This window comes from Microbacterium aoyamense (assembly GCF_023155855.1).
In the GTDB taxonomy this organism is placed as follows: domain Bacteria; phylum Actinomycetota; class Actinomycetes; order Actinomycetales; family Microbacteriaceae; genus Microbacterium; species Microbacterium aoyamense.
Window position 1 is genome coordinate 57,672 of record NZ_JAKNUT010000003.1, and the last position, 57,671, is coordinate 115,342.

The following is a 57,671-nucleotide window of genomic DNA, read 5'->3' on the forward strand; positions in this document are numbered from 1 at the left end:
ATCGACGGCTTGGTCGAGGCCGCCCATGCAGTCGCCGCGGCTGAACCTGCACTCTGAGCGCGACCTCGCGATCGGCCACCGACCACTGCACCTATCCGAGCTCAAAGAAGGACGAGTATGACTGACCAGATCACCCCCATCGACGCAGAGAGCACGATCGGAGAATGGATGCGGCATCCGGCCGGTGTCCGGATCATCGCCGGCATGGCCGCTCAAGGGGGAATCTCCGACAGTGCGCTCCGGCTTGCACGCAACGTACCGCTGAGCCGATTCCTGAGCGCGGGCGGCCCCTTGCCTGATGGGATGATCGACCACCTTGTCTCCCAGGCCAACGGAGGAGAGGCGCCGGACGATGTCGCCCACACGTCCTGGACCGAAGTCGTCACCCGCGGTCGATTCGACGGACAGACTGTCATCGTCACCGGCGCCGCATCCGGCATCGGACGCGCGGTCGCGTCGCGCATCGCACGCGAGGGCGGTCGCGTCGTCGCGGTCGATCTGTCCGAGGACCGTCTGGCTGAGTTCGCCGCCAGTATCCCCGAGGCCGAGATCGTCCCCGTCGCCGGCGACATCACCTCGGACGAGAGCATCCGTCGAATCGTCGATGCGGCAGGAGCACGCATCGATGGGCTGGCGAATGTCGCCGGACTTCTCGATGACTTCAGCCCCATCCACGAGGTGTCCGACGAAACCCTCGAGCGGGTCTTCAACGTCAACGTCTTCGGCCTCATCAAACTCACTCGCGCCGTAGTCCCGTTCATGATCGATCAGAAGCAGGGATCCATCGTGAACATCGCGTCCGAAGCGGCGCTGCGTGGCTCGTCCGCGGGACTCGCGTACACCGCGTCGAAGAACGCCGTCGTGGGCATCACCAAGAACACCGCGTACATGTACGAGCGGTACAACATCCGCATCAACGCTGTCGCCCCCGGAGGCACCCTCACGGGGATGCGCCCCGGCGCAGTGAGCGCGTTCGGTCAGGCACGCCTCGATGAGCACATCGCCGACGCCCCGCTCGCATTGCCGGAAGCCCTTGCCGCGTCGATCACCTTCCTGCTCAGCCGGGACGGGATCAACATCAACGGCGCCGTGCTGCCCAGTGACGGAGGTGAGTCCGTCTACTGATCCCGTGCGTCGTCGCGGTCGCGCTCGGCGGGGTACGCGGCCGTGGGGTGATCGGGCAACATCAACAGCCCGCACCGATCCGCCGCACGGATCGCGTCGTGCCTCGCAGGCCGAGGACTACTGCGTTTGTCAGGCGCCGCGTTCGCGTGTGACCGACGGTGCCGGCGACGCTACGGCTGCGCGGCCGGATGCGGGGTCGGTCCTGTCGACGATCAACGACGTCCTCACCGTCACCCTGAACGATCCTCATGCTTCCCGCCGGAATCGCTCATGGACTCCGAGCTGTATCTCACCCCTTGTCGTGCAGGAGTCCGTCGCGCGACTCGACGACCCAGGTCGGATCGGCCGCGCGCGCTCGTGCGTGCGCAGAACCTGAGGAAGCCCGCGCGGATCCTGAGCGAACCTCGGCTTTCGTCAAAGGTCGCGCGAGGGATGCCTTCCTACTGTCGAGGACGTGGAACAGAACCGGAACACCTCAGCGCTGCGGGCGCTCTTCGTCGTGGGCACGCGCCCCGAAGCGATCAAGATGCTTCCCCTCATCGTCGCAGCGCGCGACCACGAGGGCTTCGAGCCGATCGTCGTCTCGACGGGGCAGCACGCCGCGATGGTCGCCGAAGTGCTCGCGATCGGCGGCATCGTCCCCGACGTGACGTTCGCGCTCCCCGAGGGGCCGCGCACGCTCAACGACCTGTTCTCGTTCGTCGTGACGCAGGTGCAGACGTACGTCACCGAGACGTTCGGATCGATGGATGCCGAAGGCTACCCCGTCGCGACGTTCGTGCATGGCGACACGTCGAGCGCAGCAGCAGCCGCGCTCGCGTCGTTCCACCTCAAGCTCCCGGTCGTGCACGTCGAGGCCGGCCTGCGCACGAATGACGTCAACTCCCCGTTCCCCGAGGAGTTCAACCGCCAGCTCATCTCGCGCGTTGCGGCACTGCACCTCGCGCCGACGTCGCGGGCGAAGGCGAACCTCGTGCGCGAAGGCATCGACTTCGACCGCATCCTGATCACCGGCAACACCGCGATCGACGCGCTGCGCATCGCCGCGGCGCGCGTCGCGCCGTTCGAGCACCCGGCCCTCGCCGACCTCGAGACGGCCGACGGCCCGCGCGTCGTCGTTGTGACCGCGCACCGCCGCGAGAACTGGGGCGAGCCGCTCGCTCGCATCGCCGACTCCGTCGCGATCCTGGCCTCGGGCCACCCCGACGACCGCTTCGTCGTGGCCCTCCACCCGAACCCGGCCGTCGCCGATGTGCTCGTCAAGCGACTCTCGGGACACCGCAACGTGTCGCTCGTGCCGGCGATGGGCTACGCGTCGTTCGCGCGCCTGCTCGGCCGCGCGACCCTCGCCATCACCGACTCCGGCGGAATCCAGGAGGAGGCGCCGTCGCTCGGCGTGCCCGTGATCTGCGTCCGCGAGACGACGGAGCGCCAGGAGGGCGTCGCCGCCGGAACCGTGGAACTCGTCGGCACCGACGTCCAGCGGATCGTGCACGCGGCGTCCGTCCTCCTCGACGACCCCGACGAGCTCGCGCGGCGCTCCGCCCGCGTCAACCCGTACGGCGACGGCTTCGCGTCGGCCCGGATCATCGAGGCGCTCGACAACATCGTGTCGGGCACGCGGGCTCCCGAATCCTACGGCCCCGGCTTCGACCGCACCGCCGTCCTCGCGGCCGCCGGCGTCGCGGACCCGCTGCAGCGCAGCTGGGTCGACAGCGTCGACTCCGCGTTCGCGAGCGTCGCGTGAGCGTCGTCGAAGAGCTCTACCTCGGCGTGCCGCTGTGGGCGCAGATCCTGTTCTGGATCGCGCTCGCGATCTCGGTGTGCTCGCTCATCTCGGTGACTGTCCTGCTCGTGAACTCGCTCCGCGAGAAGCGGCAGAACCAACGCGACCAGCGCGGCACCCCGGCGGAGTCGGAGTTCCTCTGGGTCTTCATGGTCCCGGCTCTCAACGAAGAGGTCACGATCGCCGATTCGGTGCAGCGACTGCGCCAGACCGAGGCCTCGAACGCTGTCTTCCTCGTGATCGACGACGGATCGGATGACGGCACGGCGGCGGTGCTCGCCGGCATCCACGATCCTCGTCTGCACGTGCTCACCCGCCACGCCCCGCATGCGCGCCAGGGCAAGGCGGCCGCGCTCAACAATGCCTACCGCCACCTGCGCGAGTCGATCCTCACGCAGCCCGAGTACGCCCGCTGGAGCGAAGACCGCGTCATCGTCACGATCGTCGACGCCGACGGGCGCCTCGATCCGAAGGCGCCCGAGTCCGCCGGCCGGCGGTTCCTCGATCCCGGTGTGGGCGGCGTCCAGACGCTCGTGCGCATCTACAACCGCCGCGGCTGGCTCACGTGGGCGCAGGACGTCGAGTTCTCGTCGTTCGGCCTCGTCTTCCAGGCCGGTCGTGCCTGGTGGGGCACCGCGAACATGGGCGGCAACGGACAGTTCAACCGTCTCGCGGCGCTCGCAGACGTCGCCGACGACGAGGGGCCGTGGCGGCACAAGCTCACCGAGGATCAGGATCTCGGCGTGCGTCTCATCCAGGCCGGGTGGGCAGGCGTGCAGGTCAACGACGTGACGATCGACCAGCAGGGTCTCAACTCGCTGCGCCGCCTCTACAAGCAGCGCGTGCGCTGGGCGCAGGGGGCCTGGCAGGCACTCGCTCTCCTGCGGGGCACGATGCGAGGACGGATGCCGCTCGCCGGCCGCGTCGACGCGGTGTTCTACCTGCTCACCCCGATCCTGCAGCTCGTCGTCGGCTTCGCGTTCGTGACGTCGATCGCGCTCTGGGTCTTCCTGGGCGCCGAGTACCGCCCGAGCTACTGGTGGGTGCTCATCTTCTTCTTCGCGGTCGCCTTCGGCCCGGGCATCATCACGCTGATCCTGCGGGGCGGTCGCTGGTACTCGCCGTTCACCGCGATCGTGCTGCTCCTGCCGTACACCGTGTACTCGTGGATGATCTTCCCCGTCGTGTTCGTCTCGCTGCTGCGGCAGCTGTCGGGTCGCACGTCGTGGGCCAAGACCGAGCGCGAACGGCTCGACGCCGCGGACGAGCCGTCGACGCTCGTGCGCGCCGACAGCTGACGCGCACCCGGACCGGAAGCCGAGCCGCGCGTCACACCGCCTTGCGGGCGACGCATCCCGCCGACGGCGTGCCGATATCGAGCAGGCCGAAGGGGCGGCTGATCATTCGGCCTCCGGTTCTGCGGGTGATCGCAGACCACCGCGCGACGGAGATCGAGGACGCGCGTCTCTGCCGCCTGGGACGCATGACGGACCATCGTGGGGAAAGCCGTCCGACCGCGGCGATGAGAGGACCCCGTGGATCCGTGTCGCGACGAGGGCAGCGGGCGATACTAGTGGCCATGCTGAAGCGGGCGATCATCGTGGGCGCGGGCGCCCCCGCGCTCGCGGCGATCCTGCTCGCCGTCGTGACCGAGACGGACCCGTCCAGGACGGCCCGCCTGCTCGTGACGGCGTTCGCCTACGCTCTCGTGGCGGTCGGAGCTCTGCGTCTCGGCAGTCGTGCGATCGCGGGGGTGTGCGGCGCGCTGTCGACCACGAGCGCATGGCTCGCGCTCGCCCTCGTCCTCCAGGCTCTCGCGCCTGAGGCTGCGGCTCTGCACCCCGCGACCGTCCTCCTCGTCCACGTCGCCCGCATCCCCGAGCTCGCGGCCCTCGCCGTCCTCCCGTGGCTCGTCGCCCGTTCGGCGGCCGGAGAGCACCGCCTCGCGATCGCCGTGGGCATCGGCGCGCCCGCTCTCAGCGCCGCGCTGTCGCTCGTCGGCACCATCGTCCCGGTGCCGGGGCTCCTCGGCCTGGTCCCGCTCGTGTGGGCGGTGATCGGATTCCTCGCCGGCGCCGTGGTCGTCGCCGCACGCTGGCTGCGAGGGGACACCCGTGAGCGCATGGCCGCCGCCTGGTTCCTCGTCGGGGCCGCTCTCCTCGTCGTCAGCTACGTGCGCGTGCTCCTCCCACTGCCCGAGCCTCTCGCCCTCCTCGCCGATGCGTCCTTCGTCGTCGCGCAGGGCTTCCTGCCCGTCGCCGTGCTCGTGTCGGTCGTCTCACGCGCTCGACAGGGCGTCGAGGTGCGACTCGCGGATGCCTTCGCCTGGCTCCAGGCGCTCGCCCTGTCGGTGGGGGCGTATCTGCTCGTCACCGCGGCGGCGCGCGCGCTCGACGTCGACGTCGTCATGGGCGGCGCGATCGCCGCGGCGGTGCTCGCCCTGACTCTGGGCGGATTCGTGACGCGATCGCGCGTCTGGGTGCGGCGGCTCGTCACGCGCTCGCCACCCGACGCGCGCGAGCTGCTGCGGCGCCTGAGTGACCGTGTCGTCGCTGCCGACGCGCTGCCCTCGCCGCTGCGCGCGGGCGCGGGACTCGACGACATCGCACGATCGCTGCGCGACACCTTCGCCCTCGCGGCGGTCGAGATCTCGGTCGACGATCGCGATCGCACGGCGTTCGTCGGCGCTCTCGTCGCGGGGGCCGAGAGCGCCTCGGTCGCGCTGCCCTCGGGCGGTCGATCGATCGGACGCGTCGCGCTGTTCGGGGCTCCGGGCGCGGGCGTCGCCCCAGTGGTGGTTGTCATCGAGCAGACGGCGGGCCTGCTGGCCGCCGTCGTGCTGCTCGTCGTGGTCAACGAGGAATCCGCCGCGACGCGTACCCGATCTCTGGTCGTCCGGCGGGAGGAGCGGCGCCTGCTCCAGCTCGAGCTGCACGATCATCTCACTCCGCGCCTCGCCGCGATCGGCGAGGGCATGCTCGCGGCCGACGGGCTGCTCGCGAGGGGCGACGCGACGGCGGCCGAAGAGATCGACGTCCTCCGGCAGGCCACGGCCGCGTGCACCGAGGACGTGCGGCGCCTCGCCCGGACCCTGCTGCCGACGGCCCTCGATCAGGGCGATCTCGATGCGGCGCTCACCGAGCTCGCGGGGATGACGGCGGGAAGCGGGGTCGTGCTGAGGGTTCATGCGCCCGGGAGCGATGTGCTGGATGCGGCGGACCAGCTGCGTGTGTATCTCGTCGTCGCGCAGGCGGTGTCGCACGCCCGACGGGCGACGAGCGTCGGGTCGGTCGACGTCGATGTGCGCATCGACGAGCGCTCGGTGCGCACGGCGCTGCGTCTGGGCGGCCCGGCGACCGCTGTGACGGGGCTGCGGGCGGAGGTCGCCGATCGTGCGGAGGAACTCGGCATGGTCGTCTCGTCCACGCCCGACGGGGTGGAGGCGGTGATGAGCAGATGACGGCGGTGAGGCGGCGCATCGGCGCGCTCGCCGTGTGGGCGGTCTCGTGGGTGCTCGCCGCTGCCGCCGTCGTCCTCGCGGCGACGACCGGGCTGGGCCCCGACCCCGTTCCGGGTGTCTTCCTCTCGTCGGCGCCCGTTGCGATGCAGGCGCGCTTCGACGACATCGGCATCACGGTCGCCCTCATCTACGGGCCGGTCAGCGCCCTCATCCTCGCCCGTCGTCCGCATCCGGTCGGGGTCGTGCTCGCGGTGCACGCGGTGGGCTCCGGGCTCGCGGCCTTCGGCGTGCAGTACGGTCTGCTCGGCACGGTGGATCCCGATCTGCCCCTCTGGGGCTTCTTCGCCTTCGCCGCCGGCTGGGGCTTCGTGCCCGGCACATTCATGACGGCGGCGCTTCCGATCCTCGTGACGCGTCGTCGCCTCGGCGCCGTCGAGCGCTGGCTCGTGCGGGTGTGCGTCGTCGTCGCATCCGCGGCGTTCTTCGCGAGCCTGACGCAGCAGAGCGTCCCCGAGCCCCGCAATCCGTTCGCGATCGACATCCCGCTCTACCAGGCCACGCTCCCGACGGTCTACGGAGCGCTCTCGTTCACGGCCGTCGCGATCTCGTTCGCGTCCATCGTCGTGCTCCTGATACGGCTGCGGCGCGCGCACGGGCGTGCGCGGATCGGCATCGTCTGGCTCACCGTCGGCCACGCGTTCCTCACGGCGTCGTACGTCGCGCTCGTCCTTCCGGCCGGGCTGGGGCTTCCCGCATGGGTCATCGACTTCGGCCTCATCGCACCCGTCGTCGGGCAGCTGCTGTACCCCGTCGCGATCCTCGTGGTCGTCCTCGGGCAGCGGCTCTGGGGCGTCGAACTGGTCGTGAGCCGCCTCCTCCTGTGGGCATCGCTCACGGCGAGCGGCGTCGGGCTCTACCTGGTCGTCGTCGCGCTGCTGCCCGCTGCCCTCAGCGGCGACGGCGTCGCGGCCCTCTTCGTCCCGGTCGTCGTCGCGCTCGCCCTCCTGCCGCTGCGCGCGTGGCTGCAGCGGCGGATCGACGGCCTCATCTACGGGGAGGGCGCGGATCCGGGACTGCTGCTTGTCCGCCTAGGACGGCGGATCGGCGAGCTCGGCGAGGACTCGCTCGCGGAGCTCGCCGAGACCCTTCGGCGCGTGCTCCGTCTCGGCTGGGTCCAGATCGTCACGACGGACGACGGCCACCGTGCCTCCGCGGGAAGCCCGTCGCGGCACGCGCCTGCCCGCGTGGCGCTGCGCGCCGGCGACGAGCTCGTGGGGGAGCTGCGTGCCCAACCCGTCGGCGGGCAGCGGCTCGACCGCCGGACGATCCAGGTGCTCGACGACATCGCGGGCCTCGTCGCGACCGTCGTGCGGCTCGCGGAGTCGTCCCGCGTCCTCGAGAGCGCACGTGCCGAGCTCGCCGCGCAACGCACCGACGAGCGGCGCGCCGTGCGCCGCGAGCTGCACGACGGCCTGGGTCCCGCACTGGCGGGCATCGGCTTCGGCCTCGCGGCGGCGCGCAACCTCGCCATCTCGGACCCCCAGCGCGCCCGCGGGCTGCTGCAGGAGCTGCGCGAGGACGTCGATCGGCGGGGACAGGATGCCAGGGCCCTCGCCGACACGGTCTCCGAGCCGTCGGCGGTGACGGCTCGCGCCCTGCGGCCGCTCCTCGAGGCGATGATCGCACGGTTCGACACGGCGGAGCTCGGCGTGCGCCTCGACGTGCGCGCCGTGGGCGCGCACGTCGACGACGTGTCGGCCTCGGCGGTGTACTTCATCGTCGCCGAGGCTCTGACGAATGCGGTGCGTCACGCCGGGGCGCAGGAGGTGTCGATCGTCGTCTCGACGACCGGCACCACCGTCGTCGTGGACGTCCGCGATGACGGGACCGGCATCGCGGCGGGCGCCGCGGCCGGTATCGGCATGCACTCCATGCGCGAGCGGGCGGCCGCGGTCGGCGGCGCACTGACGGTGTCCGCCGCACGTCCGGGCACGCTCGTGCGCGCCGTCATCCCGACGCCGACGGCGAACGACCTCGACGGTGACCGGGACGATCGCCTCTCGTGAGCGGGACGGCGGGACACCCATGATGGAGCGAGCGGGCCACAATGAGGGGACGCGCGCGGTCCTCCGTGCCGAGCGGAGAGGATGACATGGAGCACGAGCGAACGATCACCGTCGCCGTCGTCGACGATCATCCGCTCTTCCGCCGCGGGCTCATCTCGCTGCTCGAGACGCTCGACCGGGTCCGCGTCGTGGGCGATGCGGCCACCGTCGGCGCCGCGTTGGCGCTCGTCGAGGAGCATCGTCCCGACGTCGTCCTCATGGACCTCGATCTCGGCGCCGAATCGGGCGTCGATGCGACGCGGCTGCTGACGCACCGGCATCCATCGACGTCCGTCCTCGTCCTCACGATGCTGGGCGACGACCGTTCCCTCTTCGCGTCGATGCGCGCGGGAGCGAAGGGCTACCTGCTCAAGGTCGCCTCGCCCGAGGAGGTCGAGCGCGCCATCCACTCCATCGCGGGCGGCCAGGTGCTCTTCGGCGCCGACGTCGCCGCGCGCGCCGTGGCGTATTTGAGCGGCAGCGCGGGGGAGAGCGGACCGCGGCGCTTCCCCGAGCTCACGGACCGCGAGGCGGAGGTCCTCGATCTCGTCGCGCGCGGGCTCGACAACGCCTCGATCGCCCGGACGCTCGTGCTCACGAGCAAGACCGTGCGCAACTACGTGCACAGCATCATCAGCAAGCTCGGTGCCCCGGATCGCAGCGCCCTCATCGTGATGGCCCGCGAAGCCGGCTTCGGCATGCGCGCGGGCGACGTCCCCTCCTGAGGCGCTCGACGTCCCGACGGGCGTCCCGGGCGGATCGAGGACTCCCGCACCTGCCGGCCGGGTCGCCCGGCCCGAGAACGTGGACCCACACCGCCGCACGGCGGCCGCGCCACGGCGCTCCTCGACGGAAAGCGAATCATGTCCATCACCAACGACCTCGACGCGGGGGCGGTCTCACGCCGCCCGATCGCGCGCCACACGCGGTTCCGCGCGTGGCCCCTCTGGGCGACCCTCGCGGGCGTCGCCGGCACGATCGGCACCGTTGTGACCGATCTGCGACCCGCGAGCGAGACGGAGGCCATCGACCGCGGAGAGCTGTATGCCGTGACCCCCGCCGACATGGAGACCCTTGACGTCCTCACGGGGCGCATCGGCTTCACGTCGGGCCTTGTCGCCGTCTTCGCCCTCCTCGTGTTCGTCGCCCTCTGGCGCACGCACGTTGAGGTGCGCGCGACGCGCTCCACGGGCGCGCGACTGGTCGGCATCGGGGTGGTCGTCTCGGCCAGCGCGCTCGTGCTCGGCTACGGATGGCGCGGCGCCCTCGCGAACTACCTCGGCCCCGAGTCGGGCCTCTACGGACCGGACGGCCTGTTCGTGTATTACATGCTGACCGACTTCGGGGCATACATCGGGTGGGCCGGCGTCGTTGCGAGCGCCGTCGGCATCGCGTGGATGGCCTGGGTCGAGCGACTCGTCTCGCGCGTGCTGGGCACCTTCTCGGGCCTCGTCGCCGTTCTCGTGACCGGCGCCGTCGTCGTCGCGGGCGTGCCGGGACTGCCGGGCGTCTTCATGCCGGTCTGGCTCGCGGTCACGGGTGTGTGGCTCGCCGTGGGGCGCAGCCGGATCACCCTCCCGGACGTGTCCTCGTGAGCGCGCGGCGGTCGGCGGGGGCGATGTTCGCCGCCGCGACGCTCGCACTCCTCGTGGGATGCGCGACGGGCGCGCCCGAGGCCGACGGCGGCGAGGCCGCGGACCCCCTCGTGTCGGGGCCCGTCGACGTCGACGTGCCCGACGAGTGCCGGGAGACGTACCCGCTCGCCGTCGTCCCGGCCGACATCGCCGACGTCGAACTGCAGCCGGGCGACTGGCCCGAGCCTCCGGAGGGCTCGACGCTGTGCGCGACCTCCGGCTCGATCGACGGCGCCAGCGAGACGGCGTCGTACGCGACGACGCAGCCGTTCGAGGAGGTCGCGGCGTTCTACGAGGCCGCGCTGTCCGGCTACGAGACGTATCGCAGCGATGGCGCTGAGTCCGGCACGGGGTACGCGACCCTCGACGGGGCCGGGAGCGAAGTCGACTTCCAGGTGCGCGAGAGCGACGGAGGATTCCTGGTCGTGTTCGCGCGAGCCGGCTAGCTCCCGACTCGGGGTGGCGTGTGGGGCACGCCGCCTCGAGGGTCGGCCGTCGCGACGGCCGACCCTCGACACGGCAGGTCGGGTCTGCCGTGTCGTCGCCCGCCGGGTCGCGAGACCCGGCGGGCGCTTCATCGCGTAGCCTGAACCCGATAGCGCCTGGGGTTCCAGAGTCACCGAGTGAGCCCGCCGGCGTGCGGTCGCGCCCACGCCCTGAACGTCAGGCGGATTCGATCTTCGCGACCTTGACGACGTCGACCTCGGCGACCTCGACGTTGATCGTCGTCGGCTCCTGGACCTCCAACGGTCCCGTGTCGAAGTGCTCGGCGATGAGGGTGATGCCGCCCGAGGAGTGCGCCGAGTTCGCGAGCTCTTCGAGCCACTCGCGACTGAGCTCGGGAGCCTCCGGCTCGTCGAAGGTGAAACGCAGGGGGATCGACGGGTGCAGCCAGATCGTGGATCGACCGCCGGGCTGATCGTCGGGATGCTTCCACGACACCGTGAAGCTCTCACCGCGGCGCAACTTGGTCGCGATCACGACCTTCAGGTGCGCGAGTGCGCGATCCTCGATGTCGATCGGAGTCGCTTCGCCGCCGTAGTAGATCCTGCCCACGTGTGAATCGTAGCCCCGCGGCCGCCGCTCGGTTACCAAAGGCCCATCGACCCGTCAACCCGTTCGCGGGATCGTGAGGGGCGGTGGATGCTGGAGCCAGGCCCGGGAATCCCGGGCGACCCTCGTGGAGTGATTGGGGGGACGACGACGCAGTGCGGGAGTCTCCGATGAAAGATCTGCTGATCGGCGGAACACGTTTTCTCACGACCGACGAGTTGGCCGACTCGCTGCTGGAGTACTCGGGACTGTTGAACCTCTACAACAGCGTCGACCTGGTGCGTTTCCCTGCGATCGTGGGCGGCACGTCGTCGCACTCGGCCATCGCTCTCGGCGCGGGCAGCGCGCTCGTCGTGGTCGACGCACCGGACGTGATCCCGGTGCGCATCGCGGGCGCCGGTGAGGCCGCTGCCGACATACGTCGTCGATCCGCGCGCTACCGCGACGGTCCGGAGGAATCGCCGCCGCATCCCGAGCAGTAGGCTCGCCGCATGGGCAGGTTCATCTACGACACGATCGGCAACTCGGTCGAACTCGAGGACCGCACGTTGGCGCACCTGCGCATCGTCTTCATGAACAAGCTCCGCCGAGCCGAACCGTTCATGTTCGACGTGGACCTCAATGACGGCACGGGGCGTCGCAGCTTCTGGATCCACCCGTCCATCCCGATGCAGATCCACTTCAACGGCACGCGTTCGCCGCGGATCAACCGCTACTGGATCGACGAGCTCATGAAGTCGGCGAGCGGCCCGAACGGGCTCACGATCATGCCCGAGCCGCCCGAAGAAGAGCCGCCTGCCGAGGGGTGACCCCTCAGAGCCGCGGTGTGCGCGGCGGCTCGGTGCGGCGGTGACCCGTCGCCTCGAACGCCAGGGCGAGTTGGAGTAGCGCCGTGTCGTCGTAGGCCCGACCGGCGAAGGTGAGGCCGACGGGCATCCCGATGTCATCCATCGTCCCCATCGGCACCGTGACGGTGGGGATGCCGAGGTGACGGATCGCGAGGTTGCCGTTCGCGACCCACACCCCGTTGCGCCACCCGAGGTCGGCGGACGCCTCGTCGACGTCCATGTCGGAGGGGCCGACGTCGGCGACGGCGGGGAAGACGACGGCATCGAGGGATGCTGCATCCATCCACTCCTCGAGGTCGATGCGCCGAGTCTCTTCGAGTCCGTGCAGGCCGGCCGCGAGTTCGGGCATGTCAGCCGGGCCGACGCTCGGATTCGCGCGCGCCCAGTCGGGATACTCGGCGATGTCGTCGTCGAAGCCCGTGTAGCGATCCGGGAGCGCACCCGCCGGATGCGGGAAGATCGTCGCCCCGTCGACAGCCGCGAGGGTCGACAGCGCGGGATCGCCGTTCGCCGAGAGGAAGTCCTCCCAGCCCCAGGCCGACAGGTCGACGATCTCGCGGTGCAGGTACTCCGGTGAGACGAGGCCCCTCGTTGCGATCGTAGGCGCGCCGGGCCGGTCGCCCTCGTAGTTCGTGATGACCGGGAAGTCGACTTCGACCACCGTCGCGCCGGCTGCCTCGAGGTCGCGGCGGGCGGCATCCCACAGAGCGACGACCGAGTCGCGGGTGTGGATGCGGCGGCCCGTCGGTCCCCCGATGCCGACACCGTCGGGGGCATCGTCGGCATTGATGTACATGCGGGGGACGCCGATGCGCACCCCGTCGAGAGAGCCTGCCAGGTCACGGTAGGCCGCCGGCCGCACGGCGGAGGCGCTGGGGATCTCGACCCACGGCTGCGAGCGCCAGAAGTCGCCCCGGGTCTCGGCGTCGTCGGCGACGATGACGTCGAGCACTTCGAGCAGGTCGGCCATCGTCCGGGTGTGCGGCACGACGACATCCATCGTCGGTACCAGCGGCCAGTTGCCGCGCGTCGAGATCACTCCGCGCGACGGTGTGTAGGCGCACAGCGCGTTGTTCGAGGCAGGACCCCGGCCGCTCGACCACGTCTCTTCGCCCAGCCCGAAGGCCGCGAAGCTCGCCGCCGTCGCAGTGCCCGAGCCGTTGGACGACCCCGAGCCGAACGGCGCCGTCAGGAAGTCGGGGTTGTAGGGGCTTTCGGCGCGCCCGTAGACCCCGCGCTGCATGCCGCCGTTGGCCATCGGCGGCATGTTCGTGAGGCCGAGGCAGATCGCACCAGCGGCGCGCAGGCGCTCGATCGTGAACGCGTCGCGCTGCGCCACGAGGTGTTGAAAAGCGGGACTGCCGGATGCCGCGGTCAGCCCCTTCACGAGATACGAGTCCTTCGCGGTGTACGGGATGCCGTCGAGCGGACTCCGCAGCTCGCCCCGTGTGCGGCGGGAGTCGGACGCCTCGGCTTCGGCGATCGCGTCGGGGTTGCGCACGACGACGGCGTTGAGCTCGCCGTCATACGCGTCGATGCGCGCGAGGTAGGCCCGGACGAGCTCGACGGCGGTCGTCTCGCCGGACTCGAGCGCGGCACGCAGGTCGGCGATGGATGCTTCGACGACGTCGATCACGCGAGCACCGCCGTGCAGATCTGCGGGGATTCTGGTCGACACGCCGCTCGGCGCCGACCATCCGCGGCGTGTCGTGACGAGAGCCCGCCATTCTTCATGCCCGCCGAGGCGATCACGACGCCACCGCCGGCTGCTGCTGCGTGATGCAGTGGATGCCTCCGCCGCGCGCGAAGATCGCACGCGAATCGACGGTCACGGCCCGGCGCCCCGGGTAGGCCTCTTCGAGGATCGCGCGGGCCGCGGCATCCGCCTTCTCCTCGCCGAAGCCGCAGGCGATGACCCCGCCGTTGACGACGAGGTGGTTCACGTAGCTCCAGTCGACGAATCCCTCGTGATCGCGCAGCGTCTCGGGGGCCGGCAGATCGACGACCTCGAAGCGGCGACCCGCGGCATCGGTCTCCTGCTCGAGGAGGGCCTTGAGCTCGCGCGTGACGTCGTGGTCGGGGTGGCCCGGGTCGTTCTGGGAGTGCAGGAGCACACGTCCGGGCGATGTGATCGTCGCGACGATGTCGACGTGGCCGTTCGTGCCGAAGTCGTCATAGTCGCGTGTGAGTCCGCGGGGCAGCCAGATCGTCTTCGTCGTGCCGATCGTGCGGGCGAACTCGGCCTCGACACGTGCCTTGTCGGCGTACGGATTGCGGCGAGCGTCGAGCTGCACGGTCTCGGTCGCGAGGACCGTTCCCTCGCCGTCGACGTGGATGCCGCCGCCTTCGTTGACGAGCACGGAGCTGACGAGCTCGGATCCGACGAGCCCGCTCACGAAGCGGCCGATCTCGGCGGACGTCCGCCACTCCGCCCAATCCGGGGCGCCCCAGCCGTTGAAGATCCAGTCGACGGCGCCGAGCACGCCGGGGCGCTCGTCGTCGACGACGAAGGTCGGGCCGAAGTCCCGCATCCAGTACTCGTCGAGCGGGGACTCGACGATCTCGACTCCGGACCCGAGCATCCGCTGCGCCCGGCCCGACTCGAGCGGATCGACCACCATCGTCACGGGCTCGAACTCGGCGACCGCGTGGGCGACAGCGGTCCACGCGGCGTACGCCTCTTCGCCTTCGGCGGGGGAGTCGCCGAGCGTGATGCCGGGGCGCGGGAACGCCATCCAGGTGCGCTCGTGCGGCGCAGTCTCCGCGGGCATTCGCCAGGTCATGGGCTCTCCTCGGGTTATTGATCGCGTGCTCAATAGGGAAGGTACCGTCTCGCTCGATCGGCGTCAATGATCGATCCCCGCAACTCGTCGAATGCCGGCACTTGCGCCCGACTCGGCAGCTGGGCAGTATTGACCACACGATCAATATCCGCGAGGAAGGATGCCGGATGCCGACCGCCCCGCGCGCGCCGCGCCGCTCACCCGACCAGAGACGCGGCGAGATCGCCGACGCCGCGCGCGACCTCGCGCTCGACGAGGGTCTCGCGGCGCTGACTCTGCGCAGCGTCGCGGCACGTGCCCGCGTCACGCCGGCGCTCGTGGCCCACTACGTCCCGACCATGGACGACCTCGTCGCTTCGACGTTCACGTCGGTGGTGGATGCCGAGCTCACCGAGCTCGCCGGGCTCGCGGCATCCGGAACCGCTGTCGACCGCCTCGCGGCGCTCCTCGGCGCACTGCTGGACGGCTCGCGCGATGACGTCACCCTGGTCTGGGTCGAGGCGTTCGCGCTCGGCCGCCGCAACGAGCCTCTGGCTGCCGCCGCGCGCCAGGCGATGGACCGGTGGCAGGGCGTCCTGCAGGACCTCCTCGCCGAGGGCGCGGCTGATGGCGACCTCCACATCGACGACCCCGCCGAGGCGGCCTGGCAGCTGCTCGGCATGATCGACGGCATCAACGCGCAGTCGCTCGTGCGCTGGGGAAGGGCATCCGATCGCTCCGCCCTCATGCTCCGCGCGGCAGGGGGAATGCTGGGCGTTCCCCGCGGCATCCTCAACCCGTCCGAAAGGAAGACACCGTGACGATCCAGCCCGACGCGATGCACGCGATCACCGCAGAGACCCGCGACACGGTCGACGAGGTGCTCGCCTACGCGCGCAGCCGCGCGCTCTACGAGAACGTGCCGCTCGACATGCCCGTGAGCCCCGACGAGCTCGTCGCGACGGCGTCCGGCTCCATCACCGCCGAGGGCATCGGCGCGCAGGCGGCGACGGCGCTCTTCGCCGACGTGCTTGCGCCGACGTGCCTCTCGATCGACCACCCGGGGTACGTCTCGTTCATCCCGAGCGCGCCGAGCAAGGCGGCTATCGCGTTCGACCTCGTCGTGTCGGCGTCGGCGATCTACGGCGGTTCATGGCTCGAGGGCGCGGGTGCCGTCTTCGCCGAGAACGAGGTGCTGCACTGGCTCGCACGCGAGTTCGGGCTGCCCGAGGGCGCCGGCGGGGTCTTCGTGCAGGGCGGGACGATCGGCAACCTCTCGGCGCTCGTCGCGGCGCGGGATGCCGCGCGACGCCGCAATGCCGAGGCCGGTGTCGAGAACCCGTCGCGCTTCAAGGTCGTGTGCAGTTCGGAAGCGCACTCATCGATCGTGTCCGCGGCATCCGTCATGGATGTCGACGTCGTGCCCGTGCCGACCGGCGACGACGGCCGCCTGCACGGCGACGCCGTGGACGCCGCGCTCGACGAGCACGGTGCCGCCGTCTTCGCCGTCGTCGTGACCGGCGGCACGACCAACTTCGGGATCGTCGACGACATCGCGTCGGTCGCTGCCGTCACCAAGGCGCGGGGCGTCTGGCTGCACGTCGACGGCGCGTACGGGCTCGCTGCGATGCTCGTCGAGCGGATGCGGCCGACGTTCGCGGGCGTCGAGCTCGCCGACTCGGTCATCGTCGATCCGCACAAGTGGCTCTTCGCACCCTTCGACGCGTGCGCGCTCATCTACCGCGACCCGGCCCAGGGTCGCGCGGCCCACACGCAGCACGCGGAGTACCTCGATACGCTCACCGAGCGGCCCGACTGGAACCCGTCCGACCTCGCGGTGCAGCTCACACGTCGCTCGCGCGGGCTGCCGCTCTGGTTCTCGCTCGCCACGCACGGGACGGATCAGTACCGCGCATCCGTCGACCACGGCATCACGCTCGCGCGCGACATCGCCGCCGAGATCGAGCGGCGCGATGGACTCTCGCTCGTGCGGGATCCGCAGCTCTCGGTCGTCGTGTTCCGGCGTGAGGGATGGACTCCGGCCGACTACCAGGCGTGGTCGGATCGCCTCCTCGACGATCAGATCGGCTTCGTGGTGCCGAGCTCGCACCGCGGTGAGACGGTGCTGCGGTTCGCGATCATCAATCCGCTGACGACCTTCGAGGTCCTGACGGGCATCCTCGACACCCTCGCGTGACCCGTCGCCGTAGGCTCGGGCCATGACTTCGGCCCTGCTGCGACCGCTCACGATCGGGGCGACAATCGTGCCGAACCGGCTCATGCAGACGGCGCACTCGAAGCAGTACTCCGACCGGTTCGAGACGCCGCGCGAGACCGCCTACTACGTGCGGCGGGCGCACGGTGGCTGTGGACTCTTCATCGCCGGCAACCACTTCGTGCATCCTTCGGGGTCGATCCGCGGGTTCCAGGATGCGTTCCGTCCCGAGTCGGTGGCGGCGAACCGCGCGATGACGGATGCTGTGCACGACGCCGGATCCCGCATCTTCGTGCAGCTGAACCACCACGGTGCGCAGGCGCAGCCCGACGGTCCCGACGGTCCGCGCACCGTGTATGCCCCGTCGCGCATACTCTCGCCGTCGACGTCCCACGCGACGAGGGAGATGGATGCCGCGGACATCGCTGCCTTCGTCGAGGCCTGGGCCACTTCGGCCGCGCTCGCGCAGGACGGCGGCTTCGATGGCGTCGAGATCCACATGGCCCACGGGTACCTGCTGCACGAGTTCCTCTCGCCGCTGTACAACGCGCGCGCCGATTCGTACGGCGGCGATCTGGAGGGCCGCACGCGGTTCCCACGCGAGGTGCTGGCAGCCGTGCGCCGAAGAGTCGGCGACGACTTCACCGTGGGCATCCGCATCGTCGCCAACGAGTTCCATCCCGACGGTCTCGATGGAGCCGCGATGCGTGGGGTGATCGCGCGCCTGCGCGCGGAGGCCCGCATCGATTTCCTCGACCTCGCGGCCGGCGGCTATCACAACGTGCACTACGTGTTCCCGTCCTCGCCCATGCCGTACGCGTGGCTGCGCGACGACGTCGCTGCCGTCAAGAGCGCCAACCCCGATGTGCCCGTCTTCGGCGTCGGAGCCGCGCGATCGGTGGAAGAAGCCGAAGAGGTCGTCCGGGACGGCATCGCCGACATGGTGGCGCTCACGCGTGCGCAGATCGCCGACCCCGACCTCGGGCTGAAGCTCACGGGTCGCGATGACCGCGGCATCCGCCATTGCATCCGCCTCAATCAGGGATGCCTCGGTCGGGGCAGTCGCGGACTCGCGATGTCGTGCACGGTGAACCCGCTCGCCGGGCGCGAGCTCGACCGACTCCCACGGCCGCGCGCGACGGAACCCGAACGGTGGACCGTCGTCGGGGGAGGGCCGGCGGGCATGCGCGCAGCGATCGAGCTCGCGGCCGACGGGCATGACGTGACGCTGTACGAACGGTCGCACGAGCTCGGCGGGCAGCTCCGTCTCGCGCGAGCGGTGCCCGGACGCGAGAGCGTGGGTCTGCTCGTCGACGATCTCGTGCGCGATCTCGCCGCCGCGGGAGTCGCGGTGCGCCTCGGCGTCGAGCCGCCGGCGCTCACCGGCAACGTCGTCGTCGCGACGGGTGCGATCGCCCCACGGACGACGTCGCTCGCGCTCGGCGGAGCGTACGCGCCGGATGCCGCGCGACAGGGGATCGTGGACGCGTTCGCCGCGGCATCCGCCCCCGACCGACTCGGCGGCAGGGTCGCAGTCATCGACGCCGACGGCAGTGCCTACGCGGCAGGAGTCGTGCTGACCCTGCTCGAGCACGTCGACGAGCTCGAGCTCATCACGCCGTTCGAGACGGTCTTCCCGCACATCGGCGCCGGCTACGATCGCCCGCTCCTGCTCGAGCGACTGGGCGCGCACGCCGGGTTCCGCCGGCACGTGTCACAGAGAGTCGAACGGGTAGGCGCCGAAGGCGTCGTGATCCGGGATGCCGTGACCGGCGCCGAGAGCCTGGTCGCCGCAACCTCGGCCATCGTGGGCATCGAGCCGCGCGAGTCCGTCACGATCGCCGTGCCCGCGGCATCCCGGGTCCTCGTCATCGGCGACGCCTTCGCCCCGCGGACGATCGACGCCGCGATCTTCGATGCGGTCGAGGTCGCGTACGACGTCGCGGGTCTCGCCACACTTCGCGGCTGAACTCCTCTCTCACTCCGTGTGTTCGTCGAGAGAACACGATCTTCACGAGGCGGCTCGCTGCACACGCGCGTGCGATGCCGTCTCGTGAATATCGAATCATCTCGACGACGGAAACAGAGTTGGGTGGGTGCGCCCGAGATCGGGTACGGTGGATGCGTGCTGACCTGTCGCTGTTGTCGCTGAACGCCTCTCTGCGTTCCCTTCGACGACCCCAGCCCGCAGCGCCCAGACGGCGCATCCATCCAAGGACCAACCCCGTGCGTTACGCCCGCAGCGTCGCCGACCTCGTCGGCAACACCCCCCTCGTCCAGCTCACCCGGGTCACCGACGGCATCGCCGCGACGGTGCTCGCGAAGGTCGAGTACTTCAATCCCGGCAGCTCGTCGAAAGACCGCATCGCCCGCAACATCATCGACGCGGCCGAGCGCGACGGTCTGTTGAAGCCCGGCGGCACGATTGTCGAGCCGACGAGCGGCAACACCGGCGTCGGCCTCGCGCTCGTCGCGCTCGAGCGCGGGTATCGCATGATCTTCGTGGTCCCCGACAAGTTCGCGGGCGAGAAGGTCGCGGTGCTGAAGGCCTACGGAGCCGAGGTCGTCGTGACCGATACGAACGTGCCACCTGAGGACCCGCGCTCGTACTACAGCGTGTCCGACCGACTCGCGCTTGAGATCCCCGGGGCTTTCAAGCCGAATCAGTTCGCCAATCAGAACGGGCCGCGCGGGCACTACGAGTCGACCGGACCCGAGATCTGGCGCGACACCGAGGGTCGGGTGACGCACTTCGTGGCAGGCGTCGGCACGGGCGGCACGATCACAGGTACGGGGCGGTACCTGCGCGAGGCCGGAGACGTCACGATCGTCGGCGTCGACCCGGTCGGCTCGATCTACTCGGGCGGCGACATCCACGGCTACAAGATCGAGGGCGTCGGCGAGGACTTCTGGCCCGAGACCTTCGATCCCGCCGTCGTGCACGCGTGGGAGCGCGTCGACGACGCCGAAGCGTTCGCGATGACCCGCCGCCTCGCGCGCGAAGAGGGGCTTCTCGTCGGCGGATCGAGCGGCATGGCGGTCGTCGGCGCGCTGCGCGTGGCGCGGGAGCTCCCCGCCGATGCCGTCGTCGTCGTGCTCCTGCCCGACCACGGGCGCGGCTACCTCAGCAAGATCTACGACGACGACTGGATGCAGGCCAACGGCTTCGACATCTCCACGGAAGGACACAGCGCATGACCGGATTCGACACGACCGCCGTCCACGCAGGGCAGGAGTTCGACCCCACGACGGGTGCCGTCATCCCCCCCGTGCACTTCTCATCGACGTATGCCCAGGACGGCATCGGCGGGCTTCGCGGCGGTTACGAGTACGGCCGCAGCGGCAACCCGACCCGGACGGCGCTCGAGACGCAGCTCGCCGCACTCGAAGGCGGCGCGCACGGCGTCTCGTTCGCGTCGGGTCTCGCTGCCGAGGACGCGCTCCTGCGCGCGGTGCTGAAGCCCGGCGACGAAGTGCTCCTGGGCAACGACGTGTACGGCGGCACGTATCGGCTGATCGCACGGATCCTCGGGCCGTGGGGCGTGAAGCTCCGCGTCGTCGAGATGAGCGACCTCGCGGCGGTCGAGGCCGCGCTCGCCGAGAGCCCCGCGAAGATCCTCTGGGTCGAGACGCCGAGCAACCCGTTGCTCAAGATCAGTGACATCGCGGGCCTGGCACGACTCGGTCGGGCGGCCGGCGCGCTCGTCGTCGTCGACAACACCTTCGCCTCGCCTGCGCTGCAGCAGCCGCTCGCCCTCGGAGCCGATGTCGTCGTGCACTCGACGACGAAGTACCTCGGCGGGCACTCGGACGTCGTCGGCGGTGCGCTCGTGCTGAACGACGACGCGCTCGCCGAGCAGGTGCGCTTCCTGCAGTTCGCCGCCGGCGCGGTGTCGGGGCCCATGGACGCGTGGCTCACGACGCGCGGCATCAAGACCCTCGGGATCCGGATGCAGCGGCACAGCGAGAACGGGCAGGCGGTCGCGGAGTTCCTCGCCGCCCACCCGAAGGTCGCGCGGGTCTACTACCCCGGCCTCTCGTCGCATCCCGGACACGACCTCGCCGCACGCCAGATGGCGGGATTCGGCGGGATCGTCTCGGTCGCGTTGACGGATGCCGCGGCCGCCCGCCGCTTCGCCGAGTCGACGCGGGTCTTCACGCTCGCCGAGTCGCTCGGCGGCGTCGAGTCGCTCGTGAACTACCCCGACGAGATGACCCACGCGTCGGTGCGCGGCACCGAGCTCGCCGTGCCGCCGGAGGTCGTGCGGCTCTCGGTCGGGATCGAGTCGATCGACGACCTCATCGCGGATCTCGGGCAGGCCCTCGGGGCGCTCTGACGCGGACTCAGTCCGCGCCTGCGGCCACGAGCCCATGGCGGAAGGCGTAGGCGACCGCCTCGGCGCGCCCGCGGACTCCGAGCTTGCGATAGATCGCGACGGAGTGATGCATGACGGTCTTCGCCGAGAGGTGGAGCCGGTCGGCGATCTCCTTGTTCGTGAGTCCGTGCGACAGGAGCGCGAGCACATCGAGCTCACGGGGCGTGATGGGGCTCGTGCGCGGAGGCGGTGCCGGCGTCTCGGCGCTGTGCCGACGGAGCCAGGCGATGGCCACCGCGCTCGCGTCGGCGGCCGAGAGGAGACCGCCCTCCGCGACGTGCTGCGCGAAGCGGTGCGGCTGGAGCATGTTGCGCGTGCGCCGGCATGCCTCGTCGAAGAGCGGTCGCGTGGACGGGGCCATGGAGCGCAGGATCCGCTCCAGGTCGATCCGCACGACGCCGATGAGTCGGGCGGTGACCGCAGCGGCGTCGTCATCGGTCACGCGCGACGCGATGAGCACCGTGTGCACGAAGGAGATGCCGGAGAGCGCCGACCAGCCGCGACGGATGCCGAGCTCCAGGCGCAGAGCACACCAGTGCGCCGCGGAGGCGAGGTGCCCCGCCCGCTGCTCGCGCATGGTGAGGGCCGCGTACATGAACGACTCGAGCACCGCGTCGCTCAATCGGCGGGCGATCGCGAACCCCTCCTCGAGACGGGGAACCGGCGGATGATCGGGAACCTGGTCGAGCGGAAGGGTGTTGAGCAGCATGATGCCCCACGCGATGGACGACAGATCGCCGGTCCGCTGCGCCCGCTCTAGTGCGCGCAGGCCGATCTCGATGGCCGCGGCCGGGCCATCCGTGTGATGCAGTGCTCCCGCCGCCCACATCTCGAACCGTGCCGTCCATGCCGGCAGGTCGGCCGCCGCCGCCATCGCGCGGCCCTCGATGGACGCCGTCACCGAGAACCGCAGGTCACCCGTCGTCGTGCCGTTGTGGACGGCGATCATCCACGCCTGAAGGCTGAGGATCGTATCGTCGGCGAGAGCAGCGCCCTGTTGCCAGCGCTGCGTGACGAGCTCGACGGAGTCCTGCGCGTCGGGAGCCAGCGCGATCATGCGCGAGGACCACAGCAGCGCCGCAGCCCGCAGCGCACGGGTCAGTGGGAGCGCTGGACGGGATCTGAGCGCGGCATCCAACACCTCGCCGATGGTCGCGCCGATCTCGGAAGCCTCGAGCACGGGTGCCGCGGATACCGCCAGTTCGACGGCGGCCACCGGGTCCTCTCGCATGAGGGTTCGCAGCTCGATGTCGACATCGCGTCGCAGCACCCGCAGGCGCTCGATCGCCTCGGACGCACGGAGTTCGGCCCTCGCGGACGCGCCCTCGGCGGCGAGGGCCTGCAGGTAGCGCCGGCGGGCGTCTTCGCCGTGGTCCGCTGCTCTTTCGCGCACGTACGCCCGGACGATCGGCAGAAGGCCGAGTTCGGGTTCCGAGAATCCGGCCCGCGGATCCACGAGACGCAGGTCGACGAGTCGTTCGAGATCGTCGAGCACCGCTGCCAGCGGTCGACCGGAGACCGTGACGGCCGCATCGAGCGGGAATCGACCGTGGAACGCCGAGAGGCGCTCGAGCAGGTCGACCTGGTCGGGCTCGAGGGTCGCGATCGTGGCATGCAGCGTCGCCCGCATGCTGCCCTGCGACGATCTCAGCAGCTCCAGATCGACGGGGTGATCGGGTTCCGCGCCCAGCTCTCGCGCGAGTGCCGTGAGTGAGAGCAGACGGGTCCGCGCGGCTGCCAGCTCGATCGCGAGCGGGAGGCCTCCGACGAGATCGCAGATCTCGCCGACGGCGAAGACCCCCTCGTCATCGGGGATGACGCCCACGCGCTCGGCGGCGCGGAGGAACAAGCGGACGGACGGACTCGCGCGGACCTCGGCGAGGGTCGCTTCGGCGTTCGGCACCTCGAGCGACGTGAGCAGGAGCGTGGTCGAGCTGCGCACCTCGGGCACACGGTTCGTGGCGAGCACGACGGTCGTGCGGTGAGCGTGCTCGACGAAGGAGCGCAGCTCGGCGTCGTCGAGCTCGAAGTCCTCGGCGTGGTCGACGACGATGATGGTCCGGTTCGAGGCGACCGATGCTGAGAGCACGTCCCGGGCGGACGCGTCGCCGACCGCCGGCCAGACGCCCAGACATCGTGCGATCGCTTCGATGAGGGTGTCCTCGGCGGCAGTCGATGATCGCAGATCGATCCACCAGATCGCGGACGGGTCGTCAGCGCCGTCGCGCAGCGCCGTGGTGAGCAGCGCGCTCTTGCCGACGCCGGGTGCTCCCGTGACGACGACGACGCCGCCCAGCGTCTGGGAGACGATGCGCGTGAGCTCGGCGTACTCCCGCTCGCGCCCCACCAGTTCCACACCGGCCCCCAGCGGGCACCGCGTGCGCCTCCGGTCGCAACGGGGGGATCGGCGACGGCCACGGAGACGGGTGCGGACCCGTGACGCCACCCTAGAGTACGAGCGGGATGAGCGGCAGTCCGAATCGTGCCGCCTCGTCCGTCAGGCTGCCGCGGCGGACTCCTCGACCCACCCGGCCGTCGCCACGGCGGTCGCGGCGTCCGTCATGGCGGTCGCCACGGCCCCTGCCCGAGCCTCGGGTGAGATGTCGACGCCGTGCGCGTGGACGAACGTGACGTCGCTGATGCCGACGAATCCGAAGATCGTGCGCAGATACGGCTCGAAGTGATCGAGGGAGTGCAGGGGACTCGCCGCACTGTAGTCGCTTCCGGACGACGTCACGACGATCATGCGCTTGCCTTCGAGGAGCGGCCGCGGGATACCGTTCTCGTCGAAGCGGAAGAGGTATCCGGGCTGCACGATGCAGTCGATGTAGTACTTCAGCGCGTACGGGATGCCGAAGTTCCACATCGGCGCGGTCACGACATACGCATCCGCGTCACGGAAGCGTGCGATCTCGCGCTCGATCTGCCGCCAGGACTGCTCGTGCTCGCGGCCGATCGGCATTCCGGTGAGCAGCGTGTACTTGGCCTCGATGTTGTCGCCGGCGATGGCCGGCAGGTCGGCTTGGAAGAGGTCGAGGGTCTCGATGTCGACGTCGGACCGCTCGCGGGCGAGTTTTCCGAGCAGCTCACGCGAGATCCCGAGTGTCGTCGATCCGTCCAGCCGAGGCGACGCGACGATGTGGAGCAGTTTCATGACTCATCCTTCCGTTCGGTGCCGAGAGGCGGGATGACGGTCATCAGGCGATGTCCGGGCAGGAGGTGTCGGCGCTCACTCGCGTGCCGATACCAGCAGACCCGGCACGCGATGGCGGCCGCATCGGGCATACGCCCTATCTCCTGCGCGCGCCGTCCTCACCGACCGGCGGTCGAGGCGCGGACCACGAGTTCGGGTGGGAAGACCGTCTGTCGGGGGATCGAGTCGGGGTCGGATGCCTCTTCCAGCACGATCCGCAGGGCCGTACGCCCGATCATCCGGCTCGGCTGACGGATCGACGAGAGCGGCACGGCGGCGGCTCCGGCGAACGGGATGTCGTCGAAGCCGATGATCGCGATGTCGTCGGGAACGACGGCGCGACCGTCGACGACGAGGGACTGCAGGAGGCCGAGGGCGACCAGGTCGTTCGAGGCGAAGAGCGCATCGGGCCACTCGCGTCGAGGGCGGGACAGGATGCGGGCGCCGGCCAGGGCGCCTTCGTCGACGGTCATCGCCGAGGTCGCGACGACCTCGAGGTCGACGTGCGCCGAGGCGTTCTCCGCAGCAGCCCGCGCGCCCGCGAGGCGATCGGTGACCTGCCGCATGTCGAACGGACCGCCGACGAACGCGATGCGGCGGCGGCCGGTCGCGATCAGGTGGTCGACGGCGAGGCGCCCGCCGGCGACGCTGTCGACCGACACGGACGAGAAGCGCCCGTCTCCGCTGAACCGGTCGACGAGGACGGCTGCGATCCCACCCGCCTTGAGCTGTCTCAGCCGCGGCGTGACGTCCCCGTACGGAGCGATCAGCAGACCGCGGACCTGCTGCTCCTGGAACAGGTCGAGGTACATGCGCTCGCGCGTCGGGTCCTCGTCGGTGTTGCCGTAGAGGATCGCGATGCTGTGGCGCGTCGCTTCGTCTTCGGCGCCGCGCACGACGTCGTTGTAGAACGGGTTCTGGCCGTCGAGCACGACGAAGCCCACGGTCGTCGACACGCCGGCGCGGAGCTTTCTGGCCGCGTCGTTGCGCACGTAGCCGAGCTCCTCGATCGCTCGGGTCACACGGTCGACCGAGTCCGACGAGACCTCGTCGGGCCGGTTGAGGACATTCGAGACCGTGCCCACCGATACGCCCGCGCGTTGCGCGACGTCACGGATGCTGACCGGCACGGCATCCTCCATCCCTCATCGGATCACGATTCGGTCATTGTCGTCCTTCGACTTGACCACCACTGTCGGCGCTCTTAGAGTAGCTTGAAATCAACCTGAATCGATTCACCAGTTTTCAGAGGATCGTTTCATTCCGCTGAACCTCAACGAGGAGGAGCCCCGTGGCTCTCGATGCCGATCCGCAGCCCGAAGCGGCGCACGCCCTCGAGCTCCGACGCGTCGTCAAGTCGTTCGGACCCGTCGTCGCCCTTCGCTCGGGCAACCTCACGCTCGACCGCGGCTCGATCCACGCGCTCATCGGTGAGAACGGCGCGGGCAAGTCCACGCTCGTCAAGATCATCGCGGGGCTCTACCGCCGCGACTCGGGCGAGTTCCTCCTCGACGGAGAGTCGGTCGACTTCACGAGCACGGCGCAGTCGAAGGCATCCGGCATCGCCGTCATCTATCAGGAGCCGACGCTGTTCCCCGACCTGTCGGTGACCGAGAACATCTTCATGGGGCGCCAGCCCACCAATCGCATCGGCCGCATCGATCGCAAGGCGATGCGCACCGAGGCCACCGAGATCTTCCAGCGTCTGGGCGTCGGGCTCGACCCGGACCGCATCACCGAAGGCCTGTCGATCGCCGATCAGCAGATCATCGAGATCGCGAAGGCGATCTCTCTGGACGCGCGCGTCCTCATCATGGACGAGCCGACCGCCGCGCTCTCGGGCGTCGAGGTCGAGAGGCTCTTCGCAGTCGCCCGCAGCCTGCGCGACGAGGGTCGTGCACTCCTGTTCATCTCGCATCGCTTCGACGAGGTCTTCGCCCTGTGCGACACCGTGACCGTCATGCGCGACGGCTCGTACGTCGAGACGACTCCGATCGCCGAGACGACGGTCGACGAACTCGTGCGCCAGATGGTCGGCCGCGACGTGACCGAACTCTTCCCCAAGCTGCCGGCCGAGGTCGGCGACGTCGTCCTCTCGGTCGAGGGACTCACTCGCAAGGGCGTCTTCCGCGACATCACGTTCGACCTGCGTGCGGGCGAGATCGTCGGACTCGCGGGACTCGTCGGCGCAGGTCGCAGCGAGGTCGCGCGCGCGGTGTTCGGCGTGGACGTCTACGAGTCGGGGTCGGTGACGCTGCACGGCAAGGCACTGCCGAAGGGCAACCCGCGGCTCGCGACGAGCCGCGGCATCGCGCTCGTTCCCGAGGACCGCCGCAAGCAGGGTCTCGTGCTCGATGACGGCGTCTCGCGCAACATCACCCTCGCGATCCGGCAGAAGCTCGCGAAGTGGGGCCTCATCTGGAACGGCCTCGAGAACGAGGCGGCACAGGTGTGGGCGAGTCGCCTCGAAGTGAAGACGCAGGCGCTGGATGCCGAGACCGGCACGCTCTCGGGCGGCAACCAGCAGAAGGTCGTGCTGGGCAAGTGGCTCGCGACCGAGCCCACGGTGCTGATCGTCGACGAGCCCACGCGCGGCATCGACGTCGGAACGAAGTCCGAAGTGCACCGCCTCCTGAGCGAGCTCGCACAGCAGGGACTCGCCATCCTCATGATCTCGTCAGAACTCCCGGAGGTGCTCGGCATGGCCGACCGCGTGCTGGTCATGCGCGAGGGGCGCCTCACCGGCGAGTTCCCGCGTGAAGACGCCACACCCGAAGCAGTCATGTACGCCGCGACGGCGGATGCGGAGGCCGCCGCGTGAGCACCACCACCACCGCCCCCGTCAAGCCGGGCACGAGCAGCGCGGCCCGGATCGTCCGCAGCATCGCGACCGCACGTGAAACGGGCATCGGCATCGCGCTGGTGCTCGTCATCGTCGCCGCCACCGCGGCGAACCCCACGTTCCTCTTCTCGAACGACGGCTTCCGAGACCTGTTGCTGACGCCGTCGCTCCTGCTCCTCGTCGCCGTCGGCCAGGCGATCGTCATCATCACCCGCAACGTCGATCTCTCGGTCGGCTCGATCGTCGGGCTGACGGCCTATCTCACGGGCCGCCTCTTCATCGACATCGAGGGCATCCCGATCATCCTCGTGTTCGTCGGCGGCGTCGTCCTGGGCGGTCTGCTGGGGGCGGTCAACGGCCTGCTCGTCGCATGGGCGAAGGTTCCGGCGCTCGTGATCACGCTCGGCACGATGTACATCTACCGCGGCATCAACGTCGCCTGGACGGGATCGGACCGCATCAACGCCTCCGACCTGCCGAAGGAGTTCCGCGGCCTCGGCACCGATCAACTGCTCGGCATCCCGGTGCTCACGATCATCGCCGTCGTCGTCCTCATCGCCGCAGCCTGGTACCTGCGCAACATCCGGGGCGGACGCGAGTTCTACGCGATCGGCTCCGACCCCGCTGCCGCGCACCTCTACGGGCTCAAGGTCAACCAGCGCATCATCACCGCCTTCGTCGTCTCGGGCGCGCTGTCGGGCCTCGCCGGTGTGCTCTACGCCGCGCGGTACGGCACGGTCAGCTCGGCCGCGGGCTTCGGGTGGGAACTGCAGGCCATCGGCGCTGCGGTCATCGGCGGCGTGGCGATCTCGGGCGGCGTCGGGACGGTGTGGGGCGCGGCGATCGGCGCGTTCCTGCTGCTCACGATCAACCGCGCGCTGCCCATTCTGGGCATCGACGACTTCTGGCAGCGCGCCGTCGTCGGCGTCCTGATCCTCGGCTCGATCGTGCTGGACCGCGTGCTCGCGATCAGACAGCATCGACGACTCATCGCACAGAGGGAGGAGGGCCGATGAGCGCCGTCGCCACCGAGACCGTCACGGCTCGCCGCTACCAGTCCTACGCTCGCCCGCTCTGGCGGCGCGCCCTGCTGACGCGCGAGATGGCGATCATCGCGATCCTCTTCCTCGTCATCGTCGTCTCGCTGATCGCCGTGCCGAACTTCGACAGTCCGCTGACGGTCACCTACCTGCTGCGCGACATCGCGCCGATCCTGCTCATCGCGTTGCCGATGACGCTCATCATCATCACGGAGGAGATCGATCTCTCGGTCGCCTCGATCGTCGGCCTGTCGTCGGTGATGACCGGCATCCTGACGCAGGCGGGGCTGCCGTTCCCGGTCGCGGCGATCCTCGCGATCCTCGTGGGCACCGTCGCGGGCGCCTTCAACGGCTTCCTGGTGACGGTCGTCGGGCTCCCGTCGCTCGCCGTCACGATCGGCACGCTCGCGCTCTTCCGCGGCATCGCGGTGGGGCTCTTGGGCACGACGGCGATCACGGACTTCCCCGAGGAGTGGACCGACCTCGCGAAGGCGAACATCCCGGGCACGCCCGTTCCCGTCATCATGATCCCGTTCGTCGTGCTCGCGATCGTGTTCGCGATCCTGCTGCACTTCACGCCGTTCGGCCGCTCGCTCTACGCGATCGGTCTCAACAAAGAGGCGGCGCACTTCTCGGGCATCGACGTCGGCCGCACGAAGTTCCTGCTGTTCGTCATGTCGGGCGCCGTCTCGGGTTTCGCGGGCGTCTATTTCACCCTGCTGTACTCCAACGCCCGCGGCGACAACGCGATGGGCATGGAGCTGCAGGTCATCGCGGCCGTGCTGCTGGGCGGGGTCTCGATCTTCGGCGGTCGCGGGGCGCTGCACGGCGTCATCGCGGGCGTCCTGCTCATCGGCATCCTCGGCAGCGCCCTGCGCCTCGCCGGCGTCACGAGCGACATCATCAACGTCATCACGGGAGTGCTCCTCATCCTCTCCGTGGTCTCGGCAAGCCTCCTCGCATGGGTGCACCGGCGTCAGTCGGCAGCCATCGGGAAGCGAAGGGGACGACGCGCAGCAGCGTCCGCCCCGACCCTGTAACACCACACCCGCGAGTCCTCTCGCACCAAGGAAGGAAACAATGATGTTCGGAATGAAGCGCACGCGGCGCGCTGGTGTCGTCGCCGCTGTTGCTCTGGGCGTGGCGCTCGTCGCGGCCGGATGCTCCAGCTCGGGCGGAGACAGCGGTGGCGACGCCGGCGGGGACGGCGGCGACGCCAACCTGACGATCACGATGCTGCCGAAGAACCTCGGCAACCCGTACTTCGACACGTCGACCGGCGGCGCCGAAGAGGCGACCGAGGAGTTCGGCGGCACGTTCGAAGAGGTCGGCCCGTCGGAGGCATCGCCCACGTCGCAGGTGCAGTACATCCAGACGGCCGCCCAGCAGGGCGCCGGCGGCCTCATCGTCTCGGCGAACGACCCCGAGGCCCTCTGCGACGCGCTCGACGAGGCGCGTTCGGCGGGCGTCAAGGTCGTGACCTTCGACTCCGACACGAACCCCGAGTGCCGCGACCTGTTCATCAACCAGGCCACGTCCGAGGGCATCGCGAAGATCCAGGTCGACCTCATCGCCGAGCAGATCGGTGACGAGGGTCAGGTCGCCGTTCTGTCGGCGTCGGCCAATGCGACGAACCAGAACGCGTGGATCGCGACGATGGAGGAGCTCCTCGCGGCCGACCACCCGAACATCGAGCTCGTCGAGGTCGCGTACGGCGACGACGACGACCAGACCTCGTTCGACAAGACGGCGGCCCTGCTGCAGACCTACCCGGAGCTGAAGGGCATCATCTCGCCCACGACGGTCGGCATCTCGGCGGCGGCGCGCTACCTCTCGACGTCGGAGTACAAGGGCAAGGTCGCGTTGACCGGCCTCGGCACCCCGAACCAGATGCGCGAGTACGTCGAGGACGGCACCGTCACGGCGTTCGCGCTGTGGAACCCGGCCGACCTCGGCTACCTCGCCGCGTGGGCGACGCAGGCGCTCATCACGGGCGAGATCACCGGTGAAGTGGGCGACTCGTTCGAGGCCGGCAAGCTCGGCTCGTTCGAGGTCGGCGCCGACGGCGGCGTGCTGCTCGGCGACCCGTACGTGTTCGACGCCGACAACATCGGAGACTTCGACTTCTGAGCCTCCTCCTGAAGAGCCCGGTCCGCATCAGCGGTCCGGGCTCTTCTTCTATGCAGGCAGGACGAGCGACAGGAGGAACACCCACACGCAGACGAAGGCGAGCATCCCGAGACTGTATTTGATGGATGCCCGCAGGATCTCAGCTTCGCGTCCGACCAACCCCACCGCGCCGGCGGCGATCGCGATCGACTGCGGCGAGACGACCTTCGCGACCGCGCCGCCTGCCGTGTTCGCGGCGACGAGCAGCGTCGGATCGACGCCGATCTGCTGCGCCGTGATGGTCTGCAGATGCGCGAAGAGGGTGTTGTTGTTGACGACCGAGCCCGTGATGAAGACGCCGAACCACCCGATGATGGGCGAGAAGAGCGGGAAGAGGAGCCCGACGGCGGCAAGGGCGTTGCCGATGGATGCCGAGCCACCCGAGTAGTTCGCGATGTTGGCGACCACGAGGATGAGCGCGATCAAAATGATGGGGCGCCAGAGTTCGCGGATCGTCGCGGCGAGCTGATCCCACAGGTCGCGGGACTTCAGCTGCGGCGTCGTGAAGAACGTGATGAGCACGGCGATGAGGATCGCGGTGCCGGTGGCGTTGACCGGGGTGAACGCCCACGTCGTCGCGACGGGATCGGATGCTCCGGACGGCACGATGACGCCGGTGACACCCGGGATCGGCACGGCGAACGCCAGCCACGACAGCGCGCCGCCGGGGGCGAAGAGCGCCTTGAACCAGGGGATCGACCACACGAAGATGACTCCGGTGAGGATGTAGAACGGGCTCCACGCGACGACGACGTCACCGAAGTCGTACTTCTTCGGCTCCGGCGCGACACCGCCGTCTTCGCGGTAGATGCGGGTCGGCTTCCAGACGCGGCCGACCATGAAGATCACGACCATGCCGATGAGCCCGGGCAGGATGTCGGCGAGCTCCGGACCCAGGAAGAGCAGGATCGCCGCCTGCACGGCGCTGAAGGCGGCACTGACGGCGAGCGTCACGGGCCAGGTCTCGCGCACGCCCCGCCAGCCGTCGAGGATCATGACGAGGATGAACGGCACGGCCAGCGTCAGTCCCTGCAGGACGAGAACCATGTCGACCGTGAGGTCCATGACCTCGACGCCGCCGACCTGCGCGCCGACGATGACCGGGATGCCGATCGCGCCGTAGGCACCGGCGGCGACGTTGGCGACGAGGCACAGCATGGCGGCTTTGACCGGTCCGAACCCGAGCTGCACGAGGAGTGCCGCGCAGATCGCGATCGGCACACCGAAGCCCGCCGCACCCTCGAGGAACGCGCCGAAGCAGAAGCTGATGAGCAGCACTTGGATGCGCTGATCCGGCGAGATTCCCGAGATGCTCGCCCGGATGATCTCGAACCGCCCGCTCGCGACGGCGAGTTTGTACAGCCACACCGCCATGACGATGATGTAGGCGATCGGCCAGATGGCGGTGAGGATGCCGAGCAGGCTCGCCCCGGCGATCGAGCCGATCGGCATCCCGTACGGCCAGATCGCGACGACGACCTCGAGGGCGACCGCGATGAGTGCGGCCGTGATGCCCTTGAGCTTGAAGACCACCAGGCACAGCAGGAACACCAGGATCGGGATGACGGCGATGATCGCCGACAGCCACAGCTGACCCGTCGGATCGATGGACTGCTCCCACATGACGTGTGCCCCCGCTCGCTGGTGCCGCTCGCGGTCACCCTATCGACGCATCCGGCGCGGGCGCCAGAGACGCACGCCTGCCGGGCACAGACCGATCACGCCTCTGACTACGCTGAGGCCGTGGACCCTGTCGTTGCGACGCTGTCGATCCTCGTGCTCGCGATCGCCGCCTTCGTGAGCAACCGCGTGCCCCTGGGCATCGTGGCGATCGGCGTCTCCCTCGCGCTCTTCTTCACGGGGGTCCTGACGCTGCCGCAGGCGCTCTCCGGGTTCGGCGACCCGACGGTGCTGTTCATCGCGGCGCTGTTCGTCGTGAGTGAGTCGCTGGATGCCACGGGCGTCACGGCGTGGGCGGGCCAGATCGTCATCGGCCGGGCCGGCACGAAGCGGACACGGCTGCTGCTGGTCATCGGCGTGCTGGTCGCCGTGCTCACGGCCGTCATCAGCATCAACGGCGCCGTCGCGGCTCTGCTGCCCCTGGTCGTGGTCGTGGCGTCCCGCGCCGGCATCCCGACCTCCCAGCTCCTGCTGCCGCTCGCCTTCTCGGCGCACGCCGGATCGCTCCTGCTGCTCACGGGCACGCCGGTGAACATCATCGTGTCGAACATCGCGGCCGAGAACGGGGGGCGCGCGTTCGGCTACTTCGAGTTCGCGCTCGTGGGGCTCCCGCTGCTCGCCGGGACGCTCATCATCATCGCGCTGTTCGGGGCGCGTCTGCTCCCGTCGCGCAACGGCGCGGTCATGCCCACGGATCTCGTCCGGCATGCGCGCCTGCTGCGGCAGCAGTACTCGCTGAGCCTCGACACCGGCACCCTGCTCGGACCCGTGAACGGCGTGACCGAAGTGGTCGTCCCGCCGCGCTCGCCGCTCATCGGCGTGAAGCTGTGCACCGGTATGGCGACGCCGAGCGGAGACCTCGTCCTGCTGGCCGCGCGTCGCGGATCGGAGCAGCTCAAGGGTCAGGACATCGTCGTCCAGGCCGGCGACGCGCTTCTGCTGCAGGGCACGTGGGACGACCTCGCACGCCACACCGAAGCGCCGGATGCCAAGGTGCTCGCCGTCGCGGCACCCGCCCAGATCCGTCGCGCGGTCCCGCTCGGCCGCGGGGCGAAGCGCGCGATGGTGATCCTCGGGCTCATGGTGGTGCTGCTCGCGACCGGGATCGTGCCGCCCGCCGTCGGCGCTCTGCTCGCGGCATCCGCCCTCGTCCTCACGCGCACCGTCGCGGTGGCGCAGGCCTACCAGTCCATCTCGTGGACGACGATCGTGCTCATCGCGGGGATGATCCCGCTCTCGACGGCGTTCATCCAGACCGGGACGGCCGATCTCGTCGGCGGCTGGCTGCTCGGGCTCGTGGGCGGTGCGGGGCCCCACGTCGTCCTGCTCGTGCTCGTTCTGCTCACGATCGTGCTCGGTCAGTTGATCAGCAACACGGCGACGGTGCTGATCATCGCACCGATCGCGGTATCGATCGCGGCGACGCTCGACCTCTCGGTGCAGCCGTTCATGATGGCGCTCACGGTCGCCGGAGCGGCGGCGTTCCTCACGCCCATCGCGACGCCCGCGAACCTCATGGTCATGGAGCCCGGCGGATACCGGTTCGGCGACTACTGGAAGCTGGGGCTGCCGCTCGCGCTCTGGTTCCTGGTCGTGGCCGTTCTGTACGTGCCGGTGGTGTGGCCGTTCTGACGTCGGCGTGTCGCGCGCCGCAGAGCATGTCCGCTCTCACTGATGAACTTCCGGTTCACAGAGGGACGACGGTCGCCGTGTCGAACTTCCCGTTCACACGCCGTGTGGCGGCGCTCCGGTCCCGTCGGCGGAGTGAACCTCCCGTTCACACACCGGACTGACAGGGGCCGGCGGAAGCGTGTGAACCGGAAGTTCCATCGCGCTGACAGACAGTCTGAACGGCGAGCGGCTCAGCGTCGCGCTGGTCGGGAGCCGCCCGCCGTCGGGAGGGGTCAGGCGGCGGACCAGCCGCCGTCGGAGGCGAGCGTCACGCCGTTGATGTTGACGCCGTCGTCGGACAGCAGGAAGGTGATGGATGCCGCGAGCGCATCAGCCTCGACGGGGTCCGTCATGACGGCCATGCCCGTCTGGATGCGGCCCGCACCGAGCGGAGACGCGAACGTCGCCTCGATGTTCGTGATCGTAGGCCCTGGGGCGACGGCGTTGACGCGGATGCCGTTGGGTCCGTACATGAACGCGCTCGACTTCGTCAGCCCCACGACCGCGTGCTTCGACGCCGTGTAGGCGGCGCCGGCCGCGGATCCGCGCAGCGCGGCCTCGGAGGCCGTGTTGACGATCGAGCCGCCACCCTGCGCGATCATCGTCGGAATGACAGCGCGCATGAGCTTCATGGTGCCGGTCACGTTGACCTTCAGGACGCGGTCCCAGACGGCATCCGTCAGATCGCCGACCGGCGTCATGTCGTCCATGATCCCCGCGATGTTCGCGAGACCGTCGATCGTGCCGCCCGCGGCATCCACGATCCGGGCGACGCCCGCGTCGTCGGTGATGTCGGCGACGAGAGCTGTGATGTCCGCGCCCGGGTGATCGGCGACGAACTCGTCGAGGCGCTCCTGGCTGACGTCGACCGCGATGACGCGACCGCCCTCGCGGGCGATGCGGGATGCCGTCGCCCGGCCGATGCCCGAGCCTGCGCCCGTGACGATGTGCGTGCGGCCGGTGAAGCGGCCCTGGTCGAGCCGCTCGGTCCACTCGCGCAGGGGCACCTCGTCTGCGGCGGAGACCTCTTCGGCGTCAGTGGGTGCGGAAGCGCCGGCCGGCACGTCACCCGCCGCGGCACGACGGACGAGGTCGTCGAGCATCTCCTGCGTGAAGGCGCCGCGGCTCATCTTGACGAGGCGCTTGATCGCGAGGCGGCGCACGGGCTTGAAGACTTCGGGGGTCTGCCCGCCCTGCGCGAGCATGTCGGTGAGGATCGCGTTGCCCGCCGGGTCGGCGAGCCAGTCTGCGATCGAGGAGTCGCCCGTGAGCGGCTTGGTGGTGCCCATGATGTTTCCTTTCTACCGGACAACCGTGTCCGGTTATAGGCTACACCCGTGCCGTCGAAGGAAGAAGAGTCGCCGAAGCCCAATCGCGGGCGCGCGGCCGGCCCCTCGAACCGGCGCGCCCTGATCTCGGCCGCTCGCGAGGTCTACGCCGAAGAGGGGCTCAGCGCGCCCTTCAGCGCCGTCGCGAAGCGCGCAGGCGTGGGGCAGGGGAGCCTCTACCGGCACTTCCCCGATCGCACGGCGCTCGCCGTCGCCGTGTTCGAGGAGAACGTGGCCGATCTCGAGGCCTACACCGCGCCCGATGGCCGCACGATCGACGATCTGCTCGACCGCGTGGTCGCCCAGGCGATGGTGTCGACGGCGTTCATCGACCTCATCACCGCCGACCTGCACGATGCTCGGGTGCTGCCCTTGGGTCAGCGCTTCGCGGCGGTCGTCGCGCGCCTCGTCGCCCGCGAGCACGAGGCCGGGCACCTCGGTGCGCACATCGATGCCGCCGACGTGATGATGGCGACGGGGATGCTGGCGACCGAGCTCGCGAGGACGGATGCCGCGGACCGCCCGGCGGCGGCGCGCCGCGCGCGTGCGCTGTTTCGGGCCGCGTTCGCGCCGCGCTGATCGTCAGGGAGCGAGTAGGCGGGCGAGGAGCTCGAGAGCCTCGGACTGCGGGACCGATTCGTCCAGCATCCACTGCGTCTGCAGGCCGTCGGATGCCGCGATGACGAGGGATGCGACGGCATCCGGATCCACGTCCTCGCGCATGCGACCGGCAGCCTGGTCGCGCAGGACGCGCTCGACGAGATCCGCGCGGACGGCCGCGAAGCGATCGGTCGCGAACGCGGTGGCGGCGGGGTGCCCCGCCTCGAGCGCCGCCGCGACGAGGGTCGAGTAGAGCTGCACGAGCCCCGGAACGCCGTGGTTGTGGCGGGCGGATGCCGTCATGATCTCGACCGGGGAGGCGTCGTCTGCGTGGGGATGCTCGGAGTCGCCGCGACGCTCGGCCTCTTTGTAGACCTCGACGAGCAGGTCTTCGCGGGAGGAGAAGTAGTGGGTGAGCGCCGCGTGCGAGACGCCGATCTCCTGCGCGATCGAGCGCAGGCTCGTGCCCTCGGAGCCGCGGCGTGCGAACACCTCGATCGCGCGGTCGAGGATCTCCTGCCGGCGCGCGAGACCCTTCGCGTACGAGCCGCGGGGGCGGCCGGCGGCTGGGCCGTCGGGGGCGTCATCGGGCATGGTGAGATCCTAGCGACTAAAAACCTCCGAGTGGAGGTATTTGTGCTAGCGTACTCGACAAGCGCCGGGAAAGCCGTGCGCGTCGACGACGACCGCCGAGAGAGGTAAACCCATGACGGCACTCACTTCCGTTCAGCTCTTCACCGTGCGGGAGGCCCTCGAGTCAGATCTCGACGGCACCCTCGCTGAGGTCGCGCGGCGCGGCTTCACGGCCGTCGAGCCCTACGACTTCGTCCGCCGCGCCGACGCGCTCGCGGCATCCCTCGCGGCCAACGGCCTGACGGCGCCCACGGGCCACGGGTTCCTCGCGTCGACGACGTTCGTGAACCCCGACGGGAGCGACACCGACAACGCCGTCCCGACGCCCGACGAGGTCTTCGATGCGGCCGAGACGATCGGCATGACGACGATCATCGACCCCTACACGCACCCCAACCGCTGGGAGACGCGCGAGCAGATCGAAGAGACCGCACGCCGCCTGAACGCCGCCGCCGAACTCGCCGCGGCCCGCGGACTGCGCGTCGGCTACCACAACCACGCGCACGAGCTCGAGGCCGTCATCGACGGTCAGACCGGCCTCGAGCTGCTCGCAGAGCTGCTCGACCCGCGCGTCAAGCTCGAGGTCGACCTCTACTGGGCGGCACGGGCAGGTGTCGACCCCGTTGCCCTGCTCGAGAAGCTCGGCGACCGCGTCGTCGCGGTGCACGTCAAGGACGGCACGCTCGACGCCGAGGCGATCAAGGCCTACCCGCCGGCCGACCAGGTGCCCGCGGGCCAGGGTGTCGTGCCCCTCGAAGCCGCGATCGCCGCGGCATCCGCCCTCGAAGTCGCCGTGGTCGAGTACGACGCGTTCGACGGCGATCTGTTCGACGGAATCGAGCAGAGCCGCGTCTTCCTCGACGAGCGGGTCGCGGTCTGATGGCGAACCCGATCGGCGTCGGCATCATCGGCGCGGGCAACATCAGCGACCAGTACCTGACGAACCTCACGAGCTTCCCCGACGTCCGCGTGCTCGCGATCGGCGATCTGCTCGAGGACCGCGCGCGTGCGCAGGCCGAGAAGTACGCAGTGCCGAAGGCGGGCGGGGTCGATGTCGTGCTCGACGACCCGGACATCCAGATCGTCGTGAACCTCACGATCCCCGCGTCCCACGTCCCCGTCTCCGAGGCCATCATCGCGGCCGGCAAGCACGTGTGGAGCGAGAAGCCCATCGGCACAGGCCGCGACGAGGCGCGTGGAATGCTCGAGAAGGCGGATGCCGCGGGCGTGCGGGTCGGGATCGCCCCAGATACGGTGCTCGGGCCGGGGGTGCAGACGGCCAAGCGCGCGATCGCGCGCGGTGACATCGGTCGTCCGCTCTTCGCGACGACGACGTTCCAGTGGCAGGGGCCGGAGATCTTCCACCCGGACCCGGCGTTCCTCTACGCGCGTGGCGGTGGGCCCCTGCTCGACATGGGCCCGTACTACGTCTCGACGCTCGTGCACGTGTTCGGTCCCGTCGCCGCGGTCGCGGCGCTGGGTCTGAAGGGCACGGAGTCGCGGACCGTTCAGGTCGGCCCGCTCGCGGGTACGGAGTTCCCCGTCGAGGTCCCGTCGACCATCTCGGTGCTCATGCAGTTCGAGCAGGGCGGTCAGGCCCAGAGCCTCTACAGCACGGATTCGCCGCTGCGACGCCAGGGCATCGTCGAGATCTCCGGGACCGAGGGCACGCTCGTCATCCCCGACCCGAACACGTTCGGGGGCGAGATCACGATCACGCGTGCGCTCACCGAGATGGTCATTCCGCCGGCGCCGATCGTGCAGCGCGTGGACGACGTCGCTCAGGAGGGCGTGCTCACCGGTCGCGGTCTCGGCCTGCTCGACATGGCGCGGTCCATCCGGGACGGTCGCCCGCACATCGCGACGGGCGAGTTCGGCTACCACGTGCTCGACACACTGCTCTCGATCGAAGAGGCGGTCGAGAGCCGCGGTTTCGTCACGGTCGACAGCACGATCGCCGAGGCCGGCTCTCTCGGCGCCGACTTCGATCCCTACGCCGCGACCCTCTGACCGACCGCGGCAGTCCGACCGGAAACGCCGCTCTCGGCATCCCGGTCGGAGAATGTCACTCACGTCGGAGCTCTCAGCCGTTTCGGCTCCGACATCGGCGACATTCTCCGACCGGGATGCAGGCGCGAGCCTCACGGACTCAGTGCTCGGCGGGTGTGCGTCGAATCAGCCGGCGAGCCCCGGCCAGATCTTGGGCATCGCCTCGAGGATCTGCTGCACGCAGATCGCGAGCAGGATCAACCCGAAGAGCTTCTGGAAGATCTGCATCCCGGCCGGGCCGAGGAGCTTCGCCAGATACGGTGCGAAGAAGAAGATGACGGCGGTCGCCACTGCGGAGATCACGATGATGAGGATGCCCCACAGGTAGTCCGTGAGCGCAGGGTTGTCCTTCGAGAACGCGATCACCAGTGCGATCGCGCCCGGTCCCGCGACGACCGGCATCGCGAGGGGGACGATCGCGGGCGATCCCTCGTTCGTCGTCGGGAGGATGGAGCCTTCGCGCGTCATCATGGCCCATGCGATGGTCGCCACGAAGAGGAAGCCGGCGATCTTGAGCGCGGGGACGCCGATGCCGAAGAAGCTCAGGATGAAGGATCCGAGGATGAGCGACACCGCGAGCACCGCGAAGACGCCGACGCCCGTCATGAGCGCGATCCGCCGCTGCTGGGCGCGCGTCTTGCCCTGAGTGACGCTCAGGAAGACCGGGATCGTGCCGATCGGGTTGCAGATCGTGAACAGGGCCACGCCTGCCGTCACGAGCGTCGTCTCGTCGATGTCGGGCTCCCTCCGCCGCGGTTCATCGTAGCGGGGGGAGCCCGGCGCGGCTCATCGCGCAGCGCGGGCGAGATTCGCTTCGAGCTCGTCCTTGTTCTGACGCACGACGTAGGCGGGCTGGTCGCGCTCGACGCGCCAGCTCTCGGCGACCGAGCCGATGTCGACCGTGTCGAAGCCGAACTCGTCGTAGAGGTCGGTCACGGCCGCGACGGCCTCGGGGAAGTCGCTCGCGGTCGCGAGCGCCCGACGATCGGCGCTGCCTGCGGGCGAGCCCGTCGTCAGGATGTCGCCGGACATGATGTGGTTGAAGGCCTTGACGACCTTCGACGTGGGCAGGTGCTCCTGCAGCAGCCCGGTCGTGGTCGCGCGCTTCTCGTCGAGTGCGGCGATGTGGCCGTCGCGCTCCCAGTAGTAGTTGTTCGTGTCGAGCACGATCTTGCCCGCGAGCGGCTCGACCGGCACGTCGTTCAGCGCCTTGAGCGGAACGGTCACCACGACGATGTCGCCGGCGGCCGCGGCATCCTGAGCCGTCGCCGCCGACGCATTCGCGCCGAGTGAGGCGACCGTGGCCGCGAGGGTCTCCGGCCCACGTGAGTTGCTGATCACGACCGTGTAGCCGCGGTCGACGAGACCCTTCGCGACTGCCGTGCCGATGTGTCCTGCTCCGATGATTCCCACAGTTGTCATGCGGGGGTGGAACGCCGGACCACGCCGATCATTCCCGTGTGACGCTGTGCGTCAGAGGCGCGACCAGGCTTCGGTCAGGACGCCGCGCAGGATCTGCTCGATCTCGGTGAACTCGCGCGGTCCGATCGTGATCGGCGGGGCGAGCTGGATGACGGGGTCGCCGCGGTCGTCGGCGCGGCAGTACAGGCCCGCCTCGAACAGCGCCTTCGAGAGGAACCCGCGCAGCAGCCGTTCGGACTCGTCGTCGTCGAAGGTCTCCTTCGTCACCTTGTCCTTGACGAGCTCGATGCCGAAGAAGTACCCGTCGCCGCGGACGTCGCCGACGATCGGGAGGTCCTTCAACTGCTCGAGCGTCGACCGGAACACCGGCGAGTTCGTGCGGACGTTCTCGAGCAGGCCCTCTTCCTCGAAGATGTCGAGATTCTCCATCGCGACGGCGGCCGAGACGGGATGCCCGCCGAACGTGTACCCGTGGTAGAACGTCGTGTCGCCCTTCGAGAACGGCTCGTAGATCTTGTCGCTGACGATCGTGCCGCCGAGCGGTGAGTAGCCGCTCGTGACGGCCTTCGCGAACGTGATCATGTCGGGCTGGTAGCCGTACGCGTCGGCGCCGAAGTAATGCCCGAGACGGCCGAACGCGCAGATGACCTCGTCCGACACGAGCAGCACGTCGTACTTGTCGCAGATCTCGCGCACGCGCTGGAAGTATCCGGGCGGCGGGGGGAAGCATCCCCCCGAGTTCTGCACCGGCTCCAGGAAGACGGCGGCGACCGTGTCGGGGCCCTCGAACTGGATCATCTCCTCGATGCGGTCGGCAGCCCACACGCCGAACTCCTCGATGCTGCCGGTCGGACCGCCCATGTCCTCGGCGCGGTAGAAGTTCGTGTTCGGCACGCGGAAGCCGCCCGGCGTGAGCGGCTCGAACATCGCCTTCATCGCCGGGATGCCGGTGATCGAGAGGGCGCCCTGCGGAGTGCCGTGGTAGGCGACGTAGCGCGAGATCACCTTGTGCTTGGCGGGCTGGCCCTTGAGCTTCCAGTAGTACTTCGCGAGCTTGAACGCCGTCTCGACGGCCTCACCGCCGCCGGTCGAGAAGAAGACGTGGTTGAGATCGCCCGGCGCGAGGTCGGCGATGCGGTCGGCGAGCTCGATCGCCGCAGGGTGCGCATACGACCAGATCGGGAAGAAGGCGAGCTGCTCGGCCTGCTTCGCGGCCGCTTCGGCGAGGCGCTTGCGGCCGTGGCCGGCGTTGACGACGAAGAGACCCGCGAGCCCGTCGATGTACTTCTTGCCGTTCGAGTCCCAGATGTGATGACCCTCGCCCTTGACGATGATCGGCACTCCGCTGGCATCCATCGTCGACTGTCGCGAGAAGTGCATCCAGAGGTGGTCCTTCGCCATCGCCTGGAGCTCCGCCTCGGTGCGGGCGTGGCGTTCGGTCGTGATCGACATTGCTGGCCTTCCTCAGCTGTTTTCGGATGCTGGTGCTCCCGACGTTACTCCCCGGGGAGGCAGCAGACCCAGCCGATGAGTCGGGGCTCGCAGGTCACGCCGGACTGTTCGTGCGGGCCGCGACCGCGACCTGCGCGACGCGCGGGTCGTCGGGGGTGACGGTGTGCGTGTCACCCGTGATGAGCATCCGCGTCTCGGTCTCGCGCTCGGCACACGACGGACCCACCCAGAGGGCGATGGCACCCGGTTCCACGATCCTCCGTCCGGTGACACCCGTGAACGCGAGTCGTTGCGTGGGCACATCGAACCGCACGAGCGCCTCTTCGTCCGGCTCGAGTTCGACGCGCGCGAAGGCCAGCAGCTGGGCCACGGGGCGCGTCACGCTCGCGATGTCGTCGCGCGCATAGAGCTGTACGACATCGGCGCCCCGGCGTTCACCCGTGTTGCGCACGCGCACCGTCGCCGTGAATGCCTCGCCCGCCGGGACGGCCGGATCGACCGTGAGCTCTTCGCGCACGAACGAGGTGTAGGACAGCCCGTGGCCGAACGGGAGGACGGGGGACGGGTCGGCGCTGGAGACATCCGTGAGTCCGCCCAGGGTCGGGTGGAGGTACGAGTACGGCTGCCCGCCCGCCGTGCGCGGCATCGAGACCGGCAGGCGCCCCGACGGCGTGACGGAGCCCGACAGCACGCGGGCGATCGCGGCACCTCCCTCTTCGCCGGGGAAGAAGCCCTGCAGCACCGCGGCGGGGCGTCGCTCTCCGTTCCGGTGGTGATCGTCGGTTCTGCGGGCGGCACCGAGTCCGGTCGTGGCCCCCGTGGCTGCACCGCGGGGCGGAAGCGCCCACCCGATCGCATAGGGGCGGCCGGTCAACAGCACCACGACGGTCGGCGTCCCCGTCGCGGCGACCTCCTCGACGAGTGCTCGCTGGACGCCCGGAAGCTCGAGCGAGTCGACGTCGTTCCCCTCGCCGACGGTGCCGCGACCGAACAGCCCGGCGCGGTCGCCGACGACGACGATCGCGACGTCGGAGCGGGATGCCGCGGCCACCGCAGCGTCGAAGCCGGTGCGATCATCGCCCTCGACGTCGCCGCCGCGTGCGTGCTCGATGACGACCTCGGGAAGCTCGGCACGCAGCGCCTCGAGGACGGTCGGCAGCTCGATGCCCGCCGGAGTGCCCGGGTGATGCGCGAGCACGTGATTGACGAACGAGTAGCACCCCATGAGCGCTTCGGTGCTGTCGGCGTTGGGGCCGATGACGGCGATCCGCGCAGCCGCGGAGGACAGCGGCAGCACCCCGTCGTTGCTCAGCAGAACGAGCGACTCCTCCGCGAGAGTGCGCGCGAGCTCCCGGTCGGCCGCGGCATCCAGCTCCACCTCGGCCGGGGGCGTGTCGAACGGGTCGTCCAGCAGCCCCAGGTCCTCCTTCTGAGTGAGGACCCGCGCGACGGCGTCGTCGACGACTTCCAGCGGCACGGCGCCGGAGCGCACGGCGTCGGCGAGCGCCGGATACGCATCGGCGCTGGGCAGCTCGACGTCGATCCCCGCCTGCAGCGCCAGCACGGCGGCCTCGGCCCGGTCCGCCGCGACCTGGTGCATCGTCTCGAGGAACGCCACCGAGAAGTAGTCGGAGACCACGACGCCGTCGAAACCCCACTCGCCGCGCAGGACCTCGGTGAGGTACCGCGGGGTCGCGCCGACCGGCACTCCGTCGATATCGGTGTAGGAATTCATGACGCTGCGTGCGCCGCCGTCGCGCACCGCCATCTCGAACGGAGGCAGCAGAACGTCGGCGATCTCCCGGGGACCCGCGTGGACGGGTGCGTGATTGCGGCCGGCGCGTGAGGCCGAGTAGCCCACGAAGTGCTTGAGGGTCGCGTGAACGCCCGCGGACTGCAGACCCGTGACGTACGCCGTGCCGATGACGCCGACGACGTACGGGTCCTCGGCGATGCACTCGTCGACGCGTCCCCAGCGCGGGTCGCGGATGACGTCGAGCACGGGTGCCAGCCCTTGGTGGATGCCGAGTGCACGCATCGCGGCGCCGATCCGCTCACCCATCCGAGTGACGAGCGACGGATCGAAGGACGCGCCCCAGGCCAGCGGGGTCGGGTAGGTGGCCGCCTGCCAGGCGGCGAGCCCGGTCAGACACTCTTCGTGCACGATCGCGGGGACGCCCAGACGCGTCTCGCGCCGCAGGCGGCGCTGCTCCCGCCACAGCCAGTTCGCGCGCTCGCGCGGATCGACCGGGCGCGTGCCGTAGACGCGGGTGAGGTGGCCGATGCCGTGGGCGACCGCCTCCTCGTAGCGAGTCGAGGTCTGCATCTCGCCCGCCATGGGTGCGACCACTTCATCGCCCTGATCCACCCAGAAGCCGACGAGCTGAGCGAGTTTCTCGTCGAGGGTCATGTCGGCCAGAAGCGCAGAGACGCGCGGCGAGCGCAGGCTGCCGGGCATCAGCCCTTCACCGCCCCAGTCAGGCCGCCGACGATCCGGCGCTCGAACAGGCTGAAGAACACGAGCGCGGGGATCATCGACAGCGACGTGAACGCGAGCACCATGGCGGTGTCCACCGAGTACTGCGTCGCGAACTGCTGCGTGCCCAGCGGCAGCGTGTAGAGGTTGGGGTTGTTGAGGATGAACAGCGGCAGCATGTAGCTGTTCCAGCTCCCGACGAAGGCGAGGATGCCGACGGTGATGACCCCGGGGATCGACAGGGGGAGGACCATGCGCCAGAAGAAGCCCAGTCGACTGCATCCGTCGATCTCGGCGGCTTCCTGGAGCTCATGGGGGATCGCCGCGAGGAACGGCACGAGGATGATGATCGTGATCGGCAGCGCGAAGGCGATCTGCGGCACGATGACGCCCGCGAGCGTGTTCGCCATGCCGAGATCGCGCACGAGGATGTACAGCGGGGTGATCGCGACGGTCATGGGGAACATGAGGCCCGCGGTGAAGACGGCGTAGATCGTTCCGCGCAGCCGGAACCGATAGCGGCTCAGGGCGAAGGCCGCCATGAGCCCGAGCGCCACGACGATGACCGTCGTCGCGAGTGCGGCCGTCGTGGAGTTGAGCACCATCTGCCAGAACACCCCCGACGTGAGCACCTCGAGGTAGTTCTCCCAGCGCCAGATCTCGGGGAGGCCCGACGGATCGACGGTGATCTCGGAGTTCGACCGGAAGCCGCCCACGATGATGTACAGCACGGGCGCGAGCATGAGCGCGACGAGCACGAACGCGACGAAGTAGACGAGCGCGATCGTGACCTTGCGGTCGCCGACGCGCCCGGTCTCGCGTCGTCCTCGCGCCGCCTTCGGCTGGACGAGTGTGGCCGTCGCTGTCATCGCGTGCCTCCTGTGATGGCTCCGGCGAGATCACGCCGGAGGACGAAGCGCTGGTAGACGAGCGCCACGATGAGCGAGATGACGAAGATGACGACCGCGACGGCGGAGCCGTAGCCGTAGCTGCCGGCCATCCGCCCGTTCGAGACCATGTACGTCGCCATCGTCGAGGTCCCCGCCGTCGACGAGACGTACTGACCCCAGATGATCCACACCAGGTCGAAGAGCTGCAGCGAGCCGATGATCGAGAGGAAGGCCCAGATCCGGATCGTCGGGCCGAGCAGCGGCAGCGTGATGTGCCGCTGCACCTGCCAGTACGACGCCCCGTCGATCGCGGCGGCTTCGGAGAGCTCGTCCGGGATGCCCTGCATGCCGGCCAGGAACAGGATGACGGCGAAGCCGATGTACTTCCACGTGATGATGACCATGAGGGTCCAGATCGCGATGGAGGGATCGGAGAGCCACTCCTGCGCGAGCGAGTCCAGCCCCGCCTTCTCGAGGAGGCCGTTGACAGAGCCGGTCGTGGCGAGCATGAGGCTCCACCCGATGCCGACGACGACCTCCGAGATCACGTACGGGATGAAGATGAGCACGCGGATGAGCGACTGGAATCGCATCCGGCGGTTGAGCAGGAGCGCGAGGCCGAGGGCGATCGGCCCCTGCATGACGAGGGACATCACGACGATGAAGGCGTTGTGTCCGAGAGCCTCGTGGAAGTCGGGGTCGGTGAGGATGACCCCGTAGTTGCGCAGTCCGACGAACTCGGTCGGCTGCCCGTAGCCGTTCCAGCTGAAGAAGCCGTAATAGGAGGCGAGCAGAACCGGGAAGATGACGAACGCGCAGAAGACGAGGAGCGCGGGAGCGATCAAGATCACCAGCTCGAGCCGCGCACCCCACCCGCGTCCCCGCCGTGGCCGCTCGGAGCGGCGATCGGCGGGCGGGGTGCCGGCCGGAGAGTCGAGCTCCCCGGCCGGCACGGGCGTGCCGGGCGCCGATGCGATGTCTTGCGACGTTGCGCGCACGGTAGCCATGGACGAATTCCTCAGGACTTGGCGGCCGCGGAGTTCACGGCGTCGACGATGTCCTGCGGGCTCGCCTTCCCGGCGAACATGTCGACCACGGCGACGTTGAGCGCGTTGCCGATGTTCTGACCGAAGAGCGTGTCGAGCCAGAGCACGACGTACGGGGCCTTGTTGTACGCGTCGAGGATGTTCTTCAGCGTCTCATCGGTCACGACGCTCTGTGCTGCGGTCGACGCGGGCAAGGTCTGGAAGGCCGTGGCGTACGCTTCCTGGTTCTGCTTCTCGACGATGAAGTTGAGGAAGTCGACGCACGCGTCGGGCGCGTTGACCCAGCACGAGAAGCCGTCGACGCCGCCCATCATGGCGCCCTCGCCGCCGTCTCCGCCGGGGACCTCGGGGAAGGGGAACCAGCGCAGGTCGGCGAGTGGCCGCTCGTCCGGCGTCAGCGACGCGATCACGCCCGGGTTCCACGCCCCCATGAGCTCCATGGATGCCTTGTGGTTGGCCAGAAGTCCGGCCGATGACGTCGCGCCCTGCTGGGCCTGTGTGGTGAGGAAGCCGTCGTTGAACGGGTCGGTCGCGAGGAAGTCCTCGAGGTTCTCGCCGGCTTTCAGCCAGCACTCGTCCGTGAACTCGTGGCTCGTCGCGACCTCGTCGAGCACGTCCTGCGAGCACGCGCGCAGCGCGAAGTTGTAGTACCAGTGCGCGGCGGGCCAGGCATCCTTCGCACCGACGGCGATGGGCGCCACTCCGGTCGCGTCGATGTCGGCGTCCGCCGTTTCGAGATCGGCGATCGTCGCGGGCGGCTCCGTGACTCCGGCCGTCTCGAACAGGTCGGCGGAGTAGAAGATGCCCGAGGGCAGGATCGACACGGGCACGCCGTAGTTCTTGCCGTCGATCGCGAACGCGTTGAGGGCGGCGCCGACGTCGTTCGTCGTCGCGCCGGTGAGGCCGGCGGTGAGGTCCTTGACCTGCCCTGCCGCCACGATGTCGGCGAGCTTTCCTCCGCCGCGGGCCATGAAGATGTCGGGGCCTTCGCCGGAGTTGAGGGATGTCTGGAGCTTGCCGTCCATCTCCTCGTTCTGGACCGACTGCACCTCGATCGTGACGCCGGGGTTCGCTTCCTCGAACGCGGCGACCGTGTCATCCCAGTACTGCTTGCCGTCGCCCGTGGTCGAGTTGTGCCAGAACGTCATCGTGACGTCCCCGCCGTCCCCCGTGTCGCCGCTGTCTCCGCCGGCGCAACCGGCGAGCGAGAGCGATGCGACAGCGAGAGCCGCCGCCGCCACGAGAATGCGCTTGCTGTTCATGCGATTCACCTGTTCTCTTCGTTGAGTGTGCGTGGTGTCCTGTAGACCGCGCGCCTGCCCGGATCCATCGCGAGGGAATGCTCGCATCGAGGACGTGTCATGCAGTGTGCGCGGGGATATGTTGCCGTGTCAAACGTTTTCGAAAATGTTTTCCATCCGATACGCTTCGCTGATCATGAGCCGCACCACGATCCACGACGTCGCCGCCGAAGCCGGGGTCTCGGTCGCGACCGTCTCGAAGGCCGTGAACGGGCGCTACGGCGTCGCGGAGGCGACCGTCACGCGCGTCCTCGCGGCGGCCGAGCGTCTGGGGTACGAGTCGAGCCTCGTGGCGAGCAGCATGCGTTCGCGCCGCACGGGGGTCGTCGGCGTCCTGGTCGCGGACTTCGAGCCCTTCAGCGCCGAGGTCCTCAAGGGTGTCGGTGCCGCCCTGCACGGCTCGGGGTACGACGTCCTCGCGTACGCCGGTGCGAGCCGCGGCGCTGTCGGGGGCTGGGAACGTCGGTCGCTGCAGCGGTTGTCGGGCACTCTCATCGACGCGGCCATCCTCGTGACTCCGACTGTGCTCGGCGCGACGGCCGACATCCCCGTCGTCGCCGTGGATCCGCACACGGGTCGCGCCGATCTCCCCACCGTCGAAGCCGACAGCCGCGGAGGCGCACTCGAGGCGACGCGGTATCTCATCGAGCTCGGCCACCGCGAGGTCGGATTCCTCGCCGGTCGAGAAGACCTCCGTTCGGCGGGTCTGCGCGAGGCCGGCTATCGCGCGGCACTCGCCGAGGCGTGCATCCCTTTCGATACGCGACTCGTCGAGCCGGGGCGCTACGAGCAGGAGGCGGCGCGCGAGGCCGCTCATCGACTGCTGCGGGCCGAGCGGCGACCGACCGCCGTCTTCGCGGCGAACGATCTGTCCGCTCTGGCTCTGCTCGAAGTCGCGGCGGAACTGGGCATCCATGTCCCGGATGCGCTCTCGATCGTCGGCTTCGACGACATTCCCGAGGCCTCGCGGCGATCGGTCCCGCTGACCACGATCCGTCAGCCGATGGGGCAGCTCGGTGCCGTCGCCGCCGAGCTCGTCGCCGCTCTCATGCGGGGCGAGACGCTGGACCAGACGCATGTCATCCTTCCCACGCGTCTCATCCCCCGCGCGACGACCGCGCCGCCCGCGTGACGGTCAGAGCCGCGTCGGGTCGGAGAGGAGGGCGTCGAAGGCCAACTCCGCCGCGCCGATGAGAAGCCGGTCGGCGGCGAGGGCGGCGGGGCGGATGACGAGGGCTTCGGCATTCGCCGACATCGACTGGCTGCGCACCGCCTGCTCGAACTCCGCGAGGTCGTGGTCGGCGAGCGTGGCGAGGAAGCCTCCGAGCACGATGATCGCCGGGTTCAACACGTTGACGGCGTTGGCGAGCGCCGTGGAGAGGATGCGACGCTGGCGGTCGACTTCGGCCAGGATATCGGGCGTGCCGGCCGTGGCTATCGCACGCGCGAGCGATCGATCATCGAGGTCGCCGCGCCCGACGGCGGCGACGAGTCGAGCGCGACTCACTTCGTCTTCGAGCACGCCGTCGCCGGCGCGACGATCGGCGGCTGCCGCGATGCCCGGGCGGTTCTGGCCGAACTCGCCCGCGTATCCGCCGGCGCCGCCGACGTGGTGGCCGTCGATGATGAGACCGCCGCCGATGCCGCTCGCGCCGCCGTTCAGATAGACGACGTCGTCGATGCCGGCCGCCGCGCCGTAGAAGTGCTCCGCGAGCGTACCCAGACTCGCATCGTTGCCGACGACAGCGGGCAGCCCGGTCGCATCCGAGACCAGATCCCGAAGCGGCACGTCACGCCAGCGCAGGTGGGGGGCATCGCGCACGAGTCCGTCGGACGCGCGTACGAGCCCGGGCACCGCGACACCGACACCGACGACGCGGCAACCGACGAGTTCGTCCTCCCGCCAGCTCGAGATCCGTCGCGCGACGAGCGCCGCGACCTCGTCAGGCGTCGGCACGTCGCTCACCACGATGCGCTCGCGCAGCCGCAGGCTGCGATCGAGACCCACTGCCGAGATCTCGAGGGCGTCGATCTCGGGGTTCGCGGCGATCGCGACCGTGTCACCGCTCGCCGCGACGAGCGGTGAGGGGCGGCCGACGCGGCCGCGGCGATCCGGTTCCCGCTGCTCGACGAGACGGAGACCCTCCAGCTCTGCCACCAGATCGGCGATCGTCGAGCGGTTCAGGCCCGTGGCCTCGGTGAGGCTTGCGCGGCTGAGAGGACCATCGCGATGGACGAGCTGCAGCATCCGCGCGAGGTTGCGCACCCGCACGCCGTCCAGGGACACGGCCGAATCGGTCATCGCTTCACTGTAGAGCTGATTCGTGGTTTTGTTGTGTCCGCCGCAAAACGCGGGTGAATCGAGGAGCTCATGGGGCGCTACCGGAATCCGATCCTCGCCGGGTGCCATCCCGACCCGAGCATCTGCCGCGTGGGGGATGCCTACTACCTGGTGACGTCGACCTTCGCCTATCTGCCGGGTCTGCCGATCCATCGATCGAGGAACCTCGTGGACTGGGAGCCGGTCGGTCACGCGATCCACCGTCCGGAGCAACTCGATCTCTCAGGGCTCGCGTCATCACGGGGTCTCTACGCTCCGACGATCCGGTTTCACAACGGGGTCTTCTACGTCGTGTGCACCGTCGTCGGCGCCGAAGAGGGTGGCGACACGTCCGATCGTCGTCTCGGACACTTCGTCGTCACGGCGACGGATGCCACCGGGCCGTGGTCCGACCCGGTGTGGATCGATGCGCTCGGCGGTTTCGACCCGTCCCTCACCTTCGACGGAGAACGCGTGTGGCTGTGCGCGACAGCGCCCGCGGTGCCGCTGGAGTGGCCGGGTCAGACCGACGTCTGGATCCGGGAGCTCGACCCGATCTCGTTCGCCGGGGTCGGCGAGCCGGTGCGGATCTGGGGCGGCGCCATGGCGGGCGCCGTCTGGGCGGAAGGCCCGCACGTCATGGCGCGACCGGGAGGGGGCTGGATGCTGGTCGCGGCCGAAGGAGGCACGTCTCGCGATCACGCCGTCTGCGTCGCATACGCCGAGACGATCACCGGTCCGTATGCGGGCGACCCGGGGAATCCGCGCCTGACCCACCGTGACCTCGGGGATCGCGCCGAGATCGTCGACGTCGGTCACGCCGATCTCGTCGAGGCGCCGGACGGTCGCTGGTGGGCGGTGCTGCTGGCCGTGTCGACGGCCAGGGGCGGCGCGAACGGCATCCTCGGCCGGCAGACCCACCTCGTCCCCGTCGACTGGGTGGACGGGCGGCCGTTCTTCGCCCCGGGATCGGCGCGTGTCTCGGCCGTCATGGCGGCCGACGGGATTCCCGACCAAGCGCCCCCGGAGACCCTGATCATCGACGACTTCGACGGGGCAGAGCTCGATGCCGCGTGGAACGCGGTCGGGCGGTTCCCGCAGCAGTTCGTCGATCTGCATGCTCGTCCCGGGTGGGCGAGGGTCTCGGCCTCCGGGGTCGAGCCGTCGGAGGTCGGGTCTCTCGCGTTCCTCGGGCGCCGCCTGGCATGGCCGCGCTGTCTCGTGCGCGCGTCGATCGAGCGATCGGGCGCAGGCCGAGCCGGGCTGCTCGCCAGGATGTCCGAGGACGCCTACCTGGAGATCTCCGGGACCGACGCGGGCGTCGCCGAGGTCGCGCTCGCCTCGGAGGGCTCGCGCGCGATCATCGCCCAGCGCCCCGGGGCAGCGGCAGCGGGGACGGTCGAGATCGCGTTCGACGGCCTGGATGCGGTCGTCGCGCTGAACGGGGAGCACCTCGCGAGGGTGGACGTGAGCGCCCTCGCGCCGACGGGCGACGGCACGTTCGTCGGAGTCTGGGTAGGAGTCTTCGCCGTCGGCGACGGCACCGTCGACGTCGACCGCTTCGAGCTGCGTGAAGGGGTTGGCGAGGCATCCGTCATGCGATAGGTTGTCTTTCGCAACATTTAGTTTTCAGCGCCGAACAGGAGCACCGATGCCCACCCCCACCCGCGACGACAAATTCTCCTTCGGCCTCTGGACCGTCGGCTACAACGGCACCGACCCGTTCGGCGGTCCGACCCGCGCACACCTCGACGTCGTGCACGCCGTCGAGAAGCTGTCCGAGCTCGGCGCGTACGGCCTCACCTTCCACGATGACGACCTCTTCGCCTTCGGGTCGACCGACGCCGAGCGGCAGACGCAGATCGACCGCCTCAAGGGCGCACTCGAGGCGACCGGCCTCATCGTCCCGATGGTCACGACCAACCTCTTCTCGGCACCGGTCTTCAAGGACGGCGGCTTCACGGCCAATGACCGCGACGTGCGCCGCTACGCCCTCCGCAAGGTCTTCCGTCAGCTCGACCTCGGTGCCGAGCTCGGTGCCAAGACCTTCGTCATGTGGGGCGGCCGCGAAGGCGCCGAGTACGACTCGGCGAAGGACATCCGCCAGGCTCTCGAGCGCTACCGCGAGGCGGTCAACCTGCTCGGCGACTACGTGACCGACAAGGGCTACGACATCCGCTTCGCCATCGAGCCCAAGCCCAACGAGCCCCGCGGCGACATCCTGCTGCCGACGCTCGGGCACGCCATCGCGTTCATCGACTCGCTCGAGCGCCCCGAGCTCGTCGGCCTCAACCCCGAGGTCGGCCACGAGCAGATGGCGGGTCTCAACTTCGCCGCGGGCATCGCGCAGGCGCTGTACCACGGCAAGCTCTTCCATATCGACCTCAACGGCCAGCGCGGCATCAAGTACGACCAGGACCTCGTGTTCGGCCACGGTGACCTGCACAACGCCTTCGCGCTCGTCGACCTGCTCGAGAACGGCGGCCCCGGCGGCGTCCCCGCCTACGACGGCCCCCGTCACTTCGACTACAAGCCCTCGCGCACCGAGGATGAGGTCGGGGTCTGGGACTCGGCGGCGGCGAACATGCGCACCTACCTGCTCCTCAAGGAGCGCGCGGCCGCCTTCCGCGCGGATCCCGAGGTGCAGGAGGCGCTCGCGGCGGCCAAGGTCGACGAGCTTTCGACGCCGACGCTCAACGAGGGCGAGTCCTACGACGACTTCCTCGCCGACCGCAGCGCATACGAGGACTTCGACGCGAACGCCTACTTCAACGGCAAGGGCGGTGGCTTCGTCCGCCTGCAGCAGCTCGCGACCGAGCACCTGCTCGGCGCGCGCTGACCGCAGCATCCATCCAACCCGCGAGAACCCGACTGCGCGACGAGCACCCCGACCCCGATCGGGTTCTCGCGGCGCAGAAGGGTGCTCGCGGTCGAACGCCGAAGGAGTGAGCGATGACGCTCGTCATGGGAGTCGATTCGTCGACGCAGTCGTGCAAGGTCGTGGTGATGGATGCCGCGACAAGCGCCATCGTGCGCGAAGGGCGCGCGGCGCATCCGGCGGGCACCTCCGTCGACCCGGAGGCGTGGTGGTCAGCGCTGCAGAGCGCGATCGACGCCGCGGGCGGACTGGACGACGTCGCGGCGTGGGCGATCGGGGGCCAGCAGCACGGGATGGTGGCGCTCGACGCCGACGGGCGGGTCGTGCGCGACGCGCTGCTGTGGAACGACACGCGATCGGCGGATGCCGCGCACGAGCTCATCGCCGAATTCGGCGCCGAGACCCTCGCGCAGCGGACCGGCCTCGTGCCCGTCGCGTCGTTCACGATCACGAAGCTGCGCTGGCTGCGCGATCACGAGCCCGAGAACGCCGCGCGCGTGGCCGCGGTGGCCCTGCCGCATGACTGGCTCACGTGGCGGTTGCGCGGATACGGCCCCGCGGGCGAGTCGACGCTCGGTCCGGTGCTCGACGAGCTCGTGACCGACAGATCGGATGCCTCGGGCACGGGCTACTGGGATCCCGCGACGGGCGCGTACGACCGCGAGCTTCTCGTCGCCGCGCTCGGCCACGACGTCCTTCTGCCGCGCGTCCTCGGACCGGACGAGTTCGTCCTCGACGAGGCCGGACGACGCGTCGGCGGCGGCGCGGGCGACAACGCGGGCGCTGCGCTCGGCCTCGGTGCCGGCCCCGGGGATGTCGTCGTGTCGATCGGCACGTCGGGCACGGTCTTCGCCGTGAGCGAGACGCGCACGGTCGACCCGACGGGAACCGTGGCGGGCTTCGCCGACTGCACGGGGCGCTTCCTGCCGCTGGTCGCGACGCTCAACGCGGCGCGCGTGCTCGATGCGATCGCGGGTCTGCTCGCGGTCGATCACGAAGAGCTGTCACGCCTCGCGCTCGCCGCCGCGCCCGGTTCCGAGGGACTCACGCTCGTCCCCTATTTCGAGGGCGAACGGACGCCGAACCTGCCGGATGCGACGGCGTCGCTCACCGGCATGACGCTGGCGTCCACGACCCGCGAGAACCTCGCTCGTGCGGCTGTCGAGGGCATGCTCTCGGGACTCGCGGCAGGGCTCGACGCCCTTCGCGGCCTCGGCGTGCCCCTCGAACGCGCGCTCCTCATCGGCGGCGGCGCTCAATCCGACGCCGTGCGCGCGATCGCACCGCTCGTGCTCGGCATCCCCGTCGAGGTGCCGACGCCCGACGAGTATGTCGCGCTGGGCGCGGCGCGCCAGGCCGCAACCGTCGCCGCGTAAGCCTCGCGGGGCGTGCCCGCACGACTCGGGTTCGGGCGTGGGCGCTGGGTTGGCGGGGTCTGTCGTTCTTGTCGCCTGGTCCGACGGAGTGCGCCGACTCGGGTTCGGGGCATCCGGTGATACCGGAGGTCGCTGTCGCGAGTGGATCCGCTCGGCGAGAATGGGGCGATGGATGCCGCAGACCTCGACGACATCGCCGCCGAGCTGTACGCCCTGCCGCCGGCTGAGTTCACGGCAGCTCGGAACGCGCGGGCGATGGGCCCGCTCGCAGCGCAGGTGAAAGCCCTTCGCAAGCCGGTCGTATCGGCCTGGGCGGTCGACCTGCTCGTGCGGGCGGGTGGCCTCACCGACGCGCTCGAGCTCGCTGCCGCCCTGCGCGAGGCGCAGGACGACCTCGACGCGCCCGAACTCGCCCGCCTCGGCCGCCAGCGGCGCTCGCTCGTCGCGGCCCTCGCCGCGCAGGCGGTCGCTGCCGCCGGCGAGCACGACGTGACGGTGAGCGCCGCTGCGCGCGAAGACATCGAGAAGACCCTGAACGCGGCGATGATGGACGCCTCGGCCGCCGCCGCCGTCATGACCGGGCGACTCGTGCGCCCGCTCGTGGCATCCGGTCTCGACGCGGTCGATCTCGAGGGCGCCGTCGCGGGGTCGACTCCCGACGGACGTGCCACCGCGGCACCGAGCCGTGACGACCTCGCCGAGCGCCGCGCGCGGAAGGCGGCCGAGAAAGCCGCGCGTGAAGCGGACCGTGCTGCGAACGAGGCGACTCGCGAACTCGCGCGCGTCGAGGCGAAACGCGACAAGGCGCAGGAGCGTGTCGACCATCTGGCCGAGCGTCTCGACGACCTCGAGCGCGAGCTCGCGCGGGTGCGCGCCGATGCGGCCACCGCGCGGAGCGATCTCGAGCGCTGGGACCGCGAGCGGGAGAACGCCGCATCCCTCGCCCGTTCCGCCGAGAAGAAGGCGACGGCGGCGCGCGACGCGATCGACTGACGGCTATGGTGTGTGCGCTCTCTCTCGGCCATGATCGAGCCGTGCAGAAGAAGATCCTCGCCGCAGCCGCCGTGCTGCTCGCAGCCCTCGGTCTCGCAGGCTGCCGCGCGGAACCGGCGGTTCCGAGCGTCGCGACGTTCCAGGTCGTGGATCAGACGTTCAAGATCGAGCTCGACACCCCCGAGCTCGTGCAGCACGCGATCGACCTCATGAACCGGGAGGAGCTCCCCGCCATCCCGGTGGGAACCATCGTGCGCGACGATCCCTCCGTCAACGAGCCGTGGAGCTGGCACATCGATCCGAGGTCGCTCGAGTTCGCGGACTTCACGACCGAAGTCTGCGATGGGCTTCCCGAGTACGTCGAGGACGGCACGCTCACGAGCGACGTCTACTGCCCGTGGATCGCCGAGGTCATCGCGGTGGAGCCGGTGGACTGAGCGGAGGCCGCGACGCGATAGCCTCCGTTCATGGCGCGTTCCCCCCGGCACCCTGCGCATCGCGACCACCGCAGGGCGCACAGGTTCGTCGCGGGGTTCTTCGCCGCTGCGCTCGCGGTGATCGGCGGAGTCCTGGCATCCGAAGTCCTGCGCATCGGGGGTGACGCGCTCGAGCGCCCCGGAGTCGCGTCGTTCTACGAGTACGCCGACGCCGCGGTCGCAGGGGATCCGGGCACGATCGTCAAGGCCGATCCCCTGCTCGGTGCACCCTTCGCCGCGCGAGGGTGGCGCATCATGTATCGCTCGACCGACCTGAACGGCGATCCCGTCGTCGCGACGGGCGTCGTCGTCGTGCCGATCACGCCCGCCCCGCCGGGAGGCCGCACGATCCTGTCGTGGGCGCACCCGACGACAGGGTCCGCTCGGGAGTGCGCGCCGTCGTACGGCTTCGATCCCTACACGGGCATCGAGGGGCTGCGAGCGCTGCTGGATCGAGGTTTCGCCGTCGTCGCGACCGATTACACCGGCATGGGTGCCGAAGGTCCCGACTCGTACCTCATCGGCGCGACCGAGGGCAACAACGTGCTCGACGCCGCGCGGGCGGCGCAGCACGTTCTGGGTGACACCGTCAGCGACCGTCTCGTGCTGTGGGGCCACTCGCAGGGCGGCCAGGCGGCGCTGTTCGCCGCTGAGCGTGCGACCGATTACGCGCCCGAGTTCGACCTCGAAGCGGTCGCCGTCGCTGCTCCCGCCGCGAATCTCATCGACCTCATGAGCGCGCACCTCGACGACATCTCGGGGGTCACGATCGGCTCGTACGCGTTCTCGGCCTACTCCGAGATCTACGACGAGCCGATCGACGACATCCTCACTCCCGCGGCGATCGCGATCCAGCCGCAGATGAACGAGCTGTGCCTGCTGTCGAACATCGCCGAGCTCCACCGCATCGGCGAGCCCGTCGTGGGCGACTTCACGACGAGCGACCCGACGACCACCGAGCCCTGGGCGACGCTGTTGAAGGAAAACTCGGCGGGCTCCGTCGCCTTCGACGCCCCCCTGTTCATCGCGCAGGGTCTCGATGACGAGCTCGTGGTCCCCGAGGACACGAAGGACCTCGCGGAGCATGAGGCATCCCTCGGCATCGACGTGACGTATCACGAGATCTCGTTCGCGACCCACGGCACCGTCGCCTACCTCGCGATCCCCGGCCTGCTGCAATGGCTCGACCGCATCCGCGTGCGTTGATCAGGTCGGTACTCTGAAGCCGTGGACGACCTCGAACCGACACTGCTGATCATCCCGATCCTCGCGGTGCTCGCGCCACTGCTCGCCCGGGCGATCGGTCGCGTCGCCCGCGTGCCGATCGTCGTGTTCGAGCTGATGCTGGGCATCGTCGTGGGACCGAGTCTGCTCGGATGGGCGCAGCCGTCCGACTTCGTCGACACCCTCTCGAGCTTCGGCCTCGCGATGCTCTTCTTCGTCGCCGGCTCCGAGATCGAGTTCATGGCCTTCCGCGGCAGGTCCGGACGCAACGCCGCCCTCGGCTGGCTCATCAGCATCGCCGGCGGTGTCGCCCTCGGCTGGCTCATCGCCCCGGGCGAAGCCGCGATCATCATCGGCATCGCGCTCGCCTCGACCGCGCTGGGCACCCTGCTGCCGATCCTGCGGGATGCCGGCGAGCTGCGCACGCCGTTCGGCATGGCGATCGGCGCGATCGGCGCGATCGGCGAGTTCGGCCCCCTCATCGCGATCTCGATCTTCCTCGGCGGACGCGAGCCCGGACTCTCCACGATCGTCCTCGCGGCATTCGCGCTCATCGCTGGCCTCGCGATCTGGTTCGCCTTCCGCGTGCCGCAGGGCGCGATGCACCGCTTCGTCAACGCGACTCTCCACACGTCGGGCCAGTTCGCGATCCGTCTGCTCTTCCTCATCCTCGGCGTGCTCGTCGCGATCAGCATCTTCCTCGATCTCGACATGCTCCTCGGCGCGTTCGCGGCCGGCGTCGTGTGGAAGCTCATGATGCGGGATGCCGCGCCCGCCGATCGCGAGGCGGTCGAGAGCAAGGTCGAGGCCGTGGCGTTCGGCTTCCTCGTCCCGGTCTTCTTCATCTACACGGGCGTGACGTTCGATCTCGCGTCACTCCTCGCGCAGCCCCTGCTCTTCCTCCTCGTGCCGGTCGCATTCCTCGCGTTGCTCGTCGTGCGCGGTCTCCCCTCGATACTCGCTGCCCCGCAGGGCTCCTCGCGCCGCGATCGCATCGCGATCGGTCTCATGGGCGCGACCGGTCTGCCGATCATCGTCGCCGTGACCGCGATCGGGGTCACCGAGGGGGTCCTCACGTCCGCCGCCGCATCGGTTCTCGTCGGCGCCGGCATGCTGTCGGTGCTGATCCTGCCGCTCGTCGCGACCGCCGTCCGCGGCGAGCCCACCACCGTTTCCCCGGGGGAGCCCGCCCGCGAGGACGACATGGCGTGAACGCCCGGGAGCTGTTCGACGACGCGCAGCGCAGAC

50 protein-coding genes (2 of these 50 cut by a window edge) are annotated in these 57,671 nt (G+C 69.8%); 33 read left to right on the forward strand and 17 right to left on the reverse strand.

The genetic code is table 11. The features are described 5' to 3' along the window. The 9 genes from MA876_RS09455 to MA876_RS09495 form a co-directional block, all read left to right on the forward strand. A protein-coding gene (locus tag MA876_RS09455; RefSeq protein WP_248148131.1) for a hypothetical protein crosses the window boundary here: on the forward strand, positions 1–57 show its final stretch. It extends 2,364 nt beyond the left edge of the window; the window shows 57 of its 2,421 coding nt (coding positions 2,365–2,421); its start codon lies beyond the left edge, outside the window; its stop codon occupies positions 55–57. A 60-nt stretch (positions 58–117) separates the two neighbouring features. After that, the gene (locus tag MA876_RS09460) at positions 118–1,125 is read left to right on the forward strand and encodes an SDR family NAD(P)-dependent oxidoreductase (protein WP_248148133.1); all 1,008 of its coding nucleotides are present in this window, start codon (positions 118–120) and stop codon (positions 1,123–1,125) included. Between the two features lie 454 nt (positions 1,126–1,579). Next, positions 1,580–2,872, forward strand: a complete 1,293-nt coding sequence (gene wecB / locus MA876_RS09465; RefSeq protein ID WP_248148136.1) for a non-hydrolyzing UDP-N-acetylglucosamine 2-epimerase — start codon at positions 1,580–1,582, stop codon at positions 2,870–2,872. After that, complete coding sequence (locus tag MA876_RS09470; protein WP_248148138.1) at positions 2,869–4,209, forward strand: glycosyltransferase; 1,341 nt, start codon at positions 2,869–2,871, stop codon at positions 4,207–4,209. Before wecB ends, MA876_RS09470 begins: the two co-directional genes overlap by 4 nt. Before the next feature lie 281 nt (positions 4,210–4,490). After that, positions 4,491–6,371, forward strand: a complete 1,881-nt coding sequence (locus MA876_RS09475) for a histidine kinase (protein WP_248148140.1) — start codon at positions 4,491–4,493, stop codon at positions 6,369–6,371. Then, a complete protein-coding gene (locus MA876_RS09480; RefSeq protein WP_248148142.1) occupies positions 6,368–8,437 on the forward strand; it encodes a sensor histidine kinase in 2,070 nt (689 codons plus the stop codon). The genes MA876_RS09475 and MA876_RS09480 overlap by 4 nt, the downstream gene beginning before the upstream one ends. Positions 8,438–8,523: 86 nt before the next feature. Further along, entirely contained in the window at positions 8,524–9,201 is a 678-nt protein-coding gene (locus tag MA876_RS09485; protein ID WP_248148143.1) for a response regulator transcription factor, read from the forward strand. 138 nt (positions 9,202–9,339) lie between these two features. Next, the gene (locus tag MA876_RS09490) at positions 9,340–10,071 is read left to right on the forward strand and encodes a hypothetical protein (protein WP_248148144.1); all 732 of its coding nucleotides are present in this window, start codon (positions 9,340–9,342) and stop codon (positions 10,069–10,071) included. Then, positions 10,068–10,556, forward strand: coding sequence for a hypothetical protein (locus tag MA876_RS09495; protein ID WP_248148145.1), 489 nt, complete (start codon positions 10,068–10,070; stop codon positions 10,554–10,556). Before MA876_RS09490 ends, MA876_RS09495 begins: the two co-directional genes overlap by 4 nt. 217 nt (positions 10,557–10,773) lie before the next feature. Here the strand turns inward: MA876_RS09495 and MA876_RS09500 are convergent, their stop codons facing one another. Continuing rightward, positions 10,774–11,166: a DUF7882 family protein gene (locus MA876_RS09500; protein WP_248148146.1), complete on the reverse strand. Its 393-nt coding sequence runs from the start codon at positions 11,164–11,166 to the stop codon at positions 10,774–10,776. 167 nt (positions 11,167–11,333) lie between these two features. Here MA876_RS09500 and MA876_RS09505 point away from each other — a divergent pair, with 167 nt between their 5' ends. Both MA876_RS09505 and MA876_RS09510 read left to right on the forward strand, forming a co-directional pair. Further along, positions 11,334–11,645 (forward strand): hypothetical protein, encoded by a 312-nt coding sequence (locus MA876_RS09505; RefSeq protein ID WP_248148147.1) that lies wholly within the window; start codon positions 11,334–11,336, stop codon positions 11,643–11,645. 9 nt (positions 11,646–11,654) lie between these two features. Further along, positions 11,655–11,972 (forward strand): DUF7882 family protein, encoded by a 318-nt coding sequence (locus MA876_RS09510; protein WP_248148148.1) that lies wholly within the window; start codon positions 11,655–11,657, stop codon positions 11,970–11,972. Between the two features lie 4 nt (positions 11,973–11,976). Here MA876_RS09510 and MA876_RS09515 read toward each other — a convergent pair whose 3' ends face one another. Next, on the reverse strand, positions 11,977–13,647 hold the full coding sequence (locus tag MA876_RS09515; RefSeq protein WP_248148882.1) for an amidase: 1,671 nt from the start codon (positions 13,645–13,647) through the stop codon (positions 11,977–11,979). Between the two features lie 112 nt (positions 13,648–13,759). Next, complete coding sequence (locus MA876_RS09520) at positions 13,760–14,794, reverse strand: agmatine deiminase family protein (RefSeq protein WP_248148149.1); 1,035 nt, start codon at positions 14,792–14,794, stop codon at positions 13,760–13,762. Between the two features lie 167 nt (positions 14,795–14,961). Between MA876_RS09520 and MA876_RS09525 the strand changes: the two genes are divergently transcribed. The 5 genes from MA876_RS09525 to MA876_RS09545 all read left to right on the forward strand — a co-directional run bounded on the left by MA876_RS09525 (position 14,962) and on the right by MA876_RS09545 (position 21,325). Next, a complete protein-coding gene (locus MA876_RS09525; protein WP_248148151.1) occupies positions 14,962–15,594 on the forward strand; it encodes a TetR/AcrR family transcriptional regulator in 633 nt (210 codons plus the stop codon). A 17-nt stretch (positions 15,595–15,611) separates the two neighbouring features. Then, positions 15,612–16,970: a pyridoxal phosphate-dependent decarboxylase family protein gene (locus tag MA876_RS09530; RefSeq protein WP_248148883.1), complete on the forward strand. Its 1,359-nt coding sequence runs from the start codon at positions 15,612–15,614 to the stop codon at positions 16,968–16,970. A 22-nt stretch (positions 16,971–16,992) separates the two neighbouring features. Further along, positions 16,993–18,957 (forward strand): oxidoreductase, encoded by a 1,965-nt coding sequence (locus tag MA876_RS09535; RefSeq protein ID WP_248148153.1) that lies wholly within the window; start codon positions 16,993–16,995, stop codon positions 18,955–18,957. A gap of 257 nt (positions 18,958–19,214) precedes the next feature. Continuing rightward, positions 19,215–20,186 carry a PLP-dependent cysteine synthase family protein gene (locus MA876_RS09540; protein WP_248148155.1) on the forward strand — a complete coding sequence of 324 codons (972 nt, stop codon included), beginning with the start codon at positions 19,215–19,217 and terminating at the stop codon, positions 20,184–20,186. Next, positions 20,183–21,325 carry a cystathionine gamma-synthase gene (locus MA876_RS09545; RefSeq protein ID WP_248148156.1) on the forward strand — a complete coding sequence of 381 codons (1,143 nt, stop codon included), beginning with the start codon at positions 20,183–20,185 and terminating at the stop codon, positions 21,323–21,325. Before MA876_RS09540 ends, MA876_RS09545 begins: the two co-directional genes overlap by 4 nt. 7 nt (positions 21,326–21,332) lie before the next feature. On the opposite strand, the gene MA876_RS09550 is transcribed toward MA876_RS09545, so the two are convergent. The 3 genes from MA876_RS09550 to MA876_RS09560 all read right to left on the reverse strand — a co-directional run bounded on the left by MA876_RS09550 (position 21,333) and on the right by MA876_RS09560 (position 25,687). After that, positions 21,333–23,720 (reverse strand): LuxR C-terminal-related transcriptional regulator, encoded by a 2,388-nt coding sequence (locus MA876_RS09550; protein WP_248148157.1) that lies wholly within the window; start codon positions 23,718–23,720, stop codon positions 21,333–21,335. 141 nt (positions 23,721–23,861) lie between these two features. Further along, the gene (locus tag MA876_RS09555) at positions 23,862–24,518 is read right to left on the reverse strand and encodes an FMN-dependent NADH-azoreductase (RefSeq protein WP_248148158.1); all 657 of its coding nucleotides are present in this window, start codon (positions 24,516–24,518) and stop codon (positions 23,862–23,864) included. Between the two features lie 158 nt (positions 24,519–24,676). Then, positions 24,677–25,687, reverse strand: a complete 1,011-nt coding sequence (locus MA876_RS09560) for a LacI family DNA-binding transcriptional regulator (protein WP_248148159.1) — start codon at positions 25,685–25,687, stop codon at positions 24,677–24,679. A 161-nt stretch (positions 25,688–25,848) separates the two neighbouring features. On the opposite strand from MA876_RS09560, the gene MA876_RS09565 reads away from it, so the two are divergent. The 4 genes from MA876_RS09565 to rhaS are packed head-to-tail and all read left to right on the forward strand — an operon-like array spanning position 25,849 to position 30,569. Next, positions 25,849–27,378 (forward strand): sugar ABC transporter ATP-binding protein, encoded by a 1,530-nt coding sequence (locus tag MA876_RS09565; RefSeq protein WP_248148160.1) that lies wholly within the window; start codon positions 25,849–25,851, stop codon positions 27,376–27,378. After that, on the forward strand, positions 27,375–28,415 hold the full coding sequence (locus tag MA876_RS09570; RefSeq protein ID WP_372491508.1) for an ABC transporter permease: 1,041 nt from the start codon (positions 27,375–27,377) through the stop codon (positions 28,413–28,415). The genes MA876_RS09565 and MA876_RS09570 overlap by 4 nt, the downstream gene beginning before the upstream one ends. Further along, positions 28,412–29,479: an ABC transporter permease gene (locus tag MA876_RS09575; RefSeq protein WP_248148161.1), complete on the forward strand. Its 1,068-nt coding sequence runs from the start codon at positions 28,412–28,414 to the stop codon at positions 29,477–29,479. Before MA876_RS09570 ends, MA876_RS09575 begins: the two co-directional genes overlap by 4 nt. Before the next feature lie 43 nt (positions 29,480–29,522). Further along, positions 29,523–30,569 (forward strand): rhamnose ABC transporter substrate-binding protein, encoded by a 1,047-nt coding sequence (rhaS, locus tag MA876_RS09580; RefSeq protein WP_248148163.1) that lies wholly within the window; start codon positions 29,523–29,525, stop codon positions 30,567–30,569. 48 nt (positions 30,570–30,617) lie between these two features. Here rhaS and MA876_RS09585 read toward each other — a convergent pair whose 3' ends face one another. Then, entirely contained in the window at positions 30,618–32,231 is a 1,614-nt protein-coding gene (locus MA876_RS09585; RefSeq protein ID WP_248148165.1) for an L-lactate permease, read from the reverse strand. Positions 32,232–32,351: 120 nt separating this feature from the next. On the opposite strand from MA876_RS09585, the gene MA876_RS09590 reads away from it, so the two are divergent. Continuing rightward, positions 32,352–33,920: an SLC13 family permease gene (locus MA876_RS09590; RefSeq protein ID WP_248148167.1), complete on the forward strand. Its 1,569-nt coding sequence runs from the start codon at positions 32,352–32,354 to the stop codon at positions 33,918–33,920. Positions 33,921–34,192: 272 nt separating this feature from the next. Here the strand turns inward: MA876_RS09590 and MA876_RS09595 are convergent, their stop codons facing one another. Further along, complete coding sequence (locus MA876_RS09595; protein WP_248148169.1) at positions 34,193–35,248, reverse strand: SDR family NAD(P)-dependent oxidoreductase; 1,056 nt, start codon at positions 35,246–35,248, stop codon at positions 34,193–34,195. Between the two features lie 48 nt (positions 35,249–35,296). Here MA876_RS09595 and MA876_RS09600 point away from each other — a divergent pair, with 48 nt between their 5' ends. Beyond that, positions 35,297–35,866: a TetR family transcriptional regulator gene (locus MA876_RS09600; RefSeq protein WP_248148171.1), complete on the forward strand. Its 570-nt coding sequence runs from the start codon at positions 35,297–35,299 to the stop codon at positions 35,864–35,866. A gap of 3 nt (positions 35,867–35,869) precedes the next feature. Here the strand turns inward: MA876_RS09600 and MA876_RS09605 are convergent, their stop codons facing one another. Next, entirely contained in the window at positions 35,870–36,481 is a 612-nt protein-coding gene (locus MA876_RS09605; RefSeq protein WP_248148173.1) for a TetR/AcrR family transcriptional regulator, read from the reverse strand. A 112-nt stretch (positions 36,482–36,593) separates the two neighbouring features. Between MA876_RS09605 and MA876_RS09610 the strand changes: the two genes are divergently transcribed. Both MA876_RS09610 and MA876_RS09615 read left to right on the forward strand, forming a co-directional pair. Further along, positions 36,594–37,400, forward strand: a complete 807-nt coding sequence (locus tag MA876_RS09610; protein WP_248148175.1) for a sugar phosphate isomerase/epimerase family protein — start codon at positions 36,594–36,596, stop codon at positions 37,398–37,400. Next, on the forward strand, positions 37,400–38,530 hold the full coding sequence (locus MA876_RS09615) for a Gfo/Idh/MocA family protein (RefSeq protein WP_248148177.1): 1,131 nt from the start codon (positions 37,400–37,402) through the stop codon (positions 38,528–38,530). Before MA876_RS09610 ends, MA876_RS09615 begins: the two co-directional genes overlap by 1 nt. Positions 38,531–38,695: 165 nt before the next feature. On the opposite strand, the gene MA876_RS09620 is transcribed toward MA876_RS09615, so the two are convergent. From MA876_RS09620 to MA876_RS09650, 7 genes are all read right to left on the reverse strand, one after another. Beyond that, positions 38,696–39,286, reverse strand: a complete 591-nt coding sequence (locus MA876_RS09620) for a MarC family protein (RefSeq protein ID WP_248148179.1) — start codon at positions 39,284–39,286, stop codon at positions 38,696–38,698. Positions 39,287–39,355: 69 nt separating this feature from the next. Then, entirely contained in the window at positions 39,356–39,991 is a 636-nt protein-coding gene (locus MA876_RS09625; protein WP_248148182.1) for an NADPH-dependent F420 reductase, read from the reverse strand. 51 nt (positions 39,992–40,042) lie between these two features. Then, a complete protein-coding gene (locus tag MA876_RS09630; protein WP_248148183.1) occupies positions 40,043–41,443 on the reverse strand; it encodes an aspartate aminotransferase family protein in 1,401 nt (466 codons plus the stop codon). A gap of 94 nt (positions 41,444–41,537) precedes the next feature. Continuing rightward, entirely contained in the window at positions 41,538–43,901 is a 2,364-nt protein-coding gene (locus tag MA876_RS09635; protein WP_248148185.1) for a beta-xylosidase/alpha-l-arabinosidase, read from the reverse strand. Continuing rightward, positions 43,901–44,788, reverse strand: a complete 888-nt coding sequence (locus MA876_RS09640; protein WP_248148187.1) for a carbohydrate ABC transporter permease — start codon at positions 44,786–44,788, stop codon at positions 43,901–43,903. Before MA876_RS09640 ends, MA876_RS09635 begins: the two co-directional genes overlap by 1 nt. Beyond that, positions 44,785–45,816, reverse strand: coding sequence for a carbohydrate ABC transporter permease (locus MA876_RS09645; protein WP_248148188.1), 1,032 nt, complete (start codon positions 45,814–45,816; stop codon positions 44,785–44,787). The genes MA876_RS09640 and MA876_RS09645 overlap by 4 nt, the downstream gene beginning before the upstream one ends. A gap of 11 nt (positions 45,817–45,827) precedes the next feature. Next, positions 45,828–47,117, reverse strand: coding sequence for an extracellular solute-binding protein (locus tag MA876_RS09650; protein WP_248148190.1), 1,290 nt, complete (start codon positions 47,115–47,117; stop codon positions 45,828–45,830). 172 nt (positions 47,118–47,289) lie between these two features. Between MA876_RS09650 and MA876_RS09655 the strand changes: the two genes are divergently transcribed. Continuing rightward, positions 47,290–48,288 carry a LacI family DNA-binding transcriptional regulator gene (locus MA876_RS09655; RefSeq protein WP_248148885.1) on the forward strand — a complete coding sequence of 333 codons (999 nt, stop codon included), beginning with the start codon at positions 47,290–47,292 and terminating at the stop codon, positions 48,286–48,288. Between the two features lie 3 nt (positions 48,289–48,291). Here MA876_RS09655 and MA876_RS09660 read toward each other — a convergent pair whose 3' ends face one another. Continuing rightward, positions 48,292–49,458 (reverse strand): ROK family protein, encoded by a 1,167-nt coding sequence (locus tag MA876_RS09660; RefSeq protein ID WP_248148192.1) that lies wholly within the window; start codon positions 49,456–49,458, stop codon positions 48,292–48,294. Between the two features lie 69 nt (positions 49,459–49,527). Here MA876_RS09660 and MA876_RS09665 point away from each other — a divergent pair, with 69 nt between their 5' ends. The 8 genes from MA876_RS09665 to MA876_RS09700 form a co-directional block, all read left to right on the forward strand. Continuing rightward, the gene (locus MA876_RS09665; protein WP_248148194.1) at positions 49,528–51,081 is read left to right on the forward strand and encodes a glycoside hydrolase family 43 protein; all 1,554 of its coding nucleotides are present in this window, start codon (positions 49,528–49,530) and stop codon (positions 51,079–51,081) included. A 46-nt stretch (positions 51,082–51,127) separates the two neighbouring features. Further along, positions 51,128–52,315, forward strand: coding sequence for a xylose isomerase (xylA, locus tag MA876_RS09670; protein WP_248148196.1), 1,188 nt, complete (start codon positions 51,128–51,130; stop codon positions 52,313–52,315). Positions 52,316–52,428: 113 nt separating this feature from the next. After that, entirely contained in the window at positions 52,429–53,730 is a 1,302-nt protein-coding gene (gene xylB / locus MA876_RS09675) for a xylulokinase (RefSeq protein WP_248148198.1), read from the forward strand. Between the two features lie 168 nt (positions 53,731–53,898). After that, entirely contained in the window at positions 53,899–54,723 is an 825-nt protein-coding gene (locus tag MA876_RS09680) for a transposase (RefSeq protein ID WP_248148200.1), read from the forward strand. Positions 54,724–54,764: 41 nt separating this feature from the next. Beyond that, a complete protein-coding gene (locus MA876_RS09685; RefSeq protein ID WP_248148202.1) occupies positions 54,765–55,160 on the forward strand; it encodes a BP74-related protein in 396 nt (131 codons plus the stop codon). A gap of 30 nt (positions 55,161–55,190) precedes the next feature. Beyond that, positions 55,191–56,405, forward strand: a complete 1,215-nt coding sequence (locus MA876_RS09690) for an alpha/beta fold hydrolase (RefSeq protein WP_248148203.1) — start codon at positions 55,191–55,193, stop codon at positions 56,403–56,405. Positions 56,406–56,426: 21 nt separating this feature from the next. Next, positions 56,427–57,635, forward strand: a complete 1,209-nt coding sequence (locus MA876_RS09695) for a cation:proton antiporter (protein WP_248148204.1) — start codon at positions 56,427–56,429, stop codon at positions 57,633–57,635. Then, positions 57,632–57,671: the 5' end (the start) of a glutaminase gene (locus MA876_RS09700; RefSeq protein WP_248148205.1), read on the forward strand. Its footprint extends 446 nt past the window's final position; the window shows 40 of its 486 coding nt (coding positions 1–40); the start codon lies at positions 57,632–57,634; the stop codon falls past the right edge of the window. Before MA876_RS09695 ends, MA876_RS09700 begins: the two co-directional genes overlap by 4 nt.

Coding starts and splice junctions, on each gene's coding strand:
- MA876_RS09485 (WP_248148143.1), top strand. CDS start 8,524: ATGGAGCACGAGCGAACGATCACCGTCGCCGTCGTCGACGATCATCCG.
- MA876_RS09520 (WP_248148149.1), bottom strand. CDS start 14,794: ATGACCTGGCGAATGCCCGCGGAGACTGCGCCGCACGAGCGCACCTGG.
- MA876_RS09665 (WP_248148194.1), top strand. CDS start 49,528: ATGGGGCGCTACCGGAATCCGATCCTCGCCGGGTGCCATCCCGACCCG.
- MA876_RS09650 (WP_248148190.1), bottom strand. CDS start 47,117: ATGAACAGCAAGCGCATTCTCGTGGCGGCGGCGGCTCTCGCTGTCGCA.
- MA876_RS09530 (WP_248148883.1), top strand. CDS start 15,612: ATGCACGCGATCACCGCAGAGACCCGCGACACGGTCGACGAGGTGCTC.
- MA876_RS09615 (WP_248148177.1), top strand. CDS start 37,400: ATGGCGAACCCGATCGGCGTCGGCATCATCGGCGCGGGCAACATCAGC.
- rhaS (WP_248148163.1), top strand. CDS start 29,523: ATGTTCGGAATGAAGCGCACGCGGCGCGCTGGTGTCGTCGCCGCTGTT.
- MA876_RS09645 (WP_248148188.1), bottom strand. CDS start 45,816: ATGGCTACCGTGCGCGCAACGTCGCAAGACATCGCATCGGCGCCCGGC.
- MA876_RS09605 (WP_248148173.1), bottom strand. CDS start 36,481: ATGCCCGATGACGCCCCCGACGGCCCAGCCGCCGGCCGCCCCCGCGGC.
- MA876_RS09490 (WP_248148144.1), top strand. CDS start 9,340: ATGTCCATCACCAACGACCTCGACGCGGGGGCGGTCTCACGCCGCCCG.
- MA876_RS09610 (WP_248148175.1), top strand. CDS start 36,594: ATGACGGCACTCACTTCCGTTCAGCTCTTCACCGTGCGGGAGGCCCTC.
- MA876_RS09585 (WP_248148165.1), bottom strand. CDS start 32,231: ATGTGGGAGCAGTCCATCGATCCGACGGGTCAGCTGTGGCTGTCGGCG.
- xylA (WP_248148196.1), top strand. CDS start 51,128: ATGCCCACCCCCACCCGCGACGACAAATTCTCCTTCGGCCTCTGGACC.
- MA876_RS09480 (WP_248148142.1), top strand. CDS start 6,368: ATGACGGCGGTGAGGCGGCGCATCGGCGCGCTCGCCGTGTGGGCGGTC.
- MA876_RS09545 (WP_248148156.1), top strand. CDS start 20,183: ATGACCGGATTCGACACGACCGCCGTCCACGCAGGGCAGGAGTTCGAC.
- MA876_RS09555 (WP_248148158.1), bottom strand. CDS start 24,518: ATGAAACTGCTCCACATCGTCGCGTCGCCTCGGCTGGACGGATCGACG.
- MA876_RS09640 (WP_248148187.1), bottom strand. CDS start 44,788: ATGACAGCGACGGCCACACTCGTCCAGCCGAAGGCGGCGCGAGGACGA.
- MA876_RS09510 (WP_248148148.1), top strand. CDS start 11,655: ATGGGCAGGTTCATCTACGACACGATCGGCAACTCGGTCGAACTCGAG.
- MA876_RS09625 (WP_248148182.1), bottom strand. CDS start 39,991: ATGACAACTGTGGGAATCATCGGAGCAGGACACATCGGCACGGCAGTC.
- MA876_RS09690 (WP_248148203.1), top strand. CDS start 55,191: ATGGCGCGTTCCCCCCGGCACCCTGCGCATCGCGACCACCGCAGGGCG.
- xylB (WP_248148198.1), top strand. CDS start 52,429: ATGACGCTCGTCATGGGAGTCGATTCGTCGACGCAGTCGTGCAAGGTC.
- MA876_RS09575 (WP_248148161.1), top strand. CDS start 28,412: ATGAGCGCCGTCGCCACCGAGACCGTCACGGCTCGCCGCTACCAGTCC.
- MA876_RS09525 (WP_248148151.1), top strand. CDS start 14,962: ATGCCGACCGCCCCGCGCGCGCCGCGCCGCTCACCCGACCAGAGACGC.
- MA876_RS09595 (WP_248148169.1), bottom strand. CDS start 35,248: ATGGGCACCACCAAGCCGCTCACGGGCGACTCCTCGATCGCAGACTGG.
- MA876_RS09460 (WP_248148133.1), top strand. CDS start 118: ATGACTGACCAGATCACCCCCATCGACGCAGAGAGCACGATCGGAGAA.
- MA876_RS09505 (WP_248148147.1), top strand. CDS start 11,334: ATGAAAGATCTGCTGATCGGCGGAACACGTTTTCTCACGACCGACGAG.
- MA876_RS09630 (WP_248148183.1), bottom strand. CDS start 41,443: ATGTCGATCACGACCGAACGCCACGCCCGCACCGAGGCGGAGCTCCAG.
- MA876_RS09475 (WP_248148140.1), top strand. CDS start 4,491: ATGCTGAAGCGGGCGATCATCGTGGGCGCGGGCGCCCCCGCGCTCGCG.
- MA876_RS09660 (WP_248148192.1), bottom strand. CDS start 49,458: ATGACCGATTCGGCCGTGTCCCTGGACGGCGTGCGGGTGCGCAACCTC.
- MA876_RS09635 (WP_248148185.1), bottom strand. CDS start 43,901: ATGCCCGGCAGCCTGCGCTCGCCGCGCGTCTCTGCGCTTCTGGCCGAC.
- MA876_RS09680 (WP_248148200.1), top strand. CDS start 53,899: ATGGATGCCGCAGACCTCGACGACATCGCCGCCGAGCTGTACGCCCTG.
- MA876_RS09535 (WP_248148153.1), top strand. CDS start 16,993: ATGACTTCGGCCCTGCTGCGACCGCTCACGATCGGGGCGACAATCGTG.